A 57,671-nucleotide genomic window follows, 5' to 3' on the forward strand; every position below is an offset into this window, starting at 1 on the left:
ACTGAATAGGTGGCGGTTTTCGCTAAAAGTACTTTCTACCAAAGCCCGCATTCCCTGTCGTTGGTTCGCAATTCTATTCCCTATCTTCGTAATAGAGGTAAAAGCACTTACTTTAACCTATGAATTATACTGAGCAAAATCAAACTATCAAACGTTGATAATAAGATTTTTGGTCAATTTTAGGTCAATCGCAAGAAGTGAGCGATTGACCACAGTCTGTAGACAGTATTCTGTTACGCGTTCTGCATTTTATTAATGTCTAACTGTAACGATTCCAACTGCTTCGCTACTCGACCAACATCGCCTGCACCCTGCGTTAAAACAAGGTCACCGCCTTGAATTACGTTGGCTAAAGCCGATGGCAGTGCGTTGATATCGGCAACAAAGATTGGGTCTATCTTACCACGCCCACGAATAGTTCGACTTAATGAACGTCCGTCAGCCCCTGCAATAGGTTTCTCACCTGCAGAATAAACATCTAACAGAATTAGGACATCAACCTGCTCAAGAACGTTCGCGAAATCATCATACAGATCGCGAGTACGGCTATAACGGTGCGGTTGGAAGATCATAACAAGACGTTTATCAGTCCAGCCACTACGAGCAGCTTGAATCGTCACATCAACTTCGGTTGGGTGATGACCGTAATCATCGACCAGCATTGCAACGCCTTTACCTGTTTCATACTCACCTAGGTGATCGAAACGGCGACCCGTGCCTTCCGTTCCCGCCATCGCTTTGAGAATCGCTTCATCGCTGATGTCATCTTCTGTTGCAACAGCAATCGCCGCGGATGCATTCAATGCATTGTGACGACCTGGAATGTTTAACGTGATATCAAGGTTAGCTTTACCTTCACGTACCACTGTGAATTTGCCTTGCTGGCCTTCTTGTACGTAGTTCTCAATACGAATATCCGCATCTTCAGAGAAACCGTAAGTAATCACCTGGCGACTTACCTGAGGAATAAGCTCACGCACTACTGGATCATCAACACACATCACAGCCTGACCGTAGAATGGTAGGTTGTGTAAAAAATCAATAAACGTCTGCTTTAGCGTTTCAAAATCGCCGCCGTAGGTATCCATATGATCCGCTTCAATGTTAGTTACGATACTAACCATAGGTTGCAGATGTAAAAATGAAGCATCACTCTCATCGGCTTCAGCGATAAGAATACGGCTTGAACCTAAACGTGCGTTAGTGCCAGCACTTTTAACCAAACCACCGTTTACGAAGGTTGGATCTAGGCCGGCTTCCGAGTAAATCTGTGTCACTAGCGCAGTCGTGGTTGTTTTACCGTGCGTACCTGCCACAGCAATACCGTGACGAAAACGCATCAGCTCAGCCAGCATTTCTGCACGACGAACGATCGGTGTGCGCGCTTCACGAGCTGCAATAATTTCTGGGTTTTCTTCGTTGATAGCGGTTGATACCACCACCACACTTGCGTCGGCAACGTTACTCGCTTGGTGACCGATATAAACGGTCGCACCCTTGCTAACTAAACGATCAGTCACTGGGTTTTGAGCAATATCAGAACCCGTGATCTGGTAGCCTTCATTTAGCAAGACTTCAGCAATCCCGCTCATTCCGGCACCACCAATACCAATGAAGTGGATAGATTTAACACGGCGCATCTCTGGCACCATTGCACGGATTTGCGCTAAGTCTTGGGTATGTTCAATCGTCATCAATTCAATCTCATTATTTTGCTAAAGCTTTAATCGCTTCAGCGACGGTCACATCAGCATCAAGCTTGGCGGCTTGACGAGCTTTTGTTGCCATCATTTTTAATTCATTTCTATCAAGCTGCGTGATAGTGTTCGCTAGCTTATCAGCCGTTAGTTGAGGCTGTTCAATCATTAACGCTGCGCCACATTCAACTAAATGGTCGGCATTCAACGCTTGTTGTCTGTCTTTGTGCATAAACGGAACGAAGATAGAACCGACACCTGCCGCAGACACTTCTGATACGGTTAATGCACCTGAGCGACACACTAATAGATCTGCCCACTCATAAGCTTGCGCCACATCATCAATAAATTCAGTCACTTGAACATTACCAACAGAATGTGATTTGTATTGCTCAATAACTTGTTGTTGATTGTTCTTACCCGCTTGGTGCATCACAGTGAAGCCTTCACCAAGCTGCGCCATCGTTACTGGCAAGGTATCGTTTAGGATTTTTGCGCCCTGACTGCCGCCCATAACCAAGATGCGGATGTCACCATCACGCTCAGCCATGCGTTGCTCGGGTTCAGCTAAGGCAACCACATCTTCGCGTACTGGGTTACCCACCACTTCTGCGGTAGGGAAAGCACCAGGGAAAGCTTGGAAAACCTTTTTAGCAATCTTAGACAGCCATTGGTTGGTTAAACCTGCCACTGCATTTTGTTCATGGAGAACCACTGGAATGCCAGACAACCATGCCGCGATACCACCCGGGCCACTCACGTAGCCACCCATACCAAGTACCACATCAGGCTGCCATGCTTTGATGTGTTGCCTTGCTTGAAGTATGGCATTAATAATCTGGAACGGCGCTTTAATTAACTTGCTAATGCCTTGACCACGCAGGCCTTTCACTTTGATGAAGTCGATTTCAATGCCATGCTTTGGCACTAAATCCGCTTCCATTCTGTCTGCTGTGCCTAACCAGCGAATTTCCCAACCTTGTTGCTGAAGCTTTTTCGCTACTGCTAACCCTGGGAAAACGTGACCGCCAGTACCACCAGCCATCACTAAAAGTTTTTTGTTTTGTTTCATCACGTTAGATTCTTATTCTACTAATTCGTTTTGACTATCAGCTTGTTCTTTTTGTTGCATTCGGCATTCGTGGTCAATGCGCAGCAGCATTGATACCGCCACAGACATAACAATTAAACTCGAACCACCATAACTGATTAGCGGTAGGGTTAGACCTTTGGTCGGAACGATGCCAGATGCAGCACCTACGTTAACAAGCGTCTGAAACGCAAACCAAATACCAATACCAAAAGCCAGATAGCCGCTGAACACTTGATCGTGTTCAAAGGCTTTTTTACCTATCAGAATGGCTTTTAACACCAAGCTGAAGATCAACATTAATACTAAGGTAACACCGACAAAGCCAAGCTCTTCAGCCAACACAGCAAATACAAAATCGGTATGCGCTTCTGGTAAGTATTCGAGTTTTTGAATCGAGTTACCAAGCCCTTGCCCCATCCAATCACCACGGCCAAACGCCATCAATGACTGAGTTAACTGGTAACCACTGCCGAACGGGTCGTTCCAAGGTTCCCAGAATGAGGTAACACGTCGAACACGATAAGGTTCTATAACAATCAAACCGACGACCGCGGCAATACCTGCCACCATCAAGGCGATAAACTGTGAAAGCTTGGCACCAGCAATGAATAGCATGCCGAACAGGGTCACTAGCATTACGACCACAGTACCTAAATCGGGCTGGCCTAGCAGCAGCACGGCAAAAGCGCCGAATACCATGATCGGTTTACCAAAACCACCGAAGAAGGTTTTTCTCACTTCATCTTGCTTCCGAACCAAGTAGCCCGCCATAAAGATAAACAGCGATAACTTGGCGACTTCAGCGGGTTGTAAGTTAAATAGCCCCAATGGGATCCAACGCGATGCGCCGTTAACCGACTTACCGACGGCTAATACCACAATCAGCAAGAAGAAGGACAAGCCCAGTAGATACATACTGTATTGAAACCAGCGTTGCATCGGGATTTGCAATATGACGCTAGAGACACCTAACGCCAATACAAGGAAGATGGCATGACGGAACATAAAGTGAAACGGCTGATCGGTTAAACGAGCACTGATGGGGAACGAAGCAGACGTCACCATCACCAAACCTGTCAGCATTAGCCCAAGAGCAATCCACACCAATTGACGATCGTAAAGCGCCTCGGGAGTAGCACGGTTTAGCCACTGCCAGATGGATTGATTAATCTCTTTGACTCTTTGCACTGAATGTTAGTCCTTCAACACGTTAAGCATACTCATGAGCAAGCTCAGTGAACGCATCACCTCTTGCCATGAAATTATTAAATTGATCGAAGCTTGCGCACGCCGGAGACAGCATCACCATATCTCCAGCCACCAGCTGTGGCGAGATAGATTCGATTATCTGCTGCATGGTATCGAACTTTTGTGCCGATGGGTGCAGAGGCATGAATTGATCTGCATCTTCACCGAAACAACACAGCTGAACACGCTCAAGTTGCGCCAATACTGGTTCAAGCTCACTAAAGTCAGCACCTTTACCAACGCCGCCAACCAAAAGATATAACGTACCTTGATACTCCAACCCAGACAGGGCTGCCAATGTGCTGGCTACATTCGTTGCTTTGGAGTCATTAACCCATTTGATTTCGCGCTTGTCAGCCACGACTTGGCAACGATGCGTCAAACCGTTATAGGCCTTCAAAGCATCAAGACTTTTGCTGTAGTCGATACCAACTTGCTTCAATAGTGCAAGTGAGACTAACGCATTCGCCACATTGTGACGTCCAACCAATGTTAAATCTTGGGTAGCAAGGACAGGTTTACCGTGATCGACCAACCACTCAGTACTATCAATCGTTGATACACCAAACTCTTGGTTATCTAGGCCAAAAGTCAACAATGGCATTGTCTGGTCAGGGTAAGTCTCTTTGTCTTCACGATTAACAGTCGCACACTGCGCGTTATTAAAGATTCTTAACTTGGCCTCACGGTAATCAGCCATGCCTTGATAGCGATCCATATGATCTTCAGACAGATTTAAGAATGCCGCAGCGGCAAGTTTTAAATTCGATGTAGTTTCTAACTGAAAACTTGAAAGTTCAAGGACATATAACTCCGCATCAAGTTCTAGAAGGTCTAGGGCAGGAATGCCAATATTGCCGCCAACGCCAACATTAAGCCCAGCAGCCTTAGCAAGCACACCAGTCAGATCAGTCACGGTACTCTTACCGTTTGAACCAGTAATCGCCACAACAGGCTTATCTACAGCCCAACCAAACAGCTCGATGTCGCCAACGACAGGCGTACCCGCTTGAAGCACATCTTGAATTTCAGGTGTCGCTAAAGCAATGCCTGGGTTAGCAACCACCAGATCAGCCTCAGCTAGCCATTGGCTATTCCAGCTTCCAGAATGCAGCTCAACCGACTCAGGCAAAGATTCCTTTCCTGGTGGTAGCTCTCGCGTATCAATTACCTTTACGCAAGTATGGGGCTGATATTTTACGAGATGTTTAACGACAGAGAGCCCGGTAATACCGAGCCCCACAACCACTACATTTTGAATATTTTGCCAACGTTCCATTTAAACAAGATGCTCTTAATAGTTTTAAAGAGCCCCTATTCAGAGGCTCATACAGGATTAACGAACTTTCAGTGTCGCTAGGCCAACCAGTACTAATACCATTGAGATTATCCAAAAACGCACGATAACACGCGGCTCTGGCCAACCTTTAAGTTCATAGTGGTGGTGAATCGGTGCCATGCGGAAAATACGCTGACCACGCAATTTGTAAGAGCCCACCTGCAGAATCACTGACAGAGTCTCCATTACAAACACACCACCCATGATCACTAGTACCAACTCTTGACGAACGAGTACCGCAATCACACCTAACGCACCACCCAATGCTAGAGAGCCAACATCGCCCATGAATACTTGTGCTGGGTAAGTGTTAAACCATAGGAAGCCAAGGCCTGCACCAACGATAGCAGTACATACCACCACCAGTTCAGAGGTGTATGGGATGTATGGAATGTGTAGGTATGCTGCAAAGTTAACGTTACCTGTCGCCCAAGCGATAACAGCAAAACCCGCAGCAACCATAACCGTTGGCATAATCGCCAAGCCATCTAGGCCATCAGTTAGGTTTACCGCGTTACTGGTACCCACAATAACAAAGTAAGTTAGAACAATGTACAGTAAACCAAGTTGTGGCATCACATCTTTAAAGAAAGGCACCACTAATTGTGTCGCAGCAGTGTCTTGCCCATGAGCATACAGAGCAAACGCCACAACCAATGCAATAGCCGATTGCCAGAAGTACTTCCAACGCGCAATCAAGCCATCAGTGTTCTTACGAACGACTTTACGATAATCATCAACAAAACCAACTGCACCGTAACCGCCTAGCACGACAAGTACGGCCCAAACGTAAGGGTTTGATAAGTCAGCCCAAAGTAAGACCGTAATGATGATCGCAGCAAGGATCATCACACCACCCATGGTTGGTGTACCACGCTTACTGAAGTGAGATTCTGGGCCGTCATTACGAACAACTTGGCCAATTTGCAGCATTTGCAGACGCTCAATTAAACGAGGTCCCATCCACAGCGACAGACATAAAGCCGTCAAAATGCTCGCGATTGCACGAAACGATAAGTATTCGAACAAACGGAAAAAAGAAAAGTGTGGCTGTAGTAGCTCTGCAAGCCAAATTATCATGAAAAGTTCTCCTTTAAAGCAGCGGCTATTTTACTCATTCCTGCACTATTGGCGCCTTTTACCAACAAGGTATGTGGCGCGTTTTCTGGCAAGCTCAAGTGCTGCTCTATGTGCGCGATCATCGCTTCATGCGTTGCAAAGTGAGTGCCGTTACACACTTCACTAATCACCTTGGTATCATCACCGTAAGTGAGTACATGCTCAAAAGCGAATGGGGCAGCATATTCACCGACTTGACGGTGAAGTGCAAGGCTTTCATCGCCTAACTCAGCCATATTGCCTAAAATCAACCAACGCTGACCTTTGAAGCTCGACAACAATTTAGCTGCAGCCTTCATTGCCGGTACACTGGCGTTGTAACTGTCATCTATCAGCTTGATATTCTGACTTAATTGTTGAACCTCAACTCGGCCTTTAACTGAGATAAGATTCGCTAAACCGCTTTTAATTTCTGCAAGCGTGGCACCGAATTGAATGCTCAGTGCTGCTGCGGCTAATGCGTTGGCTACATTGTGCTGACCAATAATGCCAAGTTCGACATCGATAGCGCCTTGCGGGGTCTGCATATCAAAGCAAGCTTCACCCTGCTCGTTGATGCGAATATTCGTCGAAAAGTAATCCGCCGTGTCATCACTTTCAGAAAAGGTCAGTACGTTTTTGTCTGCAAGCACATCTTTCCAGAAGTCACCACCATTGCTCTCTAGGTTAACAATAGCAGTATCACCAGCAGCAAGCCCCTGAAAAATTTCGCCTTTCGCTTGTTTAACACCATCAATTGAGCCAAAGCCCTCTAGATGCGCGGCAGCAACGTTATTCACTAAGGCCACCTGTGGTTTCACAAGCTGCGTGGTATAGGCAATTTCACCAATGTGGTTCGCGCCCAGTTCTATCACGGCATAGTCGTCATTGGGTTCACTGCGCAGCAAGGTTAGTGGTACTCCAATATCATTATTGAAGTTACCCGCTGTAAACAGCACTTTGCCACGTTGTTGTAGAATACTCGCGACCATCTCTTTGACGGTCGTTTTGCCACAGCTTCCTGTTATCGCCATGGTTGGCACGTTACATTGTTTGTGGATCCAAGCACTTAGCTGACCTAAAGCAAGTTTAGTGTCTTCAACAACAACTTGAGTAATATTTAGGTCAAGTTTTCGTTGAACTAATAACGCACTCGCATTGGCCTCAACAGCCTGACCACAAAAATCATGCGCATCAAAACGTTCACCTACGAGAGCAACAAACAGTGCACCTTCTTCAACGGTGCGAGTATCGGTAGAAACCGCATTGATCAAACTATTGCTCGATTTGCCAGCCTCTATCAACTGACCACTGACCACGGAGCAGATCTGCTCGAGTGATACATCAATCATTATGAAATACCTAAAAGTTGTAGTGCTGACTCTCGATCCGAATAGTGGATCGTTTTGTCTTTTAATACTTGGTAATCCTCATGGCCTTTACCAGCCAGAAGAATAATGTCGTTATTACCCGCCTGCTCTAGAGCAAACTTAACCGCCTGAAAGCGATCGTGTTCAACAAAGGCGACTTCAGGCTCACTTAAACCTGCCAGCATGTCTTTAACAATCAATGCCGGGTCTTCACTGCGAGGGTTGTCATCTGAAATAATAATGTTATCGGCGAACTGCTCTGCGGTAACCGCCATCATAGGGCGCTTGCCTGTATCTCGATCACCACCGCAGCCAAAGATTGCCCATAGCTTTCCAGAGCAATGTACACGTAGTGCTGCCAATGCTTTCTCTAATGCGTCAGGTGTATGCGCGTAGTCGACAACCACTTTCGCTTTGTTTGGTACTTGGAACAATTCCATGCGACCAATAACAGGTTGCAATTGAGGTGCTGTGTCGATCAAGGTTTGCTTGTCGATGCCTAGTACAAGTAGGGTCGCGAAAGCAACCAATACATTTGATGCGTTGAACTGGCCAATTAAAGGAACAGACAGTTGTCCCTGCCCCCAGCTACCATCAAAAGCGAGTTTGATACCCGTCTCTGCATAAGCAACATCCGATGCCCATACTGACTGCTGGTAGCCCGATAACGGAAGCAATGACACAGCTACTGCATTGGACAGATCAGCCATCCAAGCTTTACCGACTTCATCATCAACATTAATCACAGCGTGCTTACACTTATGCTGAGTAAACAAGCTCTTCTTAGCCAGAGCGTACTCTTGCATCGTGCCGTGGTAATCCAAGTGGTCACGGCTCAAGTTAGTAAATACACCAGCCTCAAAATCCAATGCCTTAACTCGGCCTTGAACCAAACCATGAGACGAGATTTCCATCGCGGTATAAACAGCGTTTTCTTCAGCCAACTCACTCAGCGTACGTTGTATTTCAATCGCACTACCGGTCGTATTCGCCGCCGTTTTAAGGTTGTCTAGAAAACCGTTACCCGTGGTGCCCATTACCGCAGAGCGTTGGCCGACTAAATCTAGCCACTGAGCAATCAATTGGGTGATAGTGGTTTTGCCATTGGTGCCGGTAACACCAATCAGCTTAGTCGCCTGAGACGAGTAAACACGACCGGCCAACTCAGATAACACCAAGTTAAGGTCTTTAATGTAAACAACCGGAACAGCATCCAACCACTCAATCAGACCATGGGCCTTTTCAGCATCAGCTTGTGCGATAACGGCATTGGCTCCCTGTGAGACCGCTTTGTCAATGAAACGACGGCCATCAACAGCATGCCCAACTACAGCAACAAAAATATCGCCGTCTTTGATGGCACGACTATCCAACTCCAACTGTTCAACGGCAATCGCATCCAGCTCAGGTGAACTAAAGTCACTCCAAGGAGAAAGTAAAGATGACAGCGTGAGGCTATTACTCATATTGAATCCTGATTGGCTCTATTCTTGAAACTTGTTTTCATCAGCAGGGACATTCAGAATTTGCAGTGCGCCCTTCATGATTTCAGAAAAAACAGGGGCTGCGACCGAGCCACCATAGTAGAGGTCACCTTGAGGTTCATTGATCATCACAACCAAAGAGACTCTTGGGTCACTCACTGGAGCAACACCTGCGGTATAGGCGAAGTACTCGTCTCCATAACCACCGGAAATCGCTTTTCTAGATGTACCTGTTTTTGCTGCTACTCGGTAACCCGGCACGGCAGCTCTTGTCGCTGTACCGCCCTTTTGGGTTACGCCTTCTAGCATGTTCAAAACCAACTCAGCATTTTCGCGCTTGATGATCTGTTTTGAGAAATCTTGGTCGTTGCTTTTAACGATATGGATAGGTTCGTAAACACCGTGATTCGCTAACGTCGCATAGGCATGAGCCAATTGCAGCGGAGTAATCGCTAGACCATAACCAAAGGATAAGGTAGCGATTTCAAACTTAGACCAGCGTCGACGGTTCGGGAAAATACCCGCGGTCTCACCGACTAGATTCAGCCCAGACATCTCGCCAAGACCAACAGAACTGTACATGCCCAGTAGCGCTTCAAGTGGCATATCCAGTGCTAACTTCGCCACACCGATGTTACTCGACTTCTTAAGGATTAACGCCAAGTCTGCCTTACCAACTTTGGAAGTATCACGTACACGGCTACCACCGATTTGCATGATGCCGTTACCCGTATCAATTACAGTATCAGCATCCGCGGTACCATTTTCGAGAGCGGCAAGAACAACAAACGGCTTAACCGTCGAACCTGGCTCAAAAGCATCGGTGATCACGCGGTTACGCATCTTAAAGCTTTGTAAATCAGCACGATTGTTTGGGTTGTAAGACGGTGCGTTAACCATGGCCAAAACCGCACCCGTTTTTACGTCTAATAAGATGGCAGATCCAGACGTCGCCTTGTGATCGGCTACCGCCTGTTTAATCGCTCGGTAGGCGATCGCTTGTAATCGTTGATCGATCGTTAGCTCGAGTGGTTTACCTTCTTCACGCTCTTCTAGTGCAATGTTTTCAACTACTCGCCCGTAACGGTCTTTACGGATTGTACGTTTACCTGCTTCACCCGTGAGCCACTTATCGTAGCTGCGCTCGACACCTTCTAGGCCGTGTCCATCAATTCCGGTCACACCAATAAGATGCGCGCTGACTTCACCGGCTGGGTAATAACGACGTGATTCTGCTTTAAGACCAATACCCACCAGCTTTAAGTCGCGGATGTATTTCGCCATTGCTGGGCTAACTTGTCTTTGCAGGTAAATAAATCGACGGGATTTGTTGCTAGAGATCTTGTTGATCATCGATTGTCGATCTAAGCCAAGTACATCAGCTAGCGCATACCAACGATCAATTTGGGCCATGCCATTTTTATCGAAGATGGTTTTCGGGTCAGCCCATACCGCCTCAACAGGCACACTGACGGCAAGTGGTTCGCCATTGCGGTCTGAAATAATACCGCGGGCAGAAGGAATAGCCTTAACACGTACAGAACGAAGGTCGCCCTGACGAATTAAGTTATCTGGTTCAATGACTTGGATGTAAGCCACACGACCTACTAGTACAGAAAAGGCAACCAACACAAAAGCAATAACGACGTTGAAACGCCATTTAATCAGAATTGGATCCGAGTCCTTTTCGCTCTTCACTCGCTCTTTCGTTGGTTTCTTAACGGCTTTCGCGGGGGCTTTTTCCTTTTTTCCGGTCATTTCAGTGTGATCACAACTTCTTTGTCGGAGTCTGGACGTTTCATGTCTAGCTCTCGTTTTGCCGATGCTTGAACGCGGCTATGTTCAGCCAGAGCCGTCTCTTCAAGCATTAAATTTCGCCATTCATTATCAAGCTGTTCACGCTCACTCAATGCCATGTCTTTTTGCGTGATTGCCTGACGTGACATGTGTGTCGTGAGAACGACCCCCATCGCGCTCGCGAAGATACAGATAAGCAGCACCAATGGGACTTTACCCACGGAGATCAAATCAAAAAATATTATCTTGGCTAAGTTCGGCTTGGAGGTCTTCATTGACTATAGCTTTTCTGCGATTCGTAATACTGAGCTACGTGAACGAGTGTTCTCATCCACTTCGCCTTTCGATGGTTTGATCGCTTTACCGACAGGCTTAAGATCAGCACTGCCTAGTGCTTTGATCTGCTCTTCCGTTAAAGGAAGGCCGTGAGGTACTTGCGGGCCTTGGCTCTCTTTACGAATAAAACGCTTCACCATACGGTCTTCAAGTGAGTGGAAGCTAATAACAGACAGGCGACCTTCTGGAGCAAGAATGCTTGCTGCGCCTTTTAGTGCCGTGTCGATCTCTTCCAGTTCACTGTTAATGTAGATACGGAATGCTTGGAAAGCACGCGTTGCTGGGTGCTTTTTCTCTTTGAAGCTTTTTGGTGCTACATCAGAGATAAGCTTAGCTAACTGACCAGTGCGAGTTAGCGGCTCATTCTCTTCGTTTTCTTGATAAGCAATGATGCCTTTCGCGATACGACGAGCGTGCTTGTCTTCACCGAACTCACGAATCACCCAAGTGATATCATCAAGATCCGCTTCTAGTAACCACTGAGATACAGGGATGCCCGAAGTTGGGTCCATACGCATATCCAACGGGCCATCTTTCATGAAACTAAAGCCGCGTTCAGCGTCATCAAGTTGCGGAGAAGAAACACCTAAATCCAGCAGAACGCCGTCTACTTTACCCACTAAGTCATAACGCTCTGCATATTCAGCCATACCTGAGAACGGGCCGTGAATAATCGTAAAACGAGGGTCATCAATCTTTTGCGCTTCTGCAATCGCTTGTGGATCGCGGTCAATACTAAAGAGTCGTCCATTCTCGCCCAGTTTAGACAGGATTGTACGGCTGTGACCACCACGGCCAAAAGTACCATCGATGTAGGTACCGTCAGGTTTGATCGCAAGTCCGTCAATAGATTCGTTAAGCAATACTGAAATATGTTTGAATGCTTCTGTCATAGTCTTCTCAGTGAGTGGATTGAGCCATTAGTTCGGCAATAATTTGTTCTATTAACGTTTTAGTGTACTGATTTCACGCCGTATCTCCACCATATTGTGTATAGGCTTTGGGAATTTTTGACCCAAGCTCATATCAGGGTGAAGGATTCTAAGGAAATCTAAATAATTTACGTCAATATAAAGCAAAAAACCCATCACTACCGTTAAGTAATGATGGGTTCTTTATATAGGTGGAGTCGACACATACGCCGGGTTCTGTTCCGCTTGCGCGGCGGTAACCATTCGTCTAGGCCTGCAATCGCTCACAGGCTCAAGCAATCTACCCGCCCCCATACGCGAGCAACGCAATGTGAGGGCCTATTTGATCTTGCTCCGGGTGGAGTTTACCTTGCTACGAACTGTTGCCAGTCGCACGGTGCGCTCTTACCGCACCCTTTCAGCCTTACCTGTGCCCCTTCCGAAGAAATGAGGCCATCGGCGGTCTTCTCTCTGCTGCACTTGTCGTGGGCTCGCGCCCCCCAGACGTTATCTGGCACCCTGCTCTATGGAGCCCGGACGTTCCTCCCCTCTACCAGTCTCCCGAAGGACTTCAACGTCAGTTTCCCGAAGGACCTCAACGTCAGTCTCCCGAAGGACATCAGCAAAGCAGCGATTACCCGTTCAACTCCGAGGGCGGATTGTATAGAGATTAGGGTGCAGTGTCTAGCGAGATCACAAATATGGTGCAAACCTCTAAGCAACTGCGTGAATTTTACACAATTCAGACAAAAAAAGAGGAATAACGGCAATACCATCACTCCTCACAAGCTTTTCAATACAGGTTAGCTACTCTATAAAGAGGTTTCTAGTGGTCTAGATGCTCTAGGCCCCATTTGTATAACGCGTTCTTTTTCAGATTGTAGATTTCTGCCGTCATCGCCGCCGCTTTTTTAAGAGGCAGCTCTTTGGTTAGAATGCCTAGTGTGCGAGTCGCTTCGTCTGGCAGTTCTGTGCTCGCTTCTTCACGATGACCATGAATCAGTAACACCATCTCACCGCGCTTACGGTTCGAATCTTCTTCAATCCACTCAATCAACTCACCCAGTGGCAATCCTTGAATTGTTTCGAATGTCTTAGTCAGCTCACGTGCCAAGACAACTTCACGGTCTGGGCCTAAGATCTCAAGCATATCTTGTAGAGAATCTGAGATTCGATGTGGTGATTCGTAGAAGATACACGTGCGCTCTGCTTTCGCGATCTCTAGGAACTTATCTTTACGACCTTTGCTCTTTGGCGGCAAAAAGCCTTCAAAGCTGAAACGATCAGACGGTAAACCAGACGCACTCAATGCCGTAATCACTGCACAAGCACCAGGAAGTGGCACAACTCTCACACCCGCTTGACGACATTGTGAGACAAGATGGTAACCTGGGTCACTGATTAAAGGTGTACCCGCATCAGAGACTAATGCGATAGACTGACCTTCTAATAACCTTTCGACTAGAACTTGCGCTTTAGTTTGTTCATTATGATCATGTAAAGCGAACGTTCTGGTTGATATATTGAAGTGAGCAAGCAGCTTACCCGTGTGGCGTGTGTCTTCGGCTGCAATAACATCGACACTTGATAAAATTTCAATTGCTCTTTGAGTGATATCTCCCAAATTTCCGATTGGGGTTGGCACAATGTAGAGAGTTGGGCTCTCTGTGAGCAAGGTTTTGTTATCTGTCATTTGTTTACCATCACTTCAACGATTAATATAGATACAAATTTATACGGAATTTAAAGAACTCATGGCAACGATGAACCATAAGAGACTCAGTGTACCACGCTTACTAACTCCAATTGCATTAGCAATTACATTGGCGGCTTGTTCTTCAGGTCCTCAAGCACCAACGAGCGTTGATATTACACTAGATCCAGCGCAATCAACTGAAAGTTACATGATGCAGGCGGATAGTAGCAAAGGAAGTCTACAAAACGACTGGTTAATCATGGCACTTAAGGCTTCTGTGCAAGCTGGAAAAACCGATCAAGCAACTCTGTTGATCAAACGCTTAGCAAAACAAGAGCTGAGCGAAACGCAACAAGCGGAATGGCAATTAGCTCGCGCTCAACTGTTGGTGAATAACTCGCAGCCTGAACAAGCTTATAGCCAACTGAACTTCCAGCCTTGGTGGAAACTTCCGAACGAGCAGTGGAAAGATTATCACGAGCTACGCGCGAACATTTCTGAAATGCAAAGCGAGTATTTTGAAGCAAGCCGTGAGTTAGTTCTTTATTCAGAGTATCTAGACGCTGATGACGAGCTCCAACAACAAGCTGCTGACCGTATTTGGCAAAACCTAAATAGCTACTCTCAATATGAGATTCTAGAGCTTAAAACGTCGCCTACAGAAGACGTTCTAGCAGGTTGGTTACAGCTGGCGATTTATATGAAGACGCTGAACTCGAACCTTCCAAACCTACAGGAAACCCTGTTTGATTGGCTAGCAGAGAACCCTCAGCACCTAGCAGCGACATACACACCTCAAGCGATCACTGACATCTTAGCGCTAGAGATCAGCAAGCCAACCAGCACTGCACTATTACTGCCTCTAACCGGTAAGTACAGCAAGCAGGCACAACTTGTGCGTGACGGTTTCATCTTTGCGATGATGAATGACAAAGAGCGCGAAGAAGATGCAACGCTGACGGTAATGGATACCAACGTGCAAAGTGCCGCTGAGATTAAAGCGACACTGGAAGAGAACAATGTTGATTTCATCGTTGGCCCGCTGATCAAGAGTAACATCACTAAACTTCAGCAAGCACAGAAAAACCACGAAAACTCGATTCCAGCATTAGCTCTGAACATTCCAACACAACTAGAACCTGATACTAACATTTGTTATCTCGCTCTATCGCCAGAGCAAGAAGTCGCTCAGGCAGCGAAGCACCTATTTGCTCAAGGCTACAAGTACCCGCTTATCCTTGCGCCAAGAGGACGTTTAGGTGAGCGAGTTGAGCAAGCGTTTAAAGAAGAGTGGAAAAAATACAGCAGCAACGATGTTGCTATCAGCTTGTTCTCTGACAAACGCCAACTGCAACGTAATGTGAATCAGGTATTCGGCTTGCAAGAGAGCCAACAGCGTATCGCTCAAATGGACGGATTACTGAACCTAGACCTAGAAACCGAGCCACGCAGCCGTCGTGATATCGATTCTGTCTACATTGTGGCTAAGAACTCAGAGCTAACACTAATCAAACCCTTCATTGAAGTTGCAATTAACCCAGATGCGAGCCAACCCGCTCTGTTCTCAAACTCACGCAGCAACAGCGGTGATAAGCAGTATGAAGACCTAACCGGTGTGTTCTACAGCGATATCCCACTATTAGTTGAGAATAAAAACGAGCTTAATAAAGAGCTCAACGACCTATGGCCTGCGCACTCAAACGGCCAAAAACGTCTGCAAGCACTAGGAATGGATGCATACTATCTAATGGATGCACTGCCACAGATGAAAGCCGTGCAAGGTTACAGCATTCCAGGTGAAACGGGTGTGCTAACCATCGATAACAACTGTGTGGTTCAACGTGAAATCAGCTGGGCAGAGCATGGGGCTTTTTAGCCGAAAGTTCCTATCCAAACCAACCATCACCCACAAACAAGTGGGTGATAAATACGAGGCCGTGGCAAAATCTTATCTGATTAACCACGGTTTATCGTTAATAGAAGAAAACTTCATAGCAAAATGTGGCGAGATTGATCTTATAATGCGCCATAACAATACGGTTGTGTTTGCTGAGGTAAAATACCGCAAGCAAACCCGCTACGGACATGCCGCTGAAATGGTGACTGCCAAGAAGTCACAGAAACTGCTCAAAACAGCCAATGTTTGGCTTATGCAGCAAGGCTTGTCGGTGCACTCTACAGATTTCAGGTTTGATATTGTTGCCATTGAAGGGCCGAATGACACTATCGACTGGATTCAAAACGCGATTACCCAAGGATAAACATGCTAGACAGCATTAAAGAAAGTTTCACAGAAAGTATTCAAATCCAAATTGCGGCTGCAGAAGCTCTGCCTGACGCAATCACGCATGCCGCTCAAGCAATGGTTGCGACCTTGCTTAACGGAAACAAAATTCTTTGTTGTGGTAATGGTGGTTCGGCGTCGAATGCTCAGCAATTTGTATCGTGCCTACTCAACCGATTTGAAACAGAGCGCCCTAGCCTTCCAGCGATGGCACTCACAGCAGATAACACCACGCTAACGGCTGTGGCTAACGACTACCACTATGAAGAGATCTTCTCTAAGCAGGTACGTGCGTTTGGTCAAACTGGCGATATCCTGTTGGCTATCTCGACTAGTGGTAACAGCAAGAACATCATCAAGGCAATGGAAGCGGCGGTAACTCGCGACATGACAATTATCGCCTTTACCGGTAAAGATGGTGGTGAGATGGCAGGTTTGCTTGGTGAACACGATGTAGAGATTCGTATCCCTTCACACCGTACAGCGCGCATTCATGAAGTACACATGGTGACACTACACTGCCTATGTGACCTAATCGATCAAGTACTCTTCCCTGCTCACGAAGAGTGATATACGGAGCATCACAATGAAATCATTAACCTCTATGAGGCTGTTTAAGCTGATTAGTGTTTCGCTACTTACACTGTCTCTGTCTGGTTGTGCTGGCATTTTCATTGCTGGTGCTGCAACCACTGCAAACCTAGTCACGGATACGCGAACAACCAAAGAGATTTGGAACGACAACAACATCGAATTTGAAGTCGCAGCGATTACCAATAAACAACCATTCCGTGGCAACGTACGTGTCACCGCAAGCTCGTACCGAGGTTCGGTGGTATTGATGGGACAAGCAACCACAGATTCAGAACGTCGCGCTTTTGAAAACCAAGCCAAAGAAGTGGCTGGCGTTGAGAGCATCCACAATCAGGTTCGAGTGAAAGAACCTTTGTCTGTAAGTGCTATTAGTAAAGACAGCTGGATTACCACTAAAGTGAAATCAGCTCTGCTTGCGAATGCTGAGCTTAACGGCATCAAAGTAAAAGTGATTACTGAGGATTCAGAAGTATTCCTGCTTGGACTCGTGACTCGAGAGCATGCCGATATCGCAACAGAAGTTGCTCGTAACATCTCTGGCGTAAAACAGGTCATTCGAGCGTTTGAATATGGTGAAGAAGAGACGGCTGTTAACTAGCCTTAAGCCAGTCAATTGAATGCTATATAGCAGAAAAGAAAAAGCAGCGACGAGTCGCTGCTTTTTTATTTGGTTCATTATTTAACTAACGTTATTTGATAACACGAAGGCTTGGGCGACCTTTAGCTGGACGAGGTGGCTCAGGCTCAGGGCCTGAATCTTCCGCATCAACGTCAACTTCTGCCGTTGCAACACTTAATGAAGGACCTTGTTCCGGAGCTTCAAATGGTCCCTCTTCAATCCCTTCTTCAAACGCTTCCATGTAAGCCTCTTCAGGTTCAAACATGGTACCAGCACCATTTTCACGAGCATAAATCGCTTGTACTGCGTAAAGCGGAACGATCACAGAGTGTGGACGACCACTAAAGCGAGCACTAAACGTCACAGCTTCGTTACCCAGTTCAAGTTGTCCAACCGCACGAGGCGCGATGTTCAGAATGATCTGACCATCTTGAACAAACTCTTCTGGAACTCGCACACCCGGTAATGTTGCTTCAACAACAAGGTGCGGAGTTAGTTCGTTATCAACCAGCCATTCATAAAATGCACGAAGCATGTATGGTCGGCGTGGAGTCATATTAGAAATATCCATAAACGCTTAGCGAACGAGTCGCATCTCACGCTCAGCTTCAGTTAGAGAAGCTAGGAATGAATCACGTTCGAATACGCGGTTCATGTAAATCTTAAGCTCTTTAGAACCAGGACCAATTAGTTCGATACCAAGCTCAGGTAAACGCCATAATAGCGGAGCTAGGTAACAATCAATTAGGCTAAACTCTTCGCTCATGAAGTATTCATACTCAGCGAAGATAGGAGCAAGAGTCAGTAGGTCGTTGCGCAGTTTAACGCGAGCTGCTTCAGATTCTTCAGCGTTGCCTTTAACGATCTTCTCTGCAACTGAATACCAGTTACGCTCAATGCGGTACATCATTAGACGGCTGTTACCACGAGCAACCGGGTATACAGGCATCAACGGTGGATGAGGGAAACGCTCATCTAGGTATTCCATGATGATCTTCGAGTCATATAGAGCAAGCTCACGATCAACAAGAGTAGGTACTGATTTGTACGGGTTCAGTTCAACAAGCTCTGCTGGTAGATTTTTTTCATCAACCAACTCAACTTCAACACTTACGCCTTTTTCAGCAAGAACGATGCGCACCTGATGGCTATACATATCAGAAGCACTTGAGAAAAGAGTCATTACAGAACGTTTATTGGCAGCTACAGCCATGGAGCCCTCCAGTACACTTTAAATAAAAACAATGGAGGCCTAAAGCCTCCATTGAACATTAACATAATTTGGGAATTAGCACGGTATTATAGCACAATTAGTGCACATCACGCCAATACTCTTTCTTCAGCAAAATCACGATGATAGTGAAGATTACTAAGAAGGCCATTACCCACCAACCCATAGCGTGACGCTCAAGTTGAACTGGGTCGCCCGAGTAAACCAAAAAGTTAACAAGGTCACGAACTGCTTCGTCGTATTCACCAGCACTTAATTCGCCAGAGCCGTCAGTCTCAGTGCCAACAACAACCGTCACTTCCTCGCCATCTACCATATGAGTATCGTAGATTGGTGTTGGGATACCTTGCAGTTCTTCAAGAACGTGCGGCATACCAACGCTTGGGAAAACAATGTTGTTCACGCCAAATGGACGAGACGGATCTTCATAGAAAGTATGAAGGTAAGTGTACAGCCAGTCTGCGCCACGAACACGAGCAACCAATGTTAGGTCTGGTGGCGGAGCACCAAACCAACTTGCCGCTTGATCAGAAGGCATAGCATTAACCATCAAGTCACCGATTTTCGCTTCAGGGTCGAAAATCAGATTTTCCTTCATAAGATCAACGGGGATCTCTAAATCATTCGCAACACGTTCATAGCGCTGGTACTGCGTTGAGTGACAAGCGAAACAGTAGTTCATGAACATCTTAGCGCCATTTTGCAATGAAGCTTTGTCTGTTAAATCATTGTTCGCTTTGTCTAATGGTACGTTTGCACCCGCTGCCATCACCAGTGACGGCAACATAGCAAATAAAATTACAATCCACTTTTTCATTTGAATGTCACCCTTTCTGGTAATGGTTTCGTCGCTTCATTTTTACTGTAGAACCACAGTAGAACGAAGAACATGAAGTAACCTAAGCTAAAGATTTGAGCCAGTAGCGTGTATGTTGGCGTTGCTGGAAGCGCACCAAGTACACCAAGCGCAATAAAGCTTATTGTGAATTGGATGATGTTAATCAAATGCAGTTTGCTACGGTAACGGTAAGAACGCACTTTACAACGGTCGAACCATGGTAGTAGGAATAGCACAACAATAGATGCGCCCATTGCTACAACACCTAGCAACTTATCAGGAACAGCACGCAGAATTGCGTAAAACGGCGTGAAGTACCATACCGGAGCGATGTGCTCTGGTGTTTTCAGTGGGTTAGCAGCTTCAAAGTTTGGCGGCTCAAGGAAGAATCCACCCATCTCTGGGTTAAAGAACAGCACATAACAGAAGAAGAATAGGAAACCGGCCACACCAACCATATCTTTCACGGTCCCGTATGGGTGGAAAGGAATAGAGTCAATGATGTCGTATTTCTTAGTGTAATCCTTGTGGAATGGGAACTGCGTTTTGTAGTCGTCGCCCATTGTGCCTTTAGGAAGTTTCGTCTCAATACCGTCTGGGTTGTTCGAACCCACTTCGTGCAGTGCTAGTACGTGAAGTACGATAAGCAGCAGAAGTACAATTGGTAGAGCGATAACGTGCAGTGCGAAGAAACGGTTCAGCGTTGCACCAGAGATGATGTAGTCACCACGGATCCAAAGCGTTAGGTCATCACCGATAACAGGGATCGCACCAAACAGAGAAATGATTACCTGAGCACCCCAGTAAGACATTTGACCCCATGGTAGTAGGTAACCCATGAAAGCCTCAGCCATAAGCACTAAGAAGATCAACATACCGAAGATCCAAAGTAGCTCACGAGGCTTTTGGTAAGAACCATAGATTAGGCCACGGAACATGTGCAGGTAGATAACAACGAAGAATGCCGAAGCACCTGTTGAGTGCATGTAACGTAGTAGCCAACCGTATTCCACATCACGCATGATGTATTCAACAGAAGCAAATGCACCCTCACCTGACGGTACGTAGTTCATTGTTAGCCAAATACCCGTAAGGATTTGGTTAACCAATACCAACATTGCCAAAGAACCGAAAAGGTACCAAAAGTTAAAGTTCTTAGGCATTGGGTATTCAGATAAATGCTTTTTATACGCATTCATCGCGGGTAGACGTTTCTCTACCCAATCAAGCAATCCTTGCATTACGCGTCTCCCTCGTCCACACCGATCATGATCTTAGTGTCACTCAAATACATATGCTTTGGTACAACAAGATTCAATGGAGCTGGTACGCCTTGGAATACTCGACCTGCCATATCAAACTTTGAACCATGACAAGGACAGAAGAAACCAGACTTAACACCCTGAACTTGTTCTGCAAAAGAATCCGGCAGGTAAGTTGGAGAACAACCTAAGTGCGTACAGAAACCAACAGCAACGAAGAATTCCGGCTTAATTGAACGGAACTCGTTCTGTGCGTATTCTGGTTGTTGTTCAGCTTCAGATTGAGGGTCACGAAGTTGACCACCGATCGATTTTAGGTTTTCTAGTACCGACTCAGCACGGCGTACAACCCATACAGGTTTACCTTGCCACTCGACACGAACCATTTGTCCCGGTTCTAACTTACTGACTTCCACTTCCACCGGCGCGCCCGCAGCTTTCGCCTTGGCACTCGGATTCCATGATTTAATAAAAGGCACGGCTACAGCAGCTGCTCCTAAACCACCAACAACGGCTGTTGTTGCGGTTAAGAAACGCCTGCGACCGTTATTTAAAGGCGCGTTGCTCATCCAAACATTCTCCCATTTGCTCCTTGTGGATTGAAATAATTCCGATTAAAGAGCATGGCTAACAAAATATGTATTTAGTTCTATTTATTGACGGCAAATGATAAATAAAACCCTACTTTTTGACAAGATAAAGCTACCTTTTTGTAACAATCATGAGGCAAAGCGCACATTGGGTTACAAAAGCTTTCAAAATATAAGAATTTGGAAATAAAACGAGGAAGGGAAAGCGTTTAGAGGGGGTATAAAAACAAAAAGCCCGGCATATAGCCGAGCTTTGAACCACAATTCCAGTCGTAAAACTGGGGGCGTGTACTTTTTCGTAAAGAAAAATTAACGCTTAGAGAATTGAGGTTTACGACGTGCTTTACGTAGACCAACTTTCTTACGTTCAACGCAACGAGCGTCACGAGTAACGTAGCCAGCTGCACGTAGAGCAGGACGTAGAGTTTCATCGTACTCCATAAGAGCGCGAGTGATACCGTGGCGGATTGCGCCAGCTTGACCAGAAATACCACCACCAGAAACAGTGATGTAAAGGTCAAGTTTCTCAGTTAGTTCAACTAGCTCAAGAGGTTGCTTAACAACCATACGAGAAGTTGGACGACCGAAGTAAACATCAAGGCTACGCTTGTTGATTACGATCTCACCAGAGCCTGGTTTGATGAAAACACGAGCTGCTGAGCTTTTGCGACGACCAGTGCCGTAGTATTGATTCTCTGCCATTTTCATAATCCCCTTAGATGTCTAGTACTTGTGGCTGTTGAGCAACATGGTTGTGCTCAGTACCAGCGTACACTTTAAGCTTACGGTACATCGCGCGGCCTAGAGGACCACGTGGAAGCATACCTTTAACTGCTAGTTCTAGAACCATTTCTGGTTTCTTAGCAATTAGCTTTTCAAAAGTGATAGTTTTAAGACCACCTGGGAACTCTGAGTGACGGTAGTAAACCTTACCCTTAGCTTTGTTACCAGTTACAGCAACTTTCTCAGCGTTAACAACGATGATGTAATCACCAGTGTCTACGTGAGGAGTGTATTCTGCTTTGTGCTTGCCGCGTAGGCGAGAAGCGATTTCACTTGCTAGACGGCCAAGAGTTTTGCCTTCAGCGTCTACAACATACCAGTCGCGTTTTACAGTTTCTGGTTTAGCAACGAAAGTTTTCATGCTAATAATTACCTATTTAAAAAATTTACACTTAAGGAATACTCGCGTATTCCCACTGTCTAAGAGTTACCATTCATCACCCCTTCGAGTGTTGGAAAACTCTTGGCATAACGTGATTTTACTCATCGCTAGAGGCCCGCAGTAACGGTAGGTCGCAGGATTATAGAGAAGAGCGAAGAAAAAATCACCTCTTTTTGAACAAAATCACGATTTTTTTAATTCTATTTCTTATTCGAGATAATCAAAGCTAACTTAAGTGTTCTTTTGCCAAATATTCATGGCTCTGCATTTCAATTAAACGCGACTGACAACGTTTAAATTCAAACTCTAGCTGACCATGGGTGTATAGCTTTTCTAGCTCCACTTCCGCTGAAATAATCAGCTTCACATTGCGCTCGTAGAACTCATCAACTAATGCAATGAAGCGCCTCGCAGCGTCATCTGAAGTCGCGCCCATTTGCAATACATCCGCCAATAGAACTGTGTGATAAACCCGAGACAACTCAATATAGTCGTTCTGGCTACGAGCCGACTGACAAAGCTGAGCAAAGGTACCATGCAGTACGCCATCACTCGCTTCGACTACATCTAATTGACGGTGGTTAACCTCTATCTGCTTAAGCTTCTCTTTATCTTCACCAACGAGCTGAGCGTAATACTTTTCGAGATTAATATTCGCTTGGCTATCTAGCGGGTAATGGTAAATCTCAGCCTGTTCTAAGGTACGTAGACGATAGTCAATACCACTATCGACATTAAGGATATGACAGTTGTCTTGAATGAGCTTGATGGCAGGTAAGAAACGCGCTCGCTGTAACCCGTTGCGATACAGATCCGCAGGTGGAATATTAGAGGTCGCAACCAAGATAGCGTTTCGAGCGAATAACTCTTGGAACAAGGTTCCTAGGATCATCGCATCGGTGATGTCTGAAACAAAGAATTCGTCGAAACAGATAATGTCCGCTTCTTCCTTCAACTTGTCTGCGACTAAAGGCAATGGATCACTCACATTACCTAGCGCCTTTAGCTCATCATGAACTCGATATATAAAGCGGTGAAAGTGAACACGCATTTTTTTAGTGGTCGGTAAGGCATCATAGAACGTATCCATTAGGTACGTTTTCCCTCGCCCTACGCCACCCCAAAAATAGAGACCTTTCGGTGGTTGTGGCAGTTCTGGCTTTTTGCCTAGTAATTTCTGGAAGCGAGTCAGTTGAGGAATGGGCGTATTCATGTAATCTTGAAATTGATGAAAGAGTTCATCTAAAGATTTTACGGCTTGCTCTTGTGCTGGATCTCTTTGAAATCCATGTTCTTTTATATCTTGTTCGTATTTTTTAATGGGATTCATGACGACATTTCCACAATGAAAGCAATATCAGACAACAACTAAAAATGAGCCCAAACAGTACGAGGAATAACGTGATGTGGTGAATAATGCAGCATCAAACTGCTAACTAGCGCACACGCATTTCTCTTTATACTGCGGCTTTCTCATAGTACCATGGAGCCGTATCACGTGTAACTAAGTAGTAACAAACATGTTAAAAAACAATAATAAGGAGCTGTTATGCCTTGGATGTATGCCGTTGCCGGTTTACTAGTCGGAGTTATTTTAGGGGTCGCTATTTCTCGTCTCATGACACCTGAATACAAAAAACAAAAGAACGTACAGAAAGAATTGGATAGCGCAAAGTTTGCCCTTGAGCAGCAGCGACAAGAGCTGGCTGATCACTTTGCGAAATCAGCAGAAATGTTGGACACATTAGGTAAAGACTACACAAAACTGTACCAACACATGGAAAAAACAAGCTCAGAGCTGATTCCTAACCTGCCAGAGCAAGATAACCCGTTTGTGAAAACAGCCGCTGCCCATTCGGACAAGCCACAAGAGAAGCCTTCAGTAAAAGAGGCGACACTTGAGGAACAACCGAAAGATTACGCTAATGGCGCAACCGGTTTATTTACAGAGCAGAAGAAAGAAATCATGAATGCTCCCGATGTTGTTACAGCAAAAGCATCGTAAACATTTAACACTTCTGTGAACTTTACAAAGGTTTTTGAGTCATAACTTTCACTCAGGTCATTTGAAACTTATCATACTTATTAAACGTATAAGAGGGTTAAGACCTTAACTAGAGAGGAGTTTATGATGAAAAAACCTTTGCTTGCTTTATCAGTGCTAACTTTAAGCTTAAGTTCAATCATCACCCCCATTAAAGCAACAGCCGCACTGCCATTAAGTGTGGGTAATGAACAATTACCGAGCCTTGCTCCTATGCTTGAACAAGTGACCCCCGCTGTGGTTAGTATTGCCGTAGAAGGCAAACAGGTACAACGTCAGCAAATCCCTGAACAATTTCAATTCTTTTTTGGTCCAGAACAAACACGAGAGCGTCCCTTCCGCGGATTAGGCTCTGGTGTCATCATTGACGCCGAGAAAGGTCATATCGTGACCAATTACCATGTCATTAATGGTGCGGACGATATCAAAGTAAAACTGCATGATGGTCGAGAGTACGATGCTGAGCTAATCGGCGGCGACCAGATGTCTGATATCGCACTGCTAAAATTAGAAGAAGCCAAAAACCTGACCCAGATAAAAGTCGCAGACTCAGACAAATTAAGAGTTGGTGATTTTAGTGTCGCGATCGGTAACCCATTCGGACTTGGGCAAACCGTGACATCCGGTATTGTTTCTGCACTCGGCCGTAGCGGCCTGAATCTAGAAAACTTTGAAAACTTCATTCAAACCGATGCAGCAATCAACAGCGGCAACTCTGGTGGTGCGCTAGTGAACCTTAACGGTGAGCTAATTGGTATCAACACCGCCATTCTTGGCCCTAACGGAGGTAATGTCGGTATCGGCTTTGCAATCCCTTCTAATATGATGACAAACCTGACAGAACAAATTCTCGACTTCGGTGAAGTAAAACGCGGCATGCTTGGCGTTCAAGGCGGAGAAGTGACCTCTGAATTGGCAGAAGCACTCGGTTATGAATCAAGCAAGGGCGCCTTTGTTAGCCAAATCGTCCCTGACAGCGCAGCCGATAAAGCAGGACTGAAAGCGGGCGATATTATTGTCTCTATTAATGGCAAACGCATTGATACCTTCAGCGAGTTAAGAGCTAAGGTCGCAACACTCGGCGCTGGTAAGCAGATTGAACTGGGTGTAGTTCGTGACGGTAAGAGCAAAACCTTTGATGTGACGCTTGGTGAATCCACCAATAATAAAACACAAGCTGAGAAGCTCCATGAAGGACTAGCTGGTGCTGAGTTAACCAACACAACAGAGAGTGACTCTGCAACGGGCGTCAAGGTATCGAATGTTGCTCAAGGTTCACCAGCCGAAGCCTATCAACTCCTGAAAGATGACATCATCATCGGAGTAAACCGCCAGCCCGTTAAGAACCTTGCTGAGTTTAGAGAGATTCTTGAAAAACAACCTGGTGTACTGGCGCTTAATATCCAGCGAGGCGACCGAACTATCTATCTTGTGATTCGATAGTCTTACGTCAGCGCAATTACAGGGAGGCTCAGTAAGTTTGCTTTAAACTTACTCAGTCTCCCTTTTCTTTAGATCAATCAAAATGCTATGCTTCACTTGTAATCAAATCAGTCATCCATTGATGGAGGCTTCACACCTTACTTGTTGAAGAGGGAAACATGCTGTCCTTTCTATTTCGTTCTATTTCCCTTGGACTCGTTTCAGCGGCGCTTATTCTTCTCGCCTTCCCGAGCTTAAGACCAGCGATTGTCGCTGACGTCACTAGCCCTAAAGTCGATAATATTGGCTCTCTTCAGATTTCATTTAACCAAGCAGTTCGCCGCGCGGCGCCTGCAGTGGTTAACATTTATAGCCGTAAATACGCTGAAAGCGATCGAAACAAACTGCTCACACAAGGTTTGGGCTCTGGGGTGATTGTTAGCGAGAAAGGCTACATCATTACCAACTTCCATGTGGTGGCTCAAGCAGACCAAATAGTTGTGGCACTTCAAGATGGCCGAGTAGCAGCTGCGCAACTTGTCGGTTCAGACAAACGCACCGATATCGCGATACTTAGAGTCAGCGGTGATAATCTACCGGTGATCCCACTCAATCCTAATTACAAAGCCAATGTCGGTGATGTTGTACTGGCTATCGGTAACCCATACAACCTAGGTCAAACAACAACCTTTGGTATCATCTCTGCAACCGGCCGTTCTTCGATCAGTGCCGATGGCCATCAAGCCTTTATCCAGACCGATGCGGCAATCAATGAAGGTAACTCAGGTGGCGCACTGGTGAACTCACAAGGTGAGCTAGTCGGTATCAATACCGCCTCTTTCCAGCAAGCTACCGACATGGAAACCTATGGGATCTCATTCGCTATCCCCTATCCGCTTGCTAATAAAATCATGGAAAAGATCATCGCCGATGGTCGTGTGATTCGTGGCTATATTGGTATCGATGGACAAGACATCAACTCAGTCACCTCACGCATGTTGGGTACTAAGAATATCGGCGGGATCGTTGTGTTGGGGATAGACCCTAATGGTCCGGCTGCCGATGCGGGTTTTGAAGCTCAAGACATTATTGTCAGTATCAACGATAACCAAGTAAATGGTCGCCAGAGTGTAATGGACATCGTTACCGACCTGCGACCTGGTACAGTTATCGATGTGGGTATATTGCGCCAAGGTGAAAGCAAAACCTTAAAGGTGACCATCGCCGAAGATACTCGCCTGTAGAGCAAACTCTGTAAGCAATGATTCAAGCTGCTAATACACAAGTACAAAAAACCCAGCTCATAGGCTGGGTTTTCTTTTATCTAAAGATTGTTTCAAGTATCTCTACGATTCACTTTGCTCTTCGATATCGATGCGAGTCACTCGCTGTAGTCCTCTAGGCAGTAGACCACCACGACGACCACGTTCACCACGGAAGTTTTCAAGATCCGCAGGTTTCAAACCAAGCTTACGTTTACCGGCGTAGATAGTCAGCGTCGCATTCTCTGGGATAGCCATAAGATGTGAGACAAACTCTTCACGCTCTTTTGCTTTCGCAGAAGGGATGTTGATGATCTTGTTGCCTTTACCTTTGCTCAGCTGAGGGAGATCTTTAATCGGGAACAACAACATACGACCTTGGTTAGTAATCGCCAGAATCTGATTACTGTCCAAGTCAGCAATAGGGCTTGGCATCATCACTTCAGAAGCTTGTGGCAAGTTAACCAAGGCTTTACCGCTCTTGTTCTTGGACAGCAGATCGCTACCCTTACAAACAAAACCATAACCTGCATCAGAACCGACTAACCATAATTGTTCATTCTCTCCCATCACCACTTGGCGAATAGAAGTACCTGGGCTGACGTTCAAGCGGCCTGTAATTGGCTCACCTTGGCTTCGCGCCGACGGTAATGAATGTGACTCAAGGGAGTAGCTTCGACCATCACTGCCGAGGAACACCGCTTGCTGGTTACTCTTACCCTTAGCACTCGCTAAGAATTTATCACCCGATTTGTAGTTCAAACCTTCAGCGTCAACTTCATGCCCCTTGGCATGACGAATCCAACCTTTCTCAGACAACACAACCGTGATTGGTTCGCTTGGTACTAAGTCGCGCTCTGTTAGCGCTTTCGCTTCAGCGCGCTCAATCAGAGGTGAACGACGATCATCGCCATATTTATCCGCATCTGCTTGGATTTCTTTCTTGATCAGCGTATTCAAGCGACGCTCTGAACCGAGTAGCTTTTCAAGCTTTTCACGTTCAGCTTCAAGCTCTTCTTGTTCCGCTCGGATTTTAAACTCTTCTAACTTAGCTAAGTTACGAAGTTTAATATCAAGAATCGCATTGGCTTGAATTTCAGAAATGTTGAAACGGCTCATTAGGACAGGACATGGTTCGTCTTCTGTACGAATGATCTCAATCACTTCATCGATATTAAGATAAGCAGCAAGCAAACCTTCTAAGATGTGCAAGCGTGCCAGTACTTTATCTAAACGGTACTGCAAACGACGGCGAACCGTTGTGCGACGGAACTCGATCCACTCTTTCAGGATTTGAACTAAGCCTTTAACTTGAGGACGATTATCTAAACCAATCATGTTCAAGTTAACGCGGAAGTTTTTCTCTAGATCCGTCGACGCGAACAGGTGACTCATCAATTGGTCACAGTCGATACGATTCGAACGAGGAACGACAACGATACGCGTTGGGTTCTCGTGATCCGATTCATCTCGCAAGTCGTCAACCATTGGCAGCTTCTTAGCGCGCATCTGATTAGCGATTTGCTCAAGTAACTTCGCACCTGACACTTGATGAGGTAAAGCCGTGATAACAATATCAGAGCCTTCCTTGTGCCAAACCGCGCGCATCTTGATGCTGCCACGTCCAGTACGGTAGATCTTTTCGATGTCCGATTTCGGGGAGATAATCTCAGCTTCAGTCGGGTAATCTGGACCTTGAATGAAACCCATCACGTCTGAAAGCTCAGACTTAGGCGTATCAATTAGGTGAATGGCTGCATTAGCGACTTCACGCACGTTGTGTGGTGGAATATCGGTCGCCATACCTACCGCGATACCTGTAATACCGTTAAGTAGGATGTGAGGTAGGCGAGCAGGCAACATTTGAGGCTCTTTCATCGTGCCATCAAAGTTTGGTTGCCAGTCAACAGTGCCTTGACCTAGTTCACCTAGAAGAACCTCAGCAAACTTAGATAATTTGGCTTCGGTATAACGCATCGCAGCGAACGATTTCGGATCATCAGGAGCACCCCAGTTACCTTGACCATCTACCAATGGGTAGCGGTAAGAGAAAGGCTGCGCCATCAATACCATCGCTTCGTAACAAGCAGAGTCACCATGTGGGTGATACTTACCTAATACGTCACCAACGGTACGTGCTGATTTTTTGTATTTCGATGCAGCCGATAAGCCTAGCTCAGACATCGCGTAGATAATACGACGCTGTACTGGCTTCAAGCCATCACCGATATACGGCAATGCACGATCCATGATCACGTACATTGAGTAATTTAAGTAGGCATCTTCGGTGAACTTGCGCATTGGCAGCTGTTCAACGCCATCATATGTAATTTCGTTAGACATCCATTATACCTCGGCCATATCACCGTTAGTCTGTAGCCATGTACGGCGATCATCTGCACGTTTCTTACCAAGCAGCATGTCCATCATCTCGTTGGTTGCTTCGCTGTCATCAATCGTTAACTGCACAAGGCGACGAGTGTTTGGATCCATGGTGGTTTCACGCAACTGAAGTGGGTTCATTTCACCCAGACCTTTGAATCGTTGCACGTTGATCTTGGCTTTCTTCTGCGATAGTCGCTCAAGCACACCGTCTTTCTCTGCGTCATCAAGTGCGTAGAACACTTCTTTACCGCAATCGATACGATACAGAGGAGGCATTGCCACATAGATATGACCCGCTTCAACTAATGCATGGAAATGGCGAGTAAACAAAGCACACAGCAGTGTCGCGATATGAAGACCATCCGAGTCCGCATCGGCAAGGATACAGATCTTACCGTAACGCAGGCCGGATAAATCATCGTTGTCCGGGTCGATGCCTAGAGCCACCGAGATGTCGTGCACTTCTTGCGAAGCCAATACTTGGTCTGCTGACACTTCCCATGTATTTAGGATCTTACCGCGAAGTGGCATAACTGCTTGGAACTCACGATCACGTGCTTGTTTAGCAGAACCACCCGCCGAGTCCCCTTCCACGAAGAAGATTTCGGTACGGCTTAAGTCTTGAACTGAACAGTCAGTTAGCTTACCCGGCAGTGCTGGGCCTGAAGCGATTTTCTTACGCACAACCTTTTTGCTTGCGCGCATACGGCGGTGGGCATTCGCAATACAAGCTTCTGCTAGCTGTTCTGCCAGTTGTGGCTTTTCGTTCAACCACAGGCTAAACGCATCTTTTACCACACCAGACACAAACGCAGCAGTTTGACGTGAAGACAAGCGCTCTTTTGTTTGACCAGCAAACTGCGGATCTTGCATCTTCACCGACAGTACGTACGAACAGCGATCGAAGATATCGTCGCCCGTTAGCTTAACGCCACGCGGCAGCAAATTACGGAATTCACAGAACTCACGCATTGCATCAAGAAGACCTTGGCGAAGACCGTTTACGTGTGTACCACCTTGTTTAGTCGGTACTAAGTTCACGTAACTTTCGGTGATCATGTCGCCGCCTTCTGGCTGCCAGATGATCGCCCAGTTTGCCATTTCTGTTTCAGCAACGAATTCGCCAACATACGGTTCTTCAGGCAGCAAGGTGTAACCTTTCACGCCTTCGGCAAGGTAGTCTTTTAGACCATCTTCATAGAACCATTTATGCTCTTCACCACCGACTTTGTCGATAAAGGTAATTTCTAAACCTGGGCAAAGCACTGCTTTTGCACGTAGGTTGTTAATCAGACGAAGTGTCGAGAATTTAGGGCTATCGAAGTACTTAGGATCAGGCCAGAAATGTACTGATGTACCACTGTTACGATGACCACAAGTGCCCGTCACAGTAAGCTCTGTTACTGCATGACCGCCTTCAAGTGCGATCTCGTGAACCTGACCTTCTCGGCGTACGGTCACTTCAACACGTTTTGACAGCGCGTTTACAACCGAGATACCTACACCGTGCAGACCACCAGAGAACTTATAGTTGTTATTCGAGAATTTACCGCCAGAGTGGAGCTTAGTTAAAATCAGCTCAACACCTGAGATCCCTTTTTCAGGGTGGATATCGACAGGCATACCACGCCCGTCATCGGTAACTTCTAACGATTGGTCTGCATGAAGTACCACTTTGATCTTCTTAGCGTGTCCCGCTAGTGCTTCATCGACCGAGTTATCAATGACTTCTTGGGCAAGGTGGTTAGGTCTTTCTGTCTCGGTATACATTCCCGGGCGGTGTCGCACAGGGTCGAGACCTTCAAGTACCTCGAGGTCTTTTGCATTATATTGTTCAGTCATAATACGGAGTTTACTCAAAAAGTTTGCGTCAGTTCGCTGGCTCCAGTTTCACTAAAGCAGAATCATTACTATGAACCGTCATAGTAGAGCGAACGAGCGAAGTATTGGGGAATATAGTCTGGAAGCTGAGTAATGATGTCAAGCTAGTTCAAAAACTAAGACATCAAACTATGATATTTCACCATTGATAGATGAAATAACAGGCAAACAAGAGAAAATCACTTGGTTGGTGGAACAGATTAAAGATTTAGAAAGGTGATGATTTGTTGTGGGTAGCGTTCAAAATCAACAAAGCTATGATCCCCGCCCTCTTCTACTGTCTGTGTTGCACCTTGGTACTTCTCTACCGCTTGTCGGTAATCCAGAACTTCGTCTTCCGTTTGCTGAAGTAACCAGAAGTCGCTCGGCTTAGCGATAGCCGAAACCTCTAACGCCTTCAGTTCATCAATATGTTTTGTTTCCAGTACATATCGTTCATCTGTGTATGGGTTTACTTGTTCACCTAAATAGTCAGCAAGAAGCTCATACGGCTTCACTGCTGGGTTTACAACCACCGCTTTAAAACCATAGTGGCTATTCAGCCATGTTGAAAGATAGCCACCCAGCGAGCTACCGACCAACGCTATTTGATATTGCTCTTTGTATTGCTCCACCAGCTGCTGTAAATGAAGTGCCGCTTGTTGAGGGAAACTCGGCAGTTGAGGGGTTACGACTTTAATATCAGCGCGATGCTCCGCACAGTAATCTGCCATCACATTCGCTTTATGAGAACGTGATGAGCTGTTAAATCCGTGAATATAGAGAAGCAGCGATGGCTTATTAGCTTGTTGATTAGAGCCTGGCATCAATAACCGCCTTCATTAGTAACCAACAGCCTTAAAATCAGGCAAGAACTGCCCATGAGGCAGACGACGAACTTGCGTGCTAACGGTACCGTCTTGATGTAATTCAATCTCTCTCCAGCCCGGAGACAAAGTATCAACCGCGAAGTCATCTGAGTTAGGTTTGAATTGCACACAAGTCGACGGTGTTGCCATGACTTGTACACCATGATGATCTCGATTCATGTCTTGATGAACGTGACCACACAGTACGGCTTTAACATTGGTGTGCTGTTGAACCACATCCCAAAATTGATCGGCGTCTTTTAGGTTATGTTGATCTAACCATGCGCTGCCAACCAACAATGGATGGTGGTGCAATAGAACCAAGGTATTACGTTCAGGGAACTCCGTCAGCTTCTGTTCTAATAGGTCAAGCTGTTGATCGCTGAGGCGACCATGAGGCACACCAACCACCTGCGAGTCTAGCATCACCATCTGCCAGTTATCGCCTAGCAAGACATGCTCAACACACTGTATTTGTGGTGATGGTAAAACACTGCCCATATTAGGCTTAAAGTCATGGTTCCCTGGCAGCCAATAGCATGGCTTTTCCAAAGGCTGAATCCCTGACTCAAATTTCTGGTACGACTCAGCACTGTGATCTTGAGATATATCACCGGTTGCTAAAATCGCTTGATAGTCAAAGCCCTGACTAACAATGCCATCGACTACAGCACGAAAGCTATCTTGAGTGTTGATGCTTAATAAGCTGCCATTGCTCGGCGCAAATAAATGCGTGTCCGTTAGCTGCACAAGCTTAATAGTGCTCTCATCAAATTTTGAAGTGTGTGATAATTCCAAAATAACAAATCCAGATACGTTACTGTTTAGACTTTAAAAGTGTTGATAAATAGGCTCAATTAAAAGGCAATTGGGGTTCGGCTGATACCCGTTTTTAAACAAAACGTTAACCATTCCCCAAGAAATTTATTCAATTGAAATTTCTCGTCCTTTTGCAGAAGCTTAGTGTTGGGGTAGTCATATTTCGCTTTGACTCGCGAAAAATCCCCGCTAGCGCACACTTCTGCAACTCGAGCGTCGTGATATAGCCTGACAGACATTTTTGGCAAAGGAAACACTGGCATCGCATCACTCTGACATATATCTATTAATGTGGTGTATTTTGTGACCTCATTCACTGTCAATTGATACACCATATTAACGGCTTGGTAACAGCGAACGTCACCAACCTCATGCCCAACCGGTAACAAAGCGTTCAGTTTGGCATAGTTAGTCTCGTAAACTCGCATCAATTCAGCAAGATCAACATGATACGGTTTTTTGACCGCGATATTTGGCATGACGTTAATCTATCCACTCTGACTGTAATTCTTGGTAGTTCAATTGTAGCCACTGTAGCGCAATGATCGTGGCTCCATTTTCAAATACACCATCTTTTACCAACTGATAAGCAGCTTCGCGACTCATCACTTGTACACGAATGTCTTCACCTTCGTAGTCCAATCCGTGTACCCCTTTGGCTGTCGTTGCATCAACACAGCCAACAAAGACGTCGAGCTTTTCAGAGCAACCACCAGATGAAGGATAATACGAAGTAATAGGCAATACAGATCCGACTTCGACTCCGGCTTCTTCCATTGCTTCACGACGAGCGACGTCTTGTGGCGATTCGTCCGTATCAATGATCCCAGCAACAATTTCGTATTGCCATGGGTTCTCATGCTCTAGGGCTCCGACACGGATCTGTTCGACGATCACCACTTCATCACGCACAGGATCATAAGGTAGCAAAGCGGCAGCATGTCCACGCTCAAACATCTCACGCTCTATTGGTTGGCTCCAGCCGCCCTCAAATAGTCTATGTTTAAATGTGTACTTGACCATTTTGAAAAAACCACGAAACAGCGTCTCTTTTGAGACTATTTCCACATCTTGCGGAGTAAACTCATGTCGTTGATTGTCATACTGTTGCATTTGGTACCTCACTAAGTGATCTTTATAGTTTACTCATTGTCCGAGTTAACTACCAAGGATAAGGTTCAACTTTTTATATAAAATTTATAATTAAAGTTAAGCTTTAAAAAATAAATATTGCACAAGTGGACAGTTAACTGTAAAAAAGTGCAAAGTTTCGAGTAAATTACCACCAAACTGGGTTAAACTCTTCTAAAGAAAATTCCATAAAAGGCAGGAATAGGAAAATGAAAAAACTGCTTCCACTATTTATCAGTGCAGCAATTGGCAGCCTGAGTTCGTCAGCTTTTGCTGATACGCTAGCTGAAGTTTACGACCAAGCAAAACAGAACGATCCACAACTTCTTCGTTCAGCAGCGCAGCGCGATGCCGCTTTTGAAGCAGTAACGTCAAGTCGTAGCTCTTTGTTACCGCAAATCAACCTAACAGCAAACTACGACATTAATCGTGGTGATCGAGATACATCAGGTGTTGGTAATTCAAGCATTGATAACAACACTTGGGGAGCTGCTATCGGCTTCAGCCAAGAGCTTTACCAGCGTTCTTCATGGATCACACTAGATACGGCAGAGAAAACCGCTCGTCAATCTGATTCAGCTTACGCGGCAGAACAACAAGCCTTGATCCTTCGTGTTGCGACAGCATACTTCGAAGTGCTTCGCGCTCAAGATAACCTAGAATTTGTTCGTGCAGAGAAAGCAGCGGTTGCTCGTCAACTAGAACAAACTAAGCAACGTTTTGAAGTAGGTCTTTCAGCAATCACCGATGTACATGATGCGCAAGCTCAGTACGATGGTGTTTTGGCTGATGAAGTTCTTGCAGAGAACGACCTAACGAATAGCTACGAAGGTCTTCGTGAGATTACAGGTCAGGAACACTCTAACCTAAGCATCCTAGATACTGATCGTTTCTCAGCAAGCAAATCTTCTGAGTCTGCAGTTGCACTTGTTGAACAAGCAGAACAAAAGAACCTTAGCTTATTGGCTGCACGTATCTCTCAAGACGTAGCAAAAGACAACATCTCTCTAGCAAGCTCTGGTCACCTACCAAGCTTAACCCTAGATGGTAGCTACGCTGTTTCAGATCAATCAAACAGCACCCAAGATTACGACCAAGACAACCTAAACATTGGTTTGAACTTAGTTGTACCTCTATACACGGGTGGTAACACAACTTCATTGACTAAACAGGCTGAATACAACTACGTTGCAGCAAGTGAAGATCTAGAAGCAACTTACCGTAGCGTTGTAAAAGACGTACGTGCATTCAACAACAACATCAGCGCTTCGATCGGTGCTCTACGCGCTTACGAACAGTCTGTAGTTTCTGCTCAGTCTGCTCTAGAAGCAACAGAAGCTGGTTTTGATGTAGGTACTCGTACTATCGTTGACGTACTAGATTCGACTCGTCGTCTATATGATGCGAACAAAAACCTTTCAGATGCTCGTTACAACTACATCCTAAGTGTACTTCAGCTTCGTCAAGCGGTTGGTACGCTAAGCGAACAAGACATTGTTGATGTAAACGCAGGTCTAAAAGTAGCAAGTAAGTAATTATTAATTACTTAAGTTACCCCTACAAAAATGCCGCTCATTGAGCGGCATTTTTATTATCTATTGAAAGCTAATTCTCAACCTAGCTCAAAGTTAAGCCTTGAGACTAGAAAACGGGAAGGCTAAGAGTTAGCCTCGACCACCTTTAATCGCTTTAATGATTTCAGTCGTAGAGCAACCATCTTCAAAGTTAAGTACTTTAACTTCACCACCAGCAGCAATCACTTCCGCACCACCAGCGATATCTTCAGGTTTGTAATCACCACCTTTCACAAGAATACTTGGCAATACCTCAGAGATTAAACGTTGAGGTGTATCTTCAGAGAATGGGACAACCCAATCAACTGCACCTAAGCCAGCCAATACCGCCATACGACGATCAGTTGGGTTCACAGGGCGACCTGGACCTTTCAAGCGTTTCACTGATTCGTCAGTATTCACCGCAACGATCAAACGATCACCCAGCTCAGCCGCGTGATTCATGTAAGAAACATGACCAGCATGCAAAATATCAAAGCAGCCATTGGTCATCACCACCTTCTCGCCTTTCGCACGAGCACGCTTCACCGCTTCAACCAGTGCCGCTTCAGAGATAACACCGTAGTCTGTGTCTTGACTACCGTGAATCGCTTCCGCTAGCTCAATCGTAGATAGAGTAGATGTACCAAGCTTACCCACTACCACACCTGCAGCAGCGTTCGCCAGTGCACACGCCTCGTCCAGTGGCTTGCCAGCAGCAACAGAAGCCGCCAGTACCGAGATAACCGTATCGCCTGCACCCGTCACGTCATACACTTCTTTCGCTTGAGTCGGCAAGTGGAATGGCTCCAAACCTTTGCGAAGCAAAGTCATACCATGTTCGCTGCGCGTTACCAACAAAGCCTCGAAATCAAACTCTTCGATTAACGCGAGTCCTTTTTCGATCATTTCTTCTTCAGATTTTACTTTGCCCGCAACCAGCTCGAACTCAGCCATATTTGGCGTAAGCAAAGTCGCACCACGGTAACGTTCAAAGTCTGCGCCTTTCGGGTCAATGAATACAGGAACCTTTGCCGCACGTGCTTTTTGAATGAAGCTCTGCACATGCTCCAAGGCACCTTTTGCGTAATCAGATAGGATGACCGAACGTACATTAGGAAGCGCTTGCTCCATGCGAGACAAAACAAGCTCGGGATCCGTGTTCTCAAATTTGTCTTCAAAATCAAGGCGGATTAGCTGTTGTCCTCGGCTCATCACTCGCAGTTTAGTAATGGTTGGGTAGTCTTCCAACTCAACGAAATCACATTTAACCTTTAGTGCGCCTAAGGTATTTTTTAACACCTCAGCAGGCTCATCTTTACCGGTCAAACCAACGATATGAGCATGGCCACCAAGAGAAGCAATATTCATTGCTACGTTGGCTGCACCACCAGGACGCTCTTCGTTATTTTCTACTTTTACAACGGGTACAGGCGCTTCTGGTGAAATACGGCCAGTTGGGCCATACCAGTAACGGTCAAGCATTACGTCACCGACAACAAGAACGCCTGATTGGCTGTAGTCAGGTAGAATTGGTTTCATTATGGATCTCCAAAAATCGAATCTGGCTAGAGTCTAGCACACTGATTACAGAGGCTAAACTATAGATAAATGAGTAAAAGCCTATCAAGATAGGTACATCCGTCATTACTGTATGACTGGGTTATGCTTCCATCCACTGCTTCCATGCTTGAACAACATGTTCTCTTTCCATTTCAAACTTTTCAATCGCCACATCCGCATCAAGATTAAGTAGATTACGGTGGTGGATTTCATCTCTTAATGTTGTATAAGCATGGGTTAATGCCATGCCTTGCTGCTCGTCCATAATCCCTTGTGACAACAAGCTTTCGAAGATTCGTACATTGTCACACCAACGAGTAAGCTTTGGCTTCTCATTACTGTATCTAAGCACTAAATATTGCGCTAAGAATTCAATATCGGTAATACCACCCGCATCTTGTTTAAGCATGAATCTATCGACTTTTTTACCGCCTAAATGGCCGCGCATTTTTTCACGCATATCCACAACGGACTTTTTGAGTGTTGCTTCATCACGCGCCAAGCACAAAACCTCATGACGCGTTTTGTTAAATGCCAAAGCCAATAACTCATCGCCATAAATCATACGAGCGCGAGTCAAGGCTTGGTGCTCCCATGTCCACGCGTCATTGTGCTGATACTCGTCAAAGGCATCGGTTGGACTCACTAACAGGCCAGATGCACCTGAGGGGCGTAGACGAGTATCGACTTCGTACAGAATGCCAGAAGCGGTTCTGGTCGAGAAAATATGAATAATACGTTGCGCCAATCTTAAGTAAAATTGACGTCCATCGATCTCTTTCTTACCATCAGTATAGATGTGTACCGGGCAGTCGTGCATGAACACGATATCGAGATCGGAGTTATAGCCAAGCTCCCAACCGCCGACTTTGCCATAACCAACGACAGCAAAACCGCGACCTTCGCGATCTTTGACATGGGTCGGTTCACCAAACTTGGCCGATACTTGTAACCAAGCCTGATTGACCCCAGCTTCAACTATCGCTTCGGCTAAGTAGGTTAAATGATCACTGACCTTCATGACAGGTAGAGCACCCGCTATATCCGCGGCTGCAATTCTCAAAATACAGGTCTGCTTAAACTGACGCAGGCCTTCCATCTGTTGCTCCATATCATCTTCAGGGATACGGGCTAGGTAATCACGCAGCTCGGTCTTGTAAGACTCAAGTGGCACCGGATTGTAGAGTTGTTGAGGGTCGATAAGCTCATCTAACAGAATTGGGTAACGACCTAGCTGCTCTGAGATCATCGGGCTTGCTGTACATAAGCGAACTAACTGAGTCAACGCAGCAGGATGTTCATCGAGCAACTCAAGGTAAGTGGTACGCGTAACGATTTTATGCAGCAGATGCAGTACTCGCGACAAACCAAACTCGGCATCCTTAGCGGTGTACAGCGCTTGAAACACTTTCGGCATCAGTCGATTGAGGACTTCCCGCCCACGAGGGCCAAGAGTCTTTTTAGCCAAATCGACTTTAAACTGAATGATCGTTTTCGCCGCATCAGGCGGGCTCGCGACCGCAATGTCGTGTTCCAACACGTGCTCAATTACATCGGGTTTATGGGCCATATCCCACAACTCGCTAAAGTGGCTCGCGATCGGATTAGCGTCATCTTCATCAACGCCAATTAGGTCTTCGAACACGGTATGTACATTCGCCATATGGGCGCGAGTTGCCACAATCAAGCTATCCCAATCGGAAAATTGCATGGCAACCGCAAGCTGCAGTTGTTCGAATTCACCGTCAGGTAAGGTTTGAGTTTGCTTATCAGCCATGGCTTGTAACAGGTTCTCAAGGCGACGCAAAAACAGATAAGCTTCACGTAGGTGCCCCACCTCTTCAGACTCTAGCAGATGAAGGGATTCAATCGCACTTAAGGTTTCGAGTAACCCTCGACCGCGTAAGCTAGGCTCGCGTCCACCACGAATCAATTGGAAGACTTGTGCGATAAACTCAACTTCACGAATACCACCAGAGCCAAGCTTGATGTTGTTCGAGAGACCACGACGACGCACTTCGCTGCTGATCATAGACTTCATTCGGCGCAGAGATTGAATCGCACTAAAATCAATATAACGGCGGAACACAAACGGGCGTAGCATTTGGCGAAGCTCTTGATACTCAGGGTACATCTCACTGCCCATCACACGCGCTTTGACCATAGCGTAGCGTTCCCAATCGCGACCTTGTTCTTGATAGTAATCTTCTAGCGCAGCGTAACTCATGACCAGTGGACCACTCTCACCGAATGGACGCAGGCGCATGTCTACTCGATAACAGAATCCATCGAAGGTTTGCTGATCAAGCGCCTTAATAATACGTTGCCCGAGACGTGTAAAGAACTGCGCATTGGCAATGCTGCGTCTTGCACCTTGGGTTTCACCATTCTCTGGGTAGGTGAAGATCAGATCGATATCGGAAGAGAAGTTAAGCTCACCGCCCCCTAGCTTGCCCATACCAATGATCAACATCGGCTGTGCTTCGCCTTGTTCATTACAAGGTGTGCCCCACTCTTTACAACAAATATCGTACTGCCATTGGTAGGTTTCGAAGATCATCGCCTCAGCCAACATCGATAGATGATTTAGGCTCTGCTCTAGCTCCCACGAACCCATGAAATCACGCCAAGCAATGTAGGTCATTTCTCGATTGCGGAATTGACGCAGCACGCGCTGACCGCTCATTTCATCGGTGCAACCAGAAAGTAATTCAGCCAAGCGTTCTCGGTATCCTTCAGCACGTTCTTCGTATGCCAACATATCAGGTAAGTCACCGCATAAAACCGTATCACGCTGTAGGCAATCTCCAACAAAACAGCTTAAACCGAGTACACGTTTAAGATCTTCAGTCAGTGGCTCAGACCAAGTATTGATGGCTTCACTTTGATGCTCTAATAATTGCTCAAAAGCAGACTGGGAGTGAGTGATGAGTTGAGAAGGCAATGGCATGTTTCTTCCTTGTATAAGCTGCGCGCCGAACAATCGGTTTATCGATTCAGTTCTTCAATAACGAGTTTTCATAACTAAAGGTAAGTTATACCAAAGTTACGCCAATAAAAAACGCCCACATTAGCAATGTGGGCGTTTTATCGATTAACTTATCTGGTAGACCTTACAACCGAGAAACCGTCTCTGGAAATAAGCCTTTACCGATGAAGATTCGGTGCTGAGGACTAAACCTTAAATTGCTTAATCTTACCGTCGAGTTCTTGTGCGTTGCTTTCCATAAGCTGAGAGGTCTCTAGCAGTTCACCAACCACCACTACTGAAGCTTCAACAAGCTCGCGTACATTAGTCAGGTTGACGCTCATCTCTTCAGCAACACTGCTCTGTTGACCTGCAGCGGTCGCGATCTGGAAGTTCATATCATTGATTTGATTGACTTGGCTTACGATGCCGTCAAGCTCACTTCCCGCGTTAGTCACCAGATCAACACCTTCAGCCGCTTCTACAACACTTTTCTCCATCAGCTCTACCGCAGAGTTAGCGCTGCTTTGTAGATGACTGATCATGTCTTGAATCTCTACCGTTGCTTGCTGGGTGCGCTGTGCAAGGTTGCGAACCTCGTCGGCAACAACCGCAAAACCACGACCCGCTTCACCGGCACGTGCCGCTTCAATCGCAGCGTTCAATGCTAATAGGTTTGTCTGTTCTGAAATGCCTTGGATAGTACCAACCACACTGCCAATTGAGTCAACGCGTTCTTCTACTTGGTTTACCGCTGCTGCAGATGCTGCGATATCTGAAGATAGCTCACTCATCTTAGACACTGATCCTTGAACGAACTTCTGACCAGTAAGAGCTTGGCCTGATGCCTGTTCAGTCAATGACGAAGCGCTTTGTGCATGCTCAGCGACAGTTTGCACCGTCGACGTCATCTCACTCATTGCTGTTGCCAGTTGATCGATCTCGTTGAACTCTTCTTGAGCTGACTCTTTGGTTTCAGACATGCTGATGGTCATCACTTCCGTCAGAGCAAACAGCTCATCAGAAGAGGCCACCTGAGTTTTGATCATATCGTTCAGTTGAACGCGAGTTTTTTCGAGTTCACGTGCCACATCGCCGTATTCATCTTTACAGTCCATTTGAATCGGCACTGATAAGTTCTTGTCGGCCATGGTTTTAATGGCGTCATTAAGGTATTGAGTCTGACGCAGCATAACGCGCGCCGCTGCTAATAGAAGAACCACAAACACAATGATCATCAAGGCTGTTTGCCAAGCCACTTGAACTAGGTAAGTCTCGTAATGCTGTTGTGCGACTTGCGCATTGTTCGTTACAGCAAGCAATGAATCGTAAAACGTACTTGCGTCCCATAGCTGCTTCGAAATGATCAAGATAGTGCTGAATATCATCAACATGACCATTTTTGGAACGAGACGAACGTCAGAGATTACCCTTTCCCACGGCTTGAATGACAGTTTAGTCATTGTCAGTTCTCCATTAATTCTTATATATTGATGGCTTCTATATCCGCGAGGTGGCTATGTCAGTCAAAGTTCGCGATTTATTTTGAGCCTCGTATGAATGTTGAATAATACCAAAGACGCCACCAAGCCGATGAGCTTATTGTCACTGATTCTCTCTTTCTTAGCGTTATTTGTGATCTCAGGCTTATTGTTCGTACCGATCGATAAAGAATCGAAACAAGTCCTTATCGGCCTCGATTTTATAATCTGTAGTGTTTTTCTTTTTCAGCTCACAATTGATCTATTTAGATCACAAAACAAAAAAGAATTTCTAAAAGTACACTGGATCGATTTCTTAGCAAGTATCCCAATGATCGAGCCTCTTCGTTTCGCCCGTATTTTTCAAATTCTGCGAGTCATCTTAGTTCTGCGTTCAAGTAAACGTATTTTCAGAGAGTTATTTCGTAATAGGAAAGAGACCACTTTCGCTTCCATCATTCTGCTTTTGGTTATCTTACTGACTATCGGTGCTGGCACGATCCTGCTATTGGAACACAAAGATCCGAACGCCAACATCACTACAGGTCATGATGCTTTATGGTGGGCGTTTGTGACCATCAGTACTGTGGGTTATGGCGACCATTACCCAGTGACAACTTCCGGTCAGTTAGTGGCTTCAATGGTGATCATCTGTGGTGTCGGTGTGTTTGGTATGATTTCAGGCTTGATTACTTCTTTGATCACCTCCCCAACTCATCATGAGAATCAACGAGCGGAAAACAAAGAGAAACACCTTGAGAAGATCATCGAGCAGCAACAGAAAATCTTAGAGCGACTCGAAAAACTTGAGCAACAAACAAAAAAATAGGGCCGGAGCCCTATTTTCAAATTCATACTTCTATTGATACAGGTATCGAGTTTAGTCTTGCCAGTATGGCTCAACCTCAACACTGATTTGGCGTGTCTGTTCCATCGCATGCAGAATGGACACTTCTTGACGAGCTAACCAACGCTCTAGCTGAAGCTTCTCATCGCCTTCCAGCTTCTCAGTCAAAGGCTCTAATGTTTTAAGTGCCAGCAAGTCATCAATGCCTTGCACCATATCGGCCCATGGCAAGCGGAAGCTGTTTCGTTCATCGTCATCATACAAACTCGCGAAACCAACGCCAGAATACAGATTACGCATCAAACGGTATTGCTGATCAATATACGCTTGGCTAGTCATCACTCGCTCTGGCGGGAAAGCTTCCATCAAATCGGCCCATGTGCGATCGAGTTGCTGCACGGAAAACCATTCGATACCACGAGCCATTTGCTCACGTGCTTTTTCATCTAAGAAAGGTTGCCAGCCACGAGACAAGATCCAACGGCTCAGATCTAATAATAACCCAGTGTATCGAGCAGAACTCAGCAAGGTAAGCAGATCTTCACGATCTGGCAGTTGCTCTTGCATCTCTTTAAGCTCAGCGACTAAGAACTTACGCGCATCGAGTTTACGTAGTACATGGCCTTTATCTTCCAGCAAGTCTTCGAAGTGATCATAGCTTTTCAGCCAGTCGAGCTCTTGCTCAAGCCACTTCAACTCTTGACGTAAAATCGCACTTGCTCGTCTAGGGACAATGCCGCCATAGATAGTGAAAGTTTGGCGAATAAAACTCAGCGAGTGACTGATCTCATGCAAAGCTTCAATCGATTGACGCTCTGTGAAAATCTGCTCGTGATAATGCCAATGAGCGAGAGCATGCTCTAAAGATTGAATAAAACACGATTCAACGGTATCACTTTTGTCAGTATCAACTAAGGTCAAAGGAGTAACTTCATCTCCTTGATAACCTTGAGCAAGACGGTAACCCTTAGCTGCTTTACTTAGGTTACCCAAACGCATGCCACCTTGTTCGCAGAATTGGCGAGACAATGTAAATAGCGCATCCGTTTGACCGGATTTAAGTTCCAATTCGACTTCGCAAATCGGTTCTTGCAGGTCGCCTGATTCAACAAAGCCTTGATCGAATGCGACCTCGACTTGGCTACCATCAGGCATACCAATCAACCACTGCTCACGCGTGAAGTTGGTAGAGAACAGAGGAGTCAGCTCAGCTTGCAACGTTTCGATGTCTTTACCTGTTGGCCAGATATCCTCTGGGTGCAGGGCTAGCTTAGGTTCGTTGCTGTCGTGTTCTGCATTGTATTCAGGCCTTTGATGCAGGCCAGCAACCACACGACCAGCAGTCTTTACGGTTTGTACAAATACGTCATCAAAGCGTCGAATGCGTAAGCCTGTATCGTGCTTACGTAGCCAGTTGTCAGCGGTGTCAAAGTAGATGTTACCTAGCTCACGACAACTGTGCTGAAGTACTTTAGTTTCAGCAATTTTATTGCGTAAAGTCTCTGAAAATTCAGGAGAAACAAAAAACTTCAGTTCTATCTCGGTTTCCATAGTTATACCTTTCTGTGAAGATAGGGACAGGATATTGCCAATTTGAAAAGTCGGCAAGTCAGAAATATCGCCCTTATGATGATCTAAAACAGTTTTAATGAGAGATTGATTAGGTTAACATGCGCGACTTTGTAGCCATCGCTTAACATTTCACCATGAATATGGTGTATGTTGTTTTAAGGTTATTATTTATTAGGTTGGATGACCATGCCAGTAAATACAATTATGGGGTTATTTGCAAAGTCCCCAATTAAACCTTTGCAGCGTCACGTAGTATGCGTGAACGAATGTTGTTCTCACCTAGTTAATTTCTTTGAAGTTTCTTCAAAAGGTGACTGGGAAAAAGCATCAGAAATTCGAGCTCAAATTTCTCACCTTGAGAAAGAAGCTGACGTACTAAAACGTGAAATTCGCCTTAAACTTCCTCGTGGTTTGTTTATGCCAGTTGATCGCACCGATATGTTGGAGCTATTAACGCAACAAGACAAACTCGCAAACCTAGCGAAAGACATTGCTGGCCGTGTATATGGTCGTCAACTTGTCATTCCTGCTCCTATGCAAGAAAACTTCATCGCTTACGTTAAACGTTGTCTAGATGCAGCGAACCAAGCACAAAACGTAATCAATGAATTAGACGAATTACTTGAGACTGGCTTTAAAGGCCGTGAAGTAACACTCGTTGCCGAAATGATTCATCAATTAGATGTAATTGAAGATGACACGGATGCGATGCAGATCGAACTACGCCAACAACTAATGGCAATTGAAGGCGATCTGAATCCAGTTGATATCATGTTCTTATACAAAATTCTTGAATGGGTTGGTGGTATTGCAGATCAAGCACAGCGTGTAGGCGCTCGTCTTGAAGTAATGCTTTCTCGATCTTAAATCATACGTTAACCATATAACAAAGAGCATTTTTTGAACAAACCACTTATGCGCTGAGTATTCCTCTCGCTGAGCGGTTTTTTGCGTCTAAATTTGTTCCGCTTGTTATCAAACAACTAGGTATTACGATGGATATCCTTGCTAACTACGGCACTGTCCTGATTATTGTTGCAGCAGCTTTCGGTTTCTTGATGGCTATTGGTATTGGTGCAAATGACGTTGCGAACGCAATGGGCACCTCAGTAGGCTCTAAAGCTTTAACCGTTAAACAAGCGATCATTATCGCAATGATCTTTGAATTCGCAGGTGCTTACCTTGCGGGCGGCGAAGTAACAGACACGATCCGTAAAGGTGTTATCGAAACGTCTCTATTCGCTCATCAACCAGATGTACTTGTGTACGGCATGATGTCAGCACTTCTTGCTGCTGGTACATGGCTACTTCTCGCTTCTTACATGGGCTGGCCGGTTTCTACGACTCACTCAATCATCGGTGCAATCATCGGTTTTGCGTGTATTTCTGTAGGGACTGAAGCTGTAGACTGGAACAGTGTTCAAGGTATTGTGGGTAGTTGGATTATCACACCCGTTATTTCCGGCTTCTTCGCTTACGTCATATTTGTAAGTGCTCAACGACTGATTTTTGATACAGAGAACCCGCTATTTAACGCGAAACGCTTTGTACCGGTATACATGTTCATTACAACAATGGTAATTGCACTTGTAACCATCAAGAAAGGCCTTAAGCACGTTGGTCTTCACCTAAGCAACACTGAAGCATGGGTTTGGGCTGCTGGCGTTTCTGCGCTTGTAATGATCGGCGGTTACCTATACATCCAGAAGAAATTCGCTAACCGCGAAGAAGACCACGGCTTTGCAGGTGTTGAAGGCATCTTCTCTGTACTCATGGTTATCACAGCTTGTGCGATGGCATTTGCACACGGTTCAAACGACGTTGCGAACGCGATTGGTCCACTGTCTGCTGTTGTATCAACCGTTGAGCACATGGGTGAAATCACAGGTAAGAGTACTATCGCATGGTGGATTCTTCCTCTAGGTGGATTCGGTATCGTTGTTGGTCTTGCAACAATGGGTCATAAAGTAATGGCAACCGTTGGTACTGGTATTACAGAACTAACACCAAGCCGTGGCTTTGCTGCACAACTTGCAACTGCATGTACGGTTGTACTAGCTTCAGGTACTGGCCTTCCAATCTCTACTACACAAACACTCGTTGGTGCTGTTTTAGGTGTTGGTTTTGCTCGTGGTATCGCAGCACTAAACTTAGGCGTTGTACGTAATATCGTGGCTTCTTGGATTGTGACACTACCTGCAGGTGCTCTACTTGCTGTTGTGTTCTTCTACGGAATTCAAGCTGCGTTTACTATGTAATCGCGACTGCGTTAGTGAATACTAGCGTCAGAACAGTGTGAGCTTCAGTAACGATATGTAAATGCCATGTCATTATTGACTCAAACGCACAGAAAGGGAGGCTTTGCCTCCCTTCTTTGTTGCACCGCATAAAGAAACTAAATATTATTTGCTGATTGAGGCTGACTCATACGCCTACCCAATTTGAATCGTTAAGGGATTTACTGTGAAAAAACTGATTAGCTTAGTTTTGTTCGCAATGCTTGCGGCTCCAGCTGCCTTTGCACAAGACCGTTATATTGCTGACAAACTATTTACTTATATGCATTCTGGCCCAAACAACACATTCCGTATCATCGGTAGTGTTGATGCTGGTGAAAAGATTACATTCCTACAAACTAACAAGAGTACGGGTTACACCCAAATTCAAGACAACCGTGGCCGTAAAGGTTGGGTTGAAAGCAAGTTTGTAAGCACTCAAGAAAGCATGGCACTGCGTATGCCTAAGCTAGAGAAAGAGCTGACGGAAGTTAAAGGCAAGCTAGCGAATGCTCGTCAGAGTGCTGACAGCGAAAAAGCTGGCCTAGCAAGCTCTCTAGATTCTCGTAACAAGCAGATTGCTGAACTAGAACAGAACTACAGTGAAATTAGCCAACAGCTAACGAGTTCTCAAACAGAGAACCGTGAACTGCGCGCTAAGCTAGACACTCAAAAAGACGACCTACTATTGAAGTACTTCATGTACGGTGGTGGTGTTGCGGGTATTGGTCTACTTCTAGGCCTTGTTCTGCCACACATCATGCCTCGTCGCAGAAAATCACCAAACGGTTGGGCGTAGACTTAACGCTTGTATCAGGTACAGTAAATTCAGTATCGAATATCAAAAAGGAGCACCGAGGTGCTCCTTTTTATTTGTCTGTTATCTAAATACGTATAGAAATCGCTAACCTTTCCACTCGTACAGAGCCGGGATTTCTATCTTCTGTTGATTGAACTCTATGATCACTGATTGTGGCTTAATCTCCAGCAATTGAATGTCTTGTCCAATCCAATCTCCTTGCGCCACTTCTTGACCGTTCACTTTTACCCAACGCTTGGTTTCGCTGCTCGAGTACATATGGGTTTGTAGGTCTAACTTAGGAAGGACGCCTGATAAGCTATTGGTGTGCGTTTCCAACTCAATGACCTGAGAACCCCTTTGCCCTGAGGGTCTAGAATCCATCGGCTCAGGAGCGCTTTGTTGCTCCCCCATAATGGATTCAAGCTTCAATGCCAAATCAGGTGGCAACTCACTGAGGTCTAGCCCTTGCAGCAGATCACTGTCCGATTGTAAGTCACTATTTGATTGCTGATCAGTGCTTGATTGCAGAGCAGTCGTTTCATCACTCGCGCCTGGCTGAACGGATGACGATTCAGAACTGGCTGTCATTTGAGTGTTGTTATCAGCATTAGCGAAGATCACTGCTGAGCCACCAGCGGTGTTTGCACGATTAGCGCCAGAATCAATCTGTGCATACATCTCTTGGCGTGGCAATGCTTTCAACGGTTGGCTCGCCGGTGCAGGGCGAACGGTGAACAAGGCATCTTCTTCCTCAGACACGGCATCCATGCTTGCTATATCAGCATCCGCAATTTCAGGCTCAATGTCTGATTCAGTTTTAAATTCTGGCAGAGCGACATTGGCAGCTTGGTTCACGGCTTCTTGTTGTTGGATATACGATTGATAAGCCAAGACGCCACCCACCAACAAAGAAGGAACCAAGATTAAGAGTAGCCCCATAGCTAACGATGAACCTCGCTTGTTGCTCATCCCTTTTGCAGAATTAGGAACATGATGATTCTGGTAGCCTTTGAAGCTTGGTTTGCTAAGAGAGTGCTGATTAATAGAAGATGGCTTGTGAGACGGCTGTTTAAGTTCGTGCATAATACGTGACATTAGCTTTCGCCCCCTTCTAGTGACATCAGCTTAGGCGAATCGAGTTGAGCTAATCTCTGCAATCTTGCTAAGGTGCGCTTACCTGCAATGCCATCAACAGACATACCTTGCCACGTTTGAAATGCTTCGATTTTCATTTTTAACTCATAATCAAATACATCATTACCGGAAACAACCTCTCCTAATACTTCAGAAAGCAGTAGATCAAGCAAAGCAACCGCTTCACCTTGATAGCCCTCTTTAAGGGTCTCTCGCAGCGGCTGCTTCCAAATAGCGACGTAATCGCCTTGCCAGATTTGCTCTAAGGATTGCTTCGGCATCACCAACAGCTTTTCATTAACCAGCAACTCGACAGAATCCTTAGACACGCCATACAGCACAGCAAACACTGGTTTTTGGTCTATGTCGAGATTAAGTACCACAGGAACACCAAGTTCTAACAAGGTATCCAAACTGGCCTGCTGCTGCTCACACACAAAAACACTTTGTGGCTCACTTAAGCACAATCCATCACGCAGTGAAGATTGATATCCCCACATCGTATACAAGTCTTTGATAGCGAGAGAACGATTGGTCCCCTGCATCAAATGTTGTTGAATGTGTTGTGGCAATTCAAACTTGGCAGGTTTTGGCTCAGCAACCAACTTAGGAACATCTGATACCAAAGAACGCTGAGTACGTGCTAACACTTCCGTCTTTGCTTCATTTGATGCATCCGTAGGCAACCAAGCATTGATATAGCTTGGAGCGAAGTTAAAGGTCGCTATTGCAAGACCAACGCTTAACGTCGCAATCCCTGCGTATTGGAATAACTTAGGCGCGACACGAGAAGTTAGAGCTTTCTCGACGTGATACACATCGGCCTGAAAGGACATAACCTGCTGACACGCTCGGTTAACCGTTTCATTGCTCGGTAGCTGCTCACCGTCATGAAAAGCCAACTGCAGTGCTTTATCACACACCAAGTTAATGAGCCTTGGAATACCATGCGTATATTGAGCAATCAGCTTGATAGAACGGTTCGAAAACAACATCTGCTCGCCACCCGCCGTCTCCAAACGAAACGCGATGTACTTGCCCGTTTCTTCGGTATTAAGAGGCAGTAAGTGATAACGACCAGTAATGCGCTGTGCTAGCTGACGTAGCTGCGTGGTTTGTAAGTGCTGTTGTAATTCCGGCTGGCCGACCAACAGTACTTTTAACAGCTTACGATTGTCGGTTTCCAAGTTTGTTAGAAGGCGTAACTGCTCCAACACATCGGCAGCGAGGTGTTGGGCTTCATCGATCACCAATAGGGTTTGAATGCCTTCGGCATGGCTATCAAGTAGAAAATAATGAATAGCCTGACTGAGCTGTTTCAACGATGCTTGTTCTGGGTACTCGACCTCAAACTCATCGCAGATAGCTTCTAGTAAATCCGTATTTGAAAACGTAGGGTTAAGTATAAGGCCAGCCTGAGTATGACTATCCAATGAAGACAACATCGCCTTAGCGACCGTTGTTTTCCCTGTACCAACCTCACCAGTAAGCATCGCAAAGCCCCCACCCTCGCCTAAACCGGCTTGTAGGTTCTGCATCGCTTCTTGATGGCGCTGACTCAAAAACAAGTAGCGAGAATTTGGTACAATCGAAAATGGCATCTCAACGAAGCCAAAATATTCCTTATACATGTGCTGCCCTATAATTACGATTAATGGAAAGTACCATTGCTTGCAGTAAAGTCCAGCAGTGATAAAACATTTCGAGGTGATAAGTTGCAAATTTACGATAGCCTACCAAAAGACAACGGGCTACAACGCTATCTAGTCGGTGGAGCAGTGCGCGATAAGCTGCTCAATATTGATAGTTATGATAGAGATTGGGTCGTGGTAGGGAGTACCCCTCAAGAGATGGAAAACCTTGGCTTTACTGCTGTGGGAAAAGATTTCCCGGTATTCTTGCACCCAAAAACCAAAGAAGAGCACGCACTGGCTCGCACTGAGAGAAAATCAGGCTCTGGTTACACAGGCTTCGAATGTTACTTCGCGCCAGACGTGAGTTTGGAAGAAGACCTGATGCGTCGAGATCTGACCATCAACGCTATAGCTCAAGATGATAAAGGCCAACTTCACGATCCTTATCATGGCCAGAAAGATCTCTCGGATCGTATCTTAAGACACGTTTCAGACGCTTTTGTTGAAGACCCTCTTCGTGTACTGCGTGTGGCTCGCTTCGCCGCCAAGCTTCACCATCTTAACTTCACGGTTGCACCTGAAACCATGGATATGATGAGTGAGATCGTCCAATCTGGTGAGCTGGCACACCTTACTGCAGAGCGAGTTTGGCAAGAGTGGCATAAGTCTCTTAGTACACCGCACCCTGAAGTGTTCCTCTCTGTATTGAAAGAGTGTGGTGCATTGGCAGTCGTATTACCTGAGATTGACGCTCTATTTGGCGTCCCTCAACCTGAAAAATGGCACCCTGAAATCGACACGGGTATTCACACTCTGATGGTTGCTCAGCAAGCCGCACTATTAAGCCCATCGCTACCGGTACGCTTTGCAGCTCAAGTGCATGACTTAGGTAAAGGCGTCACACCACAAGCTGAATGGCCAAGCCATAAAATGCACTGCCACACAGGTGTTAAGATAATCAAGAAACTGTGTGAGCGAGTGAGAGTGCCCAATGAGTTCAGAGACCTTGCGTTGTTAGTGTGCGAGCAACATTCTAATATCCACCGCGCAGGCGAGCTCAAACCAACCACCTTTCTCAAGGTTCTCAACAAGTTCGATGTTTGGCGTAAGCCAGATAGGCTCGACGATATACTACTTTGCTGCCAGGCCGACCACGCAGGCCGAAAAGGATTAGAAGATCAGCCTTATCCTCAAAAAGCGCGCTTTGAAGTCGCCTACCAAGCGGCGCTTCAAGTCGAAGTAAAAGCGATCATTACCGATGGTTTTAAAGGCAAAGATATTCGAGAAGAACAAGAGAAACGCAGAGCCATCGCAATTGAAAACGCCCTATCAGAACTCGCTAGCAGTTAATCGTCGCCGCTCTACCTAGAACGTATAAAAAGCCCGCAGTTAAGCGGGCCTTTTGTTTCAATTCTTACAGCGAGACCGTTGCCTCTGTCTGTTACTGCATCATTAAGAAAGCAAACAGACCACAACCTAGAATCAGGCGGTAGATAACGAACGGTGTCATGCCCATACGAGAGATAAGCTTCAAGAAGAAGTGGATACAGATGTAAGCACTGATGAAAGACACCGCAACGCCCGTTAGCAAAGTGCCAACATGGATTGGATCACCGCTTGTCACCAACTTAAGACCTAAATAACCACCAGCCAGAGTGATGATTGGGATAGACATCAAGAAAGAGAATCGAGCCGCCGCTTCACGTGTGAAACCAAGGTAAAGCGCCGCGGTAATGGTTGCGCCAGAACGAGACGTGCCCGGAATGATCGCCATTGCTTGAGCAAGACCAATAAACAGCGCCTTTTTCCAACCCGCTTGGTATTCGTCATCGCGCAGGCTTGAGTTCTTGTCCACCCACCATAGCAATAGACCAAAGATAATCGTTGTCGTCGCGATCACCCACGCACTGCGTAAGTAAAGCTCAACAATATCTTTCATCAACAAGCCAAAGATACACGCAGGAATCGTCGCGAGAATGATCATCCACGCTAACTTCGCTTCTTTACTACGATCACCTTTAAACACTGAACCAAAGAATGCGCTCAACAGAGAGACCACTTCTTTACGGAAATAGATAACAACAGCTGCCAAAGTACCAACGTGGACAGCGACATCAAAAGCCAAACCTTGATCTTCCCAGCCTAAAACAGCTGAAGGAAGGATTAGGTGTGCAGAACTGGAAATAGGTAAAAACTCTGTAAAGCCTTGCACCAACGCCAATATAAACGCTTCAAAATAACTCATTACTTACCTTAAAAATTATAGTTTTATATCTACGACAGAGAGCGAGTCTAATTGCTGCATCTTCTGCCATATTTCACTGACGGTTCTTCCGTCTTGCGGGATCACTCGCGCAGGACAAAGATCATAAAGCGGCTGTGTTACAAAAGGATATTTGTAGATATCACTGCGTGGTAATTCTGGTTCACACTCAGAAACCTCCTCTCCAAACAGCACAATATCAAGATCGAGTTTTCGATCTTGTAGTTTGTGCGCATCTTGAGAGCGACCCCATTTAAACTCAATTTTACGCAGCTGCTGTGAAAATTCAGTCAATGAGAGTGACGTGTCGAGCTCTATCACAAAGTTATAAAACGGATGGCTATTAAAACCCACGGGCTCACAGTGATAGATTTTAGAGCATTTAAGGTTAGTCCCTAACGATTGAAGCTCTGTCCATGCCACCCTTGCATGCTTGTCGCGGTCTATGTTCGTGCCAACACCAACATAGGCTACTGTCATGCTTGACCTCGTTCGATGATCACACCAACGGCTTTTGCTTGTGGCACTGCGCCAGGTTTAGCCAATCGGATTTTAATCCACGGCACAGAGAACTGAGTCATAATAAGCTCTGCGACTTCTTCAGCAACACGTTCTACGAGTAGAAAACGGCCATTTGCAATGTGCTCAAGTACTGCAGTGCTCACTTTCGAATAATCCAAAGCATCAACCACATCATCACTCTTGCCTGCTGGGCGGTTGTCATGAGCCATTTCAATATCAAGCACAAGTTTTTGTTTAATCTCTTGTTCCCAATCGTAAACACCGATCGTTGTAATTACTTCTAGCTGTTCAATGAAAACTTTATCCAGTGCCATGACTTGTCCTTTTAGAGGTCGGATACCCATATGGGGGAAAAAAACGTATTATTTGCGTAATTCGAGATATGATATCAATTACTCTTGGATTGAGCATTATTTTCCCATCGTTAGGCGTATAACCGTTAAAGGACAGACATGACCCCATTGGCACTTATCATGATCATTGCTGCCTACTTACTAGGTTCAATCTCTAGTGCGGTCTTGATATGCCGAGTTTTGAGGCTCCCAGATCCTCGAACAGTAGGTTCTAACAACCCAGGAGCAACCAATGTCCTGCGTGTTGGCGGTAAAGGCGCAGCAGCTGCCGTCCTTTTGTGTGACATGCTGAAAGGCACTATCCCTGTCTGGCTTGGCTACTACCTCAAGATCGACCCAATCATTCTTGGGGTTGTGGCAATTGCGGCGTGTCTTGGCCATATGTATCCGATCTTCTTCCACTTCAAAGGTGGTAAAGGCGTGGCAACCGCACTTGGCGCTATCGCCCCAATAGGATTCGATCTAACCGGAATGATCATGGCGACTTGGTTAGTGGTCGCGTTTTTGTTTCGTTACTCTTCTTTAGCGGCACTGGTTACTGTGCTACTTGCCCCTTTCTACGCTTGGTTAGTCAAACCTCAATACACATTGCCAGTAGCCATGCTGTGCTGTTTGATCGTGTTACGTCACCACCAGAATATCCGCCGCCTACTCGATGGCAGCGAACCAAAACTCGGACAAAAAAAATCGGCTTAAACTGTCACGTCTAAGCCGAACCATAATATTCAGTATTTAAAGCTTATAGCAGATGTTTATCTAAAAACGTCTTCAGCATTGTGTTCACAAACTCTGGTTGCTCTAACGAGCTAATATGACCTGCGCCAGGAATCACCACTAATTCACTGCCCGTAATGCAATCGTGCATTAGGTATGACTCAAGTACCGGACGTGGTTTATCTTCTTGTCCTACAGCAATCAAAACAGGCAGAGCAAAGTTCTCTACCGATTCAATCATATCGCGACGTCCAAACACCATTCGACCAATTCGTGCCACTTCTTCAGCGTTGTCGCCCTCAAGAGCTGATAACTGCTGAGTAAAACCTTCAACTAAAGCTGGCGTGTTGGTTTGCGTATCATTAGCGAAGAACAGTGGAACAACCGCTTCAACAATTGGCTGAGGAACCGTCTTGGTTTGAGTGATGGTATCTAACATGCTGAAGTACTTTGCGTGAGCAACTTCTGGTTCTAAACCCACAAAAGTATCCATTAGAACCAAAGACTTAATACGTGCAGGTGCAAGTTCCGCTAACTCAGTCCCCCACATACCGCCAACCGATAAGCCAACCACTGAGAATTCTTCGATCTCTAAATGATCAAGCAGAGCCAAAACGTGCTGAGCGTAATCTTTCAAGTTACGCATCGAAGCGGGTGCAGCTTGAGACTCACCGTGAGACCAAAGCTCTGGAACAATACAGCGATACTGAGTTTTTAATGCTTCGATCTGCGGCTTCCACATTGCACTATCCCAAAGGTAGCTGTGGCCGAGTACAACAACAGGGCCTTGACCTTCATCTAGGTACGCCATCGATTGATTGTCTACTGTGAACTTGTTCATTTTCTTCCCTAATCTCTATCAGCAATTATTTATCGACATACGGTCGGTAAGCTAGGATATAAAAACGGCCGCACAAGGCGACCGTTTATCGAAACACTATAGTCAATTACGCAATTGGCTCTAGCTGGTCAATAGGCCAACGCGGTGTGGCATGAACAGACAAATCAGCCGTTTCGCCATTCTTCAGGCGCTGCATGCCCGCATAAGCGATCATCGCACCATTATCTGTACAGAACTCAGTGCGTGGGTAGTACACCTCACCACCGACTTTCTTAGCAAGCGCCTCAAGCTCAACGCGCAGTTGTTTGTTGGCACTTACACCGCCGGCAATCACTATACGTTTCATGCCCGTTTCAACCAAGGCTCGCTTACACTTGATTACTAAGGTTGCACAAACAGCTTCTTGGAATGCATAAGCGATATCAGCGCGAGTTTGGTCATCATTATCGTTATCGCGAATGGTATTCGCTGCGAACGTCTTCAAACCAGAAAAGCTCATATCTAGACCCGGACGATCGGTCATTGGACGCGGGAACTTAAAACGACCCGGAGTGCCTTTTTCCGCCAAACGAGATAACAGTGGACCACCAGGGTAATCTAAGCCCATCAGTTTCGCGGTTTTATCAAACGCTTCACCCGCTGCATCATCAATCGATTCACCAAGGATTCGGTATTCACCAATACCTTTCACTTCTACCATCATGGTATGGCCGCCAGAAACCAGCAGAGCCACAAATGGGAATGGTGGTGGGTTATCTTCTAGCATTGGCGCAAGAAGGTGACCTTCCATATGGTGAACAGGCACTGCAGGCACTCCCCACGCATAAGCAATACTGCGACCAATCGTTGCACCAACCAGCAGTGCACCCACTAAACCAGGGCCAGCCGTGTAAGCCACACCATCAATGTCTTTCGACGTTAGGTTCGCTTCAGCTAATGCCGCTTTAATAAGAGGAATTGTTTTTTTCACGTGGTCACGTGAAGCTAGCTCAGGTACCACACCACCGTAATCGGCGTGCAGCTTTACTTGGCTATATAATTGATGAGAAAGCAGCCCTTGCTCATCATCATAAATCGCGATTCCTGTTTCATCACAAGAGGTTTCAATACCAATAATGCGCATAATTTTCTCGGCACGCTTTCGTCTAAAATGGGAAATTAGCGCAATATTACCCTGCCTAAGCTCTTCAAACAAATATTGTACAGACTATAATCGACAAAGTGCTTTACAAAGCCACTGTGATCGGATTAAAATTCCGCACCATTTTTGATCAAGCTGGTTAATGGCCAAACGCGAATAGAGAGTTAGCTCGATGGGTAACTTCTCTGATTTGGTACTGAGTAGCCAGCGATAATGAATAACCCCTGAGGTGAAAGGCATATGCCAATAGTTAAAGTACGTGAAAACGAACCGTTCGACGTTGCACTACGTCGTTTCAAGCGCTCTTGTGAAAAAGCAGGTATCCTTTCTGAAGTTCGCCGTCGCGAGCACTACGAAAAGCCAACTACAGTTCGCAAACGCGCTAAAGCAGCAGCTCAAAAGCGTCACGCTAAGAAGCTAGCTCGCGAAAACGCACGTCGCGTTCGCCTGTACTAATAACTTAATCCATAAGGACTGAGTTATGGCTCTTATTGAACAACTCAAAGAAGAGCAAAAATTAGCGATGAAAGCCAAGGACAAACCGCGCCTTGGCACTATCCGCTTAGCTCTTTCAGCAATTAAGCAACGTGAAGTTGACGAACGGATCACTCTGAACGACGACGACATTCTTGCTGTATTAGTTAAAATGGTTAAGCAACGTCGCGATTCTGTTGCTCAATATGAATCAGCAAATCGTCAAGATCTTGCTGACGTGGAAAAAGCAGAAATTACGGTACTTGAAGGCTTTATGCCTCAACCGCTAAGTGATGAAGAAGTTATTGCACTACTTGATAGCGCAATCGCCGAAGCTCAACCTGCGGGCATGCAAGACATGGGTAAAGTAATGGCTATCTTGAAACCACAAATTCAAGGGCGTGCAGATATGGGTAAAGTTAGTGGTTTAGTTCGTTCTAAACTCGCTTAATCCCAAATCAAATTGCAACAAGCCGTGCAATCCTTCGGAACGCACGGCTTGTTTGTATCTGTAACCTATTCAAACTATTATTATCCACACTCTCAGTTAGTGCATTTTTCTAAGGTTTTATGGCAGGACACATCCCGCGTAGTTTCATTGATGATCTCCTAGCGCGTCTCGACATTGTCGACATTGTGGACGCACGCGTGAAACTTAAGAAAAAAGGCAAAAACTATGGTGCTTGTTGCCCATTCCACAACGAAAAGACCCCTTCTTTTAGCGTAAGCCAAGAAAAACAGTTTTATCACTGCTTTGGTTGTGGCGTACACGGTAATGCTATCGACTTCATTATGGAGTTCGAACGCCTCGATTTTGTTGAAGCTATTGAAGAGCTAGCCTCTTTCTTAGGCCTCGACGTTCCTAGAGAACAGCGCAGCGGCGAGATATCAACAGCACCAAGAGCCAACAGCGAACAAAAACGTAACCTCTACGATTTGATGGGCGGCATCAGTAATTTTTACCGCTCTCAACTGAAAATATCAGCCAACAAACCTGCGATTGATTACCTAAAGAATCGTGGCCTTTCGGGCGAGATCGTCCAGAAGTTTGGCATTGGTTATGTGGCCGATGAGTGGGACTTAGTTCGT

53 protein-coding genes and 1 other RNA gene (1 of these 54 only partly in view) are annotated in these 57,671 nt (G+C 45.8%); 17 read left to right on the forward strand and 37 right to left on the reverse strand.

What is annotated here, in order from left to right:
* Positions 1 to 233: 233 nt before the first annotated feature.
* The 12 genes from murC to rsmI all read right to left on the reverse strand — a co-directional run bounded on the left by murC (position 234) and on the right by rsmI (position 14,066).
* Positions 234 to 1,694, reverse strand: a complete 1,461-nt coding sequence (murC, locus tag AB4263_RS08495; RefSeq protein ID WP_017059288.1) for a UDP-N-acetylmuramate--L-alanine ligase — start codon at positions 1,692 to 1,694, stop codon at positions 234 to 236.
* Positions 1,695 to 1,707: 13 nt separating this feature from the next.
* The gene (murG, locus tag AB4263_RS08500; RefSeq protein WP_017059287.1) at positions 1,708 to 2,769 is read right to left on the reverse strand and encodes an undecaprenyldiphospho-muramoylpentapeptide beta-N-acetylglucosaminyltransferase; all 1,062 of its coding nucleotides are present in this window, start codon (positions 2,767 to 2,769) and stop codon (positions 1,708 to 1,710) included.
* A 12-nt stretch (positions 2,770 to 2,781) separates the two neighbouring features.
* Positions 2,782 to 3,978: a cell division protein FtsW gene (gene ftsW / locus AB4263_RS08505; protein ID WP_065584711.1), complete on the reverse strand. Its 1,197-nt coding sequence runs from the start codon at positions 3,976 to 3,978 to the stop codon at positions 2,782 to 2,784.
* Between the two features lie 22 nt (positions 3,979 to 4,000).
* On the reverse strand, positions 4,001 to 5,317 hold the full coding sequence (murD, locus tag AB4263_RS08510; protein ID WP_372098068.1) for a UDP-N-acetylmuramoyl-L-alanine--D-glutamate ligase: 1,317 nt from the start codon (positions 5,315 to 5,317) through the stop codon (positions 4,001 to 4,003).
* Between the two features lie 57 nt (positions 5,318 to 5,374).
* Positions 5,375 to 6,457, reverse strand: coding sequence for a phospho-N-acetylmuramoyl-pentapeptide-transferase (mraY, locus tag AB4263_RS08515; protein WP_017059284.1), 1,083 nt, complete (start codon positions 6,455 to 6,457; stop codon positions 5,375 to 5,377).
* The gene (gene murF, locus AB4263_RS08520) at positions 6,454 to 7,827 is read right to left on the reverse strand and encodes a UDP-N-acetylmuramoyl-tripeptide--D-alanyl-D-alanine ligase (RefSeq protein ID WP_372083351.1); all 1,374 of its coding nucleotides are present in this window, start codon (positions 7,825 to 7,827) and stop codon (positions 6,454 to 6,456) included. Before murF ends, mraY begins: the two co-directional genes overlap by 4 nt.
* Positions 7,827 to 9,311: a UDP-N-acetylmuramoyl-L-alanyl-D-glutamate--2,6-diaminopimelate ligase gene (murE, locus tag AB4263_RS08525; protein ID WP_102332770.1), complete on the reverse strand. Its 1,485-nt coding sequence runs from the start codon at positions 9,309 to 9,311 to the stop codon at positions 7,827 to 7,829. The genes murF and murE overlap by 1 nt, the downstream gene beginning before the upstream one ends.
* 18 nt (positions 9,312 to 9,329) lie before the next feature.
* Positions 9,330 to 11,087 carry a penicillin-binding transpeptidase domain-containing protein gene (locus AB4263_RS08530; RefSeq protein WP_372090016.1) on the reverse strand — a complete coding sequence of 586 codons (1,758 nt, stop codon included), beginning with the start codon at positions 11,085 to 11,087 and terminating at the stop codon, positions 9,330 to 9,332.
* Positions 11,084 to 11,401 (reverse strand): cell division protein FtsL, encoded by a 318-nt coding sequence (gene ftsL, locus AB4263_RS08535; protein WP_017062901.1) that lies wholly within the window; start codon positions 11,399 to 11,401, stop codon positions 11,084 to 11,086. The genes AB4263_RS08530 and ftsL overlap by 4 nt, the downstream gene beginning before the upstream one ends.
* Positions 11,402 to 11,404: 3 nt before the next feature.
* Complete coding sequence (rsmH, locus tag AB4263_RS08540) at positions 11,405 to 12,355, reverse strand: 16S rRNA (cytosine(1402)-N(4))-methyltransferase RsmH (RefSeq protein ID WP_008223680.1); 951 nt, start codon at positions 12,353 to 12,355, stop codon at positions 11,405 to 11,407.
* 228 nt (positions 12,356 to 12,583) lie between these two features.
* Positions 12,584 to 13,023, reverse strand: an RNA gene (gene rnpB, locus AB4263_RS08545) — RNase P RNA component class A.
* Between the two features lie 176 nt (positions 13,024 to 13,199).
* Positions 13,200 to 14,066, reverse strand: a complete 867-nt coding sequence (gene rsmI, locus AB4263_RS08550; protein WP_171732329.1) for a 16S rRNA (cytidine(1402)-2'-O)-methyltransferase — start codon at positions 14,064 to 14,066, stop codon at positions 13,200 to 13,202.
* Positions 14,067 to 14,127: 61 nt separating this feature from the next.
* On the opposite strand from rsmI, the gene AB4263_RS08555 reads away from it, so the two are divergent.
* Genes AB4263_RS08555 through AB4263_RS08570 form a run of 4 tightly spaced genes read left to right on the forward strand, consistent with a single transcriptional unit; the run spans position 14,128 to position 17,545 of the window.
* Positions 14,128 to 15,945, forward strand: a complete 1,818-nt coding sequence (locus AB4263_RS08555; RefSeq protein ID WP_372090014.1) for a penicillin-binding protein activator — start codon at positions 14,128 to 14,130, stop codon at positions 15,943 to 15,945.
* A complete protein-coding gene (locus tag AB4263_RS08560) occupies positions 15,932 to 16,330 on the forward strand; it encodes a YraN family protein (RefSeq protein ID WP_017059277.1) in 399 nt (132 codons plus the stop codon). Before AB4263_RS08555 ends, AB4263_RS08560 begins: the two co-directional genes overlap by 14 nt.
* A 2-nt stretch (positions 16,331 to 16,332) precedes the next feature.
* Positions 16,333 to 16,923 carry a phosphoheptose isomerase gene (locus AB4263_RS08565; RefSeq protein ID WP_004729817.1) on the forward strand — a complete coding sequence of 197 codons (591 nt, stop codon included), beginning with the start codon at positions 16,333 to 16,335 and terminating at the stop codon, positions 16,921 to 16,923.
* Positions 16,924 to 16,939: 16 nt separating this feature from the next.
* Positions 16,940 to 17,545: a BON domain-containing protein gene (locus AB4263_RS08570; RefSeq protein ID WP_017059276.1), complete on the forward strand. Its 606-nt coding sequence runs from the start codon at positions 16,940 to 16,942 to the stop codon at positions 17,543 to 17,545.
* 91 nt (positions 17,546 to 17,636) lie between these two features.
* Here the strand turns inward: AB4263_RS08570 and sspB are convergent, their stop codons facing one another.
* The 8 genes from sspB to zapE form a co-directional block, all read right to left on the reverse strand.
* Complete coding sequence (gene sspB / locus AB4263_RS08575) at positions 17,637 to 18,137, reverse strand: ClpXP protease specificity-enhancing factor (protein ID WP_372098069.1); 501 nt, start codon at positions 18,135 to 18,137, stop codon at positions 17,637 to 17,639.
* Between the two features lie 6 nt (positions 18,138 to 18,143).
* Positions 18,144 to 18,779, reverse strand: coding sequence for a stringent starvation protein SspA (gene sspA / locus AB4263_RS08580; protein WP_009848943.1), 636 nt, complete (start codon positions 18,777 to 18,779; stop codon positions 18,144 to 18,146).
* A 97-nt stretch (positions 18,780 to 18,876) separates the two neighbouring features.
* Positions 18,877 to 19,614, reverse strand: a complete 738-nt coding sequence (locus AB4263_RS08585) for a cytochrome c1 (protein ID WP_372098070.1) — start codon at positions 19,612 to 19,614, stop codon at positions 18,877 to 18,879.
* A complete protein-coding gene (locus AB4263_RS08590) occupies positions 19,611 to 20,876 on the reverse strand; it encodes a cytochrome bc complex cytochrome b subunit (RefSeq protein ID WP_017061435.1) in 1,266 nt (421 codons plus the stop codon). The genes AB4263_RS08585 and AB4263_RS08590 overlap by 4 nt, the downstream gene beginning before the upstream one ends.
* Positions 20,876 to 21,466 (reverse strand): ubiquinol-cytochrome c reductase iron-sulfur subunit, encoded by a 591-nt coding sequence (petA, locus tag AB4263_RS08595; RefSeq protein ID WP_017061434.1) that lies wholly within the window; start codon positions 21,464 to 21,466, stop codon positions 20,876 to 20,878. The genes AB4263_RS08590 and petA overlap by 1 nt, the downstream gene beginning before the upstream one ends.
* Positions 21,467 to 21,796: 330 nt before the next feature.
* Entirely contained in the window at positions 21,797 to 22,189 is a 393-nt protein-coding gene (gene rpsI / locus AB4263_RS08600) for a 30S ribosomal protein S9 (protein ID WP_004740758.1), read from the reverse strand.
* Positions 22,190 to 22,202: 13 nt separating this feature from the next.
* Positions 22,203 to 22,631 carry a 50S ribosomal protein L13 gene (gene rplM, locus AB4263_RS08605; RefSeq protein WP_010434689.1) on the reverse strand — a complete coding sequence of 143 codons (429 nt, stop codon included), beginning with the start codon at positions 22,629 to 22,631 and terminating at the stop codon, positions 22,203 to 22,205.
* Between the two features lie 247 nt (positions 22,632 to 22,878).
* A complete protein-coding gene (gene zapE / locus AB4263_RS08610; RefSeq protein ID WP_372098071.1) occupies positions 22,879 to 23,982 on the reverse strand; it encodes a cell division protein ZapE in 1,104 nt (367 codons plus the stop codon).
* Between the two features lie 219 nt (positions 23,983 to 24,201).
* On the opposite strand from zapE, the gene zapG reads away from it, so the two are divergent.
* The 3 genes from zapG (at position 24,202) to degS (ending at position 27,362) form a co-directional block, all read left to right on the forward strand.
* Positions 24,202 to 24,657: a Z-ring associated protein ZapG gene (gene zapG / locus AB4263_RS08615; protein WP_017061432.1), complete on the forward strand. Its 456-nt coding sequence runs from the start codon at positions 24,202 to 24,204 to the stop codon at positions 24,655 to 24,657.
* Between the two features lie 126 nt (positions 24,658 to 24,783).
* Entirely contained in the window at positions 24,784 to 26,139 is a 1,356-nt protein-coding gene (locus AB4263_RS08620) for a Do family serine endopeptidase (RefSeq protein WP_017061431.1), read from the forward strand.
* 158 nt (positions 26,140 to 26,297) lie between these two features.
* Positions 26,298 to 27,362 (forward strand): outer membrane-stress sensor serine endopeptidase DegS, encoded by a 1,065-nt coding sequence (gene degS, locus AB4263_RS08625; RefSeq protein ID WP_017061430.1) that lies wholly within the window; start codon positions 26,298 to 26,300, stop codon positions 27,360 to 27,362.
* A gap of 102 nt (positions 27,363 to 27,464) precedes the next feature.
* Here the strand turns inward: degS and parC are convergent, their stop codons facing one another.
* From parC to nudF, 6 genes are all read right to left on the reverse strand, one after another.
* On the reverse strand, positions 27,465 to 29,723 hold the full coding sequence (gene parC / locus AB4263_RS08630; RefSeq protein ID WP_017067236.1) for a DNA topoisomerase IV subunit A: 2,259 nt from the start codon (positions 29,721 to 29,723) through the stop codon (positions 27,465 to 27,467).
* A 3-nt stretch (positions 29,724 to 29,726) separates the two neighbouring features.
* The gene (parE, locus tag AB4263_RS08635) at positions 29,727 to 31,607 is read right to left on the reverse strand and encodes a DNA topoisomerase IV subunit B (protein ID WP_017061428.1); all 1,881 of its coding nucleotides are present in this window, start codon (positions 31,605 to 31,607) and stop codon (positions 29,727 to 29,729) included.
* 239 nt (positions 31,608 to 31,846) lie between these two features.
* Positions 31,847 to 32,452: an esterase YqiA gene (gene yqiA / locus AB4263_RS08640; RefSeq protein WP_017061427.1), complete on the reverse strand. Its 606-nt coding sequence runs from the start codon at positions 32,450 to 32,452 to the stop codon at positions 31,847 to 31,849.
* Between the two features lie 15 nt (positions 32,453 to 32,467).
* Positions 32,468 to 33,292 carry a 3',5'-cyclic-AMP phosphodiesterase gene (cpdA, locus tag AB4263_RS08645; protein ID WP_372098072.1) on the reverse strand — a complete coding sequence of 275 codons (825 nt, stop codon included), beginning with the start codon at positions 33,290 to 33,292 and terminating at the stop codon, positions 32,468 to 32,470.
* A 59-nt stretch (positions 33,293 to 33,351) separates the two neighbouring features.
* Positions 33,352 to 33,792 carry a DUF1249 family protein gene (locus AB4263_RS08650; protein WP_008222561.1) on the reverse strand — a complete coding sequence of 147 codons (441 nt, stop codon included), beginning with the start codon at positions 33,790 to 33,792 and terminating at the stop codon, positions 33,352 to 33,354.
* A 4-nt stretch (positions 33,793 to 33,796) separates the two neighbouring features.
* On the reverse strand, positions 33,797 to 34,426 hold the full coding sequence (nudF, locus tag AB4263_RS08655) for an ADP-ribose diphosphatase (protein WP_017061425.1): 630 nt from the start codon (positions 34,424 to 34,426) through the stop codon (positions 33,797 to 33,799).
* Between the two features lie 227 nt (positions 34,427 to 34,653).
* On the opposite strand from nudF, the gene tolC reads away from it, so the two are divergent.
* On the forward strand, positions 34,654 to 35,979 hold the full coding sequence (gene tolC / locus AB4263_RS08660; RefSeq protein WP_017061424.1) for an outer membrane channel protein TolC: 1,326 nt from the start codon (positions 34,654 to 34,656) through the stop codon (positions 35,977 to 35,979).
* Between the two features lie 129 nt (positions 35,980 to 36,108).
* Here tolC and hldE read toward each other — a convergent pair whose 3' ends face one another.
* The 3 genes from hldE to AB4263_RS08675 form a co-directional block, all read right to left on the reverse strand.
* Positions 36,109 to 37,539 (reverse strand): bifunctional D-glycero-beta-D-manno-heptose-7-phosphate kinase/D-glycero-beta-D-manno-heptose 1-phosphate adenylyltransferase HldE, encoded by a 1,431-nt coding sequence (gene hldE, locus AB4263_RS08665; RefSeq protein ID WP_050649505.1) that lies wholly within the window; start codon positions 37,537 to 37,539, stop codon positions 36,109 to 36,111.
* A 121-nt stretch (positions 37,540 to 37,660) separates the two neighbouring features.
* Positions 37,661 to 40,510 carry a bifunctional [glutamate--ammonia ligase]-adenylyl-L-tyrosine phosphorylase/[glutamate--ammonia-ligase] adenylyltransferase gene (gene glnE, locus AB4263_RS08670; RefSeq protein WP_372098073.1) on the reverse strand — a complete coding sequence of 950 codons (2,850 nt, stop codon included), beginning with the start codon at positions 40,508 to 40,510 and terminating at the stop codon, positions 37,661 to 37,663.
* 224 nt (positions 40,511 to 40,734) lie between these two features.
* Positions 40,735 to 41,991 carry a methyl-accepting chemotaxis protein gene (locus tag AB4263_RS08675; RefSeq protein WP_017061421.1) on the reverse strand — a complete coding sequence of 419 codons (1,257 nt, stop codon included), beginning with the start codon at positions 41,989 to 41,991 and terminating at the stop codon, positions 40,735 to 40,737.
* A gap of 97 nt (positions 41,992 to 42,088) precedes the next feature.
* Here AB4263_RS08675 and AB4263_RS08680 point away from each other — a divergent pair, with 97 nt between their 5' ends.
* Positions 42,089 to 42,838, forward strand: a complete 750-nt coding sequence (locus AB4263_RS08680) for a potassium channel family protein (RefSeq protein WP_102321461.1) — start codon at positions 42,089 to 42,091, stop codon at positions 42,836 to 42,838.
* 51 nt (positions 42,839 to 42,889) lie between these two features.
* Here the strand turns inward: AB4263_RS08680 and AB4263_RS08685 are convergent, their stop codons facing one another.
* Positions 42,890 to 44,407: an inorganic triphosphatase gene (locus AB4263_RS08685; protein WP_102321462.1), complete on the reverse strand. Its 1,518-nt coding sequence runs from the start codon at positions 44,405 to 44,407 to the stop codon at positions 42,890 to 42,892.
* 207 nt (positions 44,408 to 44,614) lie between these two features.
* Here AB4263_RS08685 and AB4263_RS08690 point away from each other — a divergent pair, with 207 nt between their 5' ends.
* From AB4263_RS08690 to AB4263_RS08700, 3 genes are all read left to right on the forward strand, one after another.
* Positions 44,615 to 45,295 carry a TIGR00153 family protein gene (locus AB4263_RS08690; RefSeq protein ID WP_010434644.1) on the forward strand — a complete coding sequence of 227 codons (681 nt, stop codon included), beginning with the start codon at positions 44,615 to 44,617 and terminating at the stop codon, positions 45,293 to 45,295.
* A 128-nt stretch (positions 45,296 to 45,423) separates the two neighbouring features.
* Positions 45,424 to 46,686 carry an inorganic phosphate transporter gene (locus tag AB4263_RS08695; RefSeq protein ID WP_017061418.1) on the forward strand — a complete coding sequence of 421 codons (1,263 nt, stop codon included), beginning with the start codon at positions 45,424 to 45,426 and terminating at the stop codon, positions 46,684 to 46,686.
* A gap of 205 nt (positions 46,687 to 46,891) precedes the next feature.
* Positions 46,892 to 47,503 (forward strand): TIGR04211 family SH3 domain-containing protein, encoded by a 612-nt coding sequence (locus AB4263_RS08700; RefSeq protein WP_017062917.1) that lies wholly within the window; start codon positions 46,892 to 46,894, stop codon positions 47,501 to 47,503.
* A 105-nt stretch (positions 47,504 to 47,608) separates the two neighbouring features.
* Here the strand turns inward: AB4263_RS08700 and AB4263_RS08705 are convergent, their stop codons facing one another.
* Positions 47,609 to 48,601 carry a general secretion pathway protein GspB gene (locus tag AB4263_RS08705; protein WP_017061416.1) on the reverse strand — a complete coding sequence of 331 codons (993 nt, stop codon included), beginning with the start codon at positions 48,599 to 48,601 and terminating at the stop codon, positions 47,609 to 47,611.
* Positions 48,601 to 50,271 carry an AAA family ATPase gene (locus AB4263_RS08710; protein WP_372098074.1) on the reverse strand — a complete coding sequence of 557 codons (1,671 nt, stop codon included), beginning with the start codon at positions 50,269 to 50,271 and terminating at the stop codon, positions 48,601 to 48,603. Before AB4263_RS08710 ends, AB4263_RS08705 begins: the two co-directional genes overlap by 1 nt.
* A 36-nt stretch (positions 50,272 to 50,307) precedes the next feature.
* Here AB4263_RS08710 and AB4263_RS08715 point away from each other — a divergent pair, with 36 nt between their 5' ends.
* The gene (locus AB4263_RS08715) at positions 50,308 to 51,624 is read left to right on the forward strand and encodes a multifunctional CCA addition/repair protein (protein ID WP_017062920.1); all 1,317 of its coding nucleotides are present in this window, start codon (positions 50,308 to 50,310) and stop codon (positions 51,622 to 51,624) included.
* A gap of 91 nt (positions 51,625 to 51,715) precedes the next feature.
* Here AB4263_RS08715 and AB4263_RS08720 read toward each other — a convergent pair whose 3' ends face one another.
* The 3 genes from AB4263_RS08720 to folB are packed head-to-tail and all read right to left on the reverse strand — an operon-like array spanning position 51,716 to position 53,373.
* Complete coding sequence (locus AB4263_RS08720) at positions 51,716 to 52,519, reverse strand: undecaprenyl-diphosphate phosphatase (protein ID WP_010434624.1); 804 nt, start codon at positions 52,517 to 52,519, stop codon at positions 51,716 to 51,718.
* 15 nt (positions 52,520 to 52,534) lie between these two features.
* Positions 52,535 to 53,017, reverse strand: coding sequence for a 2-amino-4-hydroxy-6-hydroxymethyldihydropteridine diphosphokinase (folK, locus tag AB4263_RS08725; protein ID WP_017062921.1), 483 nt, complete (start codon positions 53,015 to 53,017; stop codon positions 52,535 to 52,537).
* Complete coding sequence (gene folB, locus AB4263_RS08730) at positions 53,014 to 53,373, reverse strand: dihydroneopterin aldolase (protein ID WP_017061412.1); 360 nt, start codon at positions 53,371 to 53,373, stop codon at positions 53,014 to 53,016. The genes folK and folB overlap by 4 nt, the downstream gene beginning before the upstream one ends.
* 138 nt (positions 53,374 to 53,511) lie before the next feature.
* On the opposite strand from folB, the gene plsY reads away from it, so the two are divergent.
* Positions 53,512 to 54,108 carry a glycerol-3-phosphate 1-O-acyltransferase PlsY gene (gene plsY, locus AB4263_RS08735; RefSeq protein ID WP_009847793.1) on the forward strand — a complete coding sequence of 199 codons (597 nt, stop codon included), beginning with the start codon at positions 53,512 to 53,514 and terminating at the stop codon, positions 54,106 to 54,108.
* A gap of 43 nt (positions 54,109 to 54,151) precedes the next feature.
* On the opposite strand, the gene AB4263_RS08740 is transcribed toward plsY, so the two are convergent.
* Positions 54,152 to 54,967 (reverse strand): alpha/beta fold hydrolase, encoded by an 816-nt coding sequence (locus tag AB4263_RS08740; RefSeq protein WP_372098075.1) that lies wholly within the window; start codon positions 54,965 to 54,967, stop codon positions 54,152 to 54,154.
* Between the two features lie 106 nt (positions 54,968 to 55,073).
* Positions 55,074 to 56,090, reverse strand: coding sequence for a tRNA (adenosine(37)-N6)-threonylcarbamoyltransferase complex transferase subunit TsaD (gene tsaD / locus AB4263_RS08745; RefSeq protein WP_017061410.1), 1,017 nt, complete (start codon positions 56,088 to 56,090; stop codon positions 55,074 to 55,076).
* A 258-nt stretch (positions 56,091 to 56,348) separates the two neighbouring features.
* Between tsaD and rpsU the strand changes: the two genes are divergently transcribed.
* The 3 genes from rpsU to dnaG all read left to right on the forward strand — a co-directional run.
* Positions 56,349 to 56,564 (forward strand): 30S ribosomal protein S21, encoded by a 216-nt coding sequence (gene rpsU, locus AB4263_RS08750; RefSeq protein WP_004396009.1) that lies wholly within the window; start codon positions 56,349 to 56,351, stop codon positions 56,562 to 56,564.
* A 25-nt stretch (positions 56,565 to 56,589) separates the two neighbouring features.
* Complete coding sequence (locus AB4263_RS08755) at positions 56,590 to 57,033, forward strand: GatB/YqeY domain-containing protein (RefSeq protein ID WP_017061409.1); 444 nt, start codon at positions 56,590 to 56,592, stop codon at positions 57,031 to 57,033.
* A gap of 119 nt (positions 57,034 to 57,152) precedes the next feature.
* Positions 57,153 to 57,671, forward strand: the beginning of a protein-coding gene (gene dnaG / locus AB4263_RS08760; RefSeq protein ID WP_372098076.1) for a DNA primase. The gene runs 1,233 nt beyond the window's last position; only the first 519 of its 1,752 coding nucleotides appear in the window; it begins with the start codon at positions 57,153 to 57,155; its stop codon lies off the right edge, out of view.

This window comes from Vibrio sp. 10N.261.55.C5 (assembly GCF_041470505.1).
Lineage (GTDB): Bacteria > Pseudomonadota > Gammaproteobacteria > Enterobacterales > Vibrionaceae > Vibrio > Vibrio crassostreae_C.

What these genes read in the sequence shown, in the direction of transcription:
- zapG (WP_017061432.1), top strand. Translation starts at nt 24,202, where the DNA reads ATGCCTTGGATGTATGCCGTTGCCGGTTTACTAGTCGGAGTTATTTTA.
- folB (WP_017061412.1), bottom strand. Translation starts at nt 53,373, where the DNA reads ATGGCACTGGATAAAGTTTTCATTGAACAGCTAGAAGTAATTACAACG.
- AB4263_RS08585 (WP_372098070.1), bottom strand. Translation starts at nt 19,614, where the DNA reads ATGAAAAAGTGGATTGTAATTTTATTTGCTATGTTGCCGTCACTGGTG.
- petA (WP_017061434.1), bottom strand. Translation starts at nt 21,466, where the DNA reads ATGAGCAACGCGCCTTTAAATAACGGTCGCAGGCGTTTCTTAACCGCA.
- zapE (WP_372098071.1), bottom strand. Translation starts at nt 23,982, where the DNA reads ATGAATCCCATTAAAAAATACGAACAAGATATAAAAGAACATGGATTT.
- AB4263_RS08685 (WP_102321462.1), bottom strand. Translation starts at nt 44,407, where the DNA reads ATGGAAACCGAGATAGAACTGAAGTTTTTTGTTTCTCCTGAATTTTCA.
- AB4263_RS08565 (WP_004729817.1), top strand. Translation starts at nt 16,333, where the DNA reads ATGCTAGACAGCATTAAAGAAAGTTTCACAGAAAGTATTCAAATCCAA.
- AB4263_RS08680 (WP_102321461.1), top strand. Translation starts at nt 42,089, where the DNA reads ATGTTGAATAATACCAAAGACGCCACCAAGCCGATGAGCTTATTGTCA.
- nudF (WP_017061425.1), bottom strand. Translation starts at nt 34,426, where the DNA reads ATGCAACAGTATGACAATCAACGACATGAGTTTACTCCGCAAGATGTG.
- plsY (WP_009847793.1), top strand. Translation starts at nt 53,512, where the DNA reads ATGACCCCATTGGCACTTATCATGATCATTGCTGCCTACTTACTAGGT.
- murF (WP_372083351.1), bottom strand. Translation starts at nt 7,827, where the DNA reads ATGATTGATGTATCACTCGAGCAGATCTGCTCCGTGGTCAGTGGTCAG.
- hldE (WP_050649505.1), bottom strand. Translation starts at nt 37,539, where the DNA reads ATGAAACCAATTCTACCTGACTACAGCCAATCAGGCGTTCTTGTTGTC.
- mraY (WP_017059284.1), bottom strand. Translation starts at nt 6,457, where the DNA reads ATGATAATTTGGCTTGCAGAGCTACTACAGCCACACTTTTCTTTTTTC.
- ftsL (WP_017062901.1), bottom strand. Translation starts at nt 11,401, where the DNA reads ATGAAGACCTCCAAGCCGAACTTAGCCAAGATAATATTTTTTGATTTG.
- tolC (WP_017061424.1), top strand. Translation starts at nt 34,654, where the DNA reads ATGAAAAAACTGCTTCCACTATTTATCAGTGCAGCAATTGGCAGCCTG.
- rpsU (WP_004396009.1), top strand. Translation starts at nt 56,349, where the DNA reads ATGCCAATAGTTAAAGTACGTGAAAACGAACCGTTCGACGTTGCACTA.
- rsmI (WP_171732329.1), bottom strand. Translation starts at nt 14,066, where the DNA reads ATGACAGATAACAAAACCTTGCTCACAGAGAGCCCAACTCTCTACATT.
- AB4263_RS08590 (WP_017061435.1), bottom strand. Translation starts at nt 20,876, where the DNA reads ATGCAAGGATTGCTTGATTGGGTAGAGAAACGTCTACCCGCGATGAAT.
- murE (WP_102332770.1), bottom strand. Translation starts at nt 9,311, where the DNA reads ATGAGTAATAGCCTCACGCTGTCATCTTTACTTTCTCCTTGGAGTGAC.
- AB4263_RS08620 (WP_017061431.1), top strand. Translation starts at nt 24,784, where the DNA reads ATGAAAAAACCTTTGCTTGCTTTATCAGTGCTAACTTTAAGCTTAAGT.
- AB4263_RS08560 (WP_017059277.1), top strand. Translation starts at nt 15,932, where the DNA reads ATGGGGCTTTTTAGCCGAAAGTTCCTATCCAAACCAACCATCACCCAC.
- murG (WP_017059287.1), bottom strand. Translation starts at nt 2,769, where the DNA reads ATGAAACAAAACAAAAAACTTTTAGTGATGGCTGGTGGTACTGGCGGT.
- degS (WP_017061430.1), top strand. Translation starts at nt 26,298, where the DNA reads ATGCTGTCCTTTCTATTTCGTTCTATTTCCCTTGGACTCGTTTCAGCG.
- AB4263_RS08705 (WP_017061416.1), bottom strand. Translation starts at nt 48,601, where the DNA reads ATGTCACGTATTATGCACGAACTTAAACAGCCGTCTCACAAGCCATCT.
- AB4263_RS08740 (WP_372098075.1), bottom strand. Translation starts at nt 54,967, where the DNA reads ATGAACAAGTTCACAGTAGACAATCAATCGATGGCGTACCTAGATGAA.
- AB4263_RS08530 (WP_372090016.1), bottom strand. Translation starts at nt 11,087, where the DNA reads ATGACCGGAAAAAAGGAAAAAGCCCCCGCGAAAGCCGTTAAGAAACCA.
- AB4263_RS08710 (WP_372098074.1), bottom strand. Translation starts at nt 50,271, where the DNA reads ATGTATAAGGAATATTTTGGCTTCGTTGAGATGCCATTTTCGATTGTA.
- AB4263_RS08675 (WP_017061421.1), bottom strand. Translation starts at nt 41,991, where the DNA reads ATGACTAAACTGTCATTCAAGCCGTGGGAAAGGGTAATCTCTGACGTT.
- rplM (WP_010434689.1), bottom strand. Translation starts at nt 22,631, where the DNA reads ATGAAAACTTTCGTTGCTAAACCAGAAACTGTAAAACGCGACTGGTAT.
- folK (WP_017062921.1), bottom strand. Translation starts at nt 53,017, where the DNA reads ATGACAGTAGCCTATGTTGGTGTTGGCACGAACATAGACCGCGACAAG.
- yqiA (WP_017061427.1), bottom strand. Translation starts at nt 32,452, where the DNA reads ATGCCAGGCTCTAATCAACAAGCTAATAAGCCATCGCTGCTTCTCTAT.
- AB4263_RS08695 (WP_017061418.1), top strand. Translation starts at nt 45,424, where the DNA reads ATGGATATCCTTGCTAACTACGGCACTGTCCTGATTATTGTTGCAGCA.
- AB4263_RS08555 (WP_372090014.1), top strand. Translation starts at nt 14,128, where the DNA reads ATGGCAACGATGAACCATAAGAGACTCAGTGTACCACGCTTACTAACT.
- rpsI (WP_004740758.1), bottom strand. Translation starts at nt 22,189, where the DNA reads ATGGCAGAGAATCAATACTACGGCACTGGTCGTCGCAAAAGCTCAGCA.
- AB4263_RS08720 (WP_010434624.1), bottom strand. Translation starts at nt 52,519, where the DNA reads ATGAGTTATTTTGAAGCGTTTATATTGGCGTTGGTGCAAGGCTTTACA.
- AB4263_RS08755 (WP_017061409.1), top strand. Translation starts at nt 56,590, where the DNA reads ATGGCTCTTATTGAACAACTCAAAGAAGAGCAAAAATTAGCGATGAAA.
- AB4263_RS08690 (WP_010434644.1), top strand. Translation starts at nt 44,615, where the DNA reads ATGCCAGTAAATACAATTATGGGGTTATTTGCAAAGTCCCCAATTAAA.
- murD (WP_372098068.1), bottom strand. Translation starts at nt 5,317, where the DNA reads ATGGAACGTTGGCAAAATATTCAAAATGTAGTGGTTGTGGGGCTCGGT.
- parC (WP_017067236.1), bottom strand. Translation starts at nt 29,723, where the DNA reads ATGTCTAACGAAATTACATATGATGGCGTTGAACAGCTGCCAATGCGC.
- tsaD (WP_017061410.1), bottom strand. Translation starts at nt 56,090, where the DNA reads ATGCGCATTATTGGTATTGAAACCTCTTGTGATGAAACAGGAATCGCG.
- rsmH (WP_008223680.1), bottom strand. Translation starts at nt 12,355, where the DNA reads ATGACAGAAGCATTCAAACATATTTCAGTATTGCTTAACGAATCTATT.
- AB4263_RS08650 (WP_008222561.1), bottom strand. Translation starts at nt 33,792, where the DNA reads ATGCCAAATATCGCGGTCAAAAAACCGTATCATGTTGATCTTGCTGAA.
- sspB (WP_372098069.1), bottom strand. Translation starts at nt 18,137, where the DNA reads ATGGATATTTCTAATATGACTCCACGCCGACCATACATGCTTCGTGCA.
- parE (WP_017061428.1), bottom strand. Translation starts at nt 31,607, where the DNA reads ATGACTGAACAATATAATGCAAAAGACCTCGAGGTACTTGAAGGTCTC.
- AB4263_RS08570 (WP_017059276.1), top strand. Translation starts at nt 16,940, where the DNA reads ATGAAATCATTAACCTCTATGAGGCTGTTTAAGCTGATTAGTGTTTCG.
- sspA (WP_009848943.1), bottom strand. Translation starts at nt 18,779, where the DNA reads ATGGCTGTAGCTGCCAATAAACGTTCTGTAATGACTCTTTTCTCAAGT.
- glnE (WP_372098073.1), bottom strand. Translation starts at nt 40,510, where the DNA reads ATGCCATTGCCTTCTCAACTCATCACTCACTCCCAGTCTGCTTTTGAG.
- murC (WP_017059288.1), bottom strand. Translation starts at nt 1,694, where the DNA reads ATGACGATTGAACATACCCAAGACTTAGCGCAAATCCGTGCAATGGTG.